Raw genomic sequence first — 57,076 nt, 5'->3', positions numbered from 1 at the left:
CCGTTTTTCGCATTCCTCGGAGGCGTGGCAGCATTTATTATGGTGTACAGTCTGTCGTGGAAGGGAGGACTTAGCCCGCTTCGGATTATTCTGGTAGGTGTAGCGGTAGATGCTATGTTTACAGGACTTTCAAGTGCACTGAACTCCATGAGCGGAGGGAATATGTCCGGTGTGGCAGCCATTGTAAATGGAAATATAACGATGAAAACATGGGATGATGTAAAGACGCTGATCCCGTATGTAGTGATCGGACTTCTGCTGGCAGCAGCATTTTCAGGGACATGCAATCTGCTTACCCTGGAGGATAAGACCGCAAGAAGTCTGGGAATTAATGTCAATGTCATGCGTATTATCATATCGTTGATTGCAGTTTTACTGGCGAGTATCTCGACGGCAGTAGCAGGAATTGTAAGCTTCCTGGGACTGATCGTGCCGCATGTGGGAAGAATACTGGTTGGTTCCGATCATAAGGCATTGATACCATTTTCAGCATTGTTTGGAGCATTTACATTCTTGCTTGCAGATACTGTGGGACGAACGATCGCTGCTCCGTATGAAGTGTCAGCATCGATTATCATGAGTGTGGTCGGAGGACCATTCTTCATTATTCTGTTAAGGAGATCGAAAAAATATGGAAGATAAGATGAGACAGAACCTCCGGAAAAATATTAAAATAGATGGTGAAAAAGTGACTCCGGCTATGAAAGTGAAAAATGTACATTTTTTTTATGGGAAAAATAAAATCTTAAACGGCGTATCTTTCCAGATCGAAGAAGGAAAGGTTACAACGATCATGGGCGCGAATGGATGCGGTAAATCGACATTATTTTCCCTGATGACGAAGAATCTCTATCCGGCAAAGGGCAACATATTCTTAAAAGGAAAGAATATATTGAATCTGAACTTAAAAGAATTTGCCAGAAAGGTAGCAATTGTCCAGCAGTATAACACGGCATCGGATGATATTACGGTAGAAAGCCTGATAAGCTTTGGACGTACGCCTTATAAAAAGATGATGCAGGCAAACAGCCGGGAAGATGAAGAGAAGATTCAGTGGGCGATGGAAGTAACCGGACTTACGGAATACAGGAACCGTGAGGTAAGCAGGCTTTCCGGAGGACAAAGGCAGCGGGTGTGGATCGCGATGGCGCTTGCACAGGGAACAAAGACCCTGTTTCTGGATGAACCAACTACCTATCTGGATATCCGGTATCAGATAGAGATTCTTAAGCTTGTAAAGAAGTTAAACCAGGAATATGGAATCACGATTGTCATGGTATTACATGATATCAATCAGGCGATTACATATTCGGACAGAATTATCGGACTGAAAGATGGACAGGTTCTGGTAGAAGGTGCGCCGGAGGAAGTGATCACAGAAGAAAGCATCCGGGAATTGTATGGAATCAATCTGGGTGTAACCAGTATAGACGGGCGGAAATTTGTGCTGGCGGTATAAAAGGGAATCAAATGAAAAATAAATCAGACAAAACAGAAAAGAAACGCCAGAAAGAACAATACGTTGTAGAAGAGATGATACGCCTGTATTGCAGGAAACATCACGGAACAGGAAGGTCAGGCAGGATGTGTCCTGTCTGTCAGGAACTTTCCGATTATGCAAAATTAAGAAGCCAGAAATGTCCGTTCATGGAAGAAAAGACATTCTGTGCGAACTGCAAGGTACATTGTTATAAGCCGGAAATGCGGGAGAAGATCCGGGAGGTTATGCGTTTTTCCGGACCAAGGATGCTATTGTATCATCCATTTTTTGCAGTATGGCATCTGATCTGCAGCAGGAAAGAGAAAAAGAAACAAAAGAATGGGGAATCCCGGTAAGGAGTGCAGATGATAAAGATAAGACTGGTGGGGCTTTTATCCCACGCAAAAAAATATATCGTGTACACGATTCTATGGCAGTGGATTGCGTTACTTTCCCAGGTGGCAGCAGTATTTTCCATTGCCGGATTATTAGAACGGGTGTTATATCAGAGTATAACGGGGGAAGTGGTAAAACGGACAATTCTTACATTACTTGTGGTATTGATCATCCGGTTTCTGTGTGAGCGTATGGGAGCAAGGTCGTCCTATCTTGCTTGTGTGGATGTAAAAAGGATTCTCAGAGAAAAAATATATGAAAAAATGTTAAAGCTTGGGGCATCGTACAGCGAGCAGGTATCATCTTCAGAAGTTGTTCAGGTATCGACAGAAGGAGTAGAACAGCTGGAGACTTATTTTGGAAAATATCTTCCGCAGTTATTCTACAGTCTGATTGCACCGGTGACTTTATTTATCATTCTTTGCAGAGTAAGTGTAAAAGCGAGTGTTATCTTATTAATCTGTGTACCGCTGATCCCAATATCTATCGTAGTGGTACAAAAAATTGCGAAGAAATTATTGAATAAATACTGGAGCATTTACACAGGACTTGGAGATTCATTTCTTGAAAATCTGCAGGGACTGACCACACTGAAAATTTATCAGGCAGATCAGCAAAAAGCAGATGAGATGGATGTAGAATCCCAGAATTTCAGAAGAATTACGATGAAAGTGCTGACTATGCAGCTGAATTCGACAAGTGTCATGGACATCGTGGCATATGGTGGAGCTGCAATCGGCATGGCTGTTGCAGTATCTGAATTTTTAAAGGGAAATATTACCATTTCCGGAACACTATGCATCGTCCTTCTGGCAAGTGAATTCTTCCTGCCGCTTCGTCTGCTTGGGTCATTCTTCCATATTGCGATGAATGGCATGGCGGCCAGTGATAAGATATTTAAAATTCTGGATCTTCCGGAGCCGGAGATGGGAGAAAAGACGCTGCCGGAAGGTCCACTGGATATCTCCCTGGAACAGGTACGTTTTTCTTATGAAGAAGACCGCGAGATATTAAAAGGGATTAGCCTTAAGCTTCCGGCAGGCAGCTTTGTATCGCTGGTCGGGGAATCCGGATGCGGAAAAAGTACGATTGCCGGAATCTTATCGGCAAAAAATCATGGATATACCGGGAATATTACCGTAGGAGGGATCCCGCTTTCAGAAGTGACAGAATCAGATCTTATGAAGCATGTGATATTGGTACGCCATAACAGTTATCTGTTCAAGGGAACCATAGAAGATAACTTAAGGATGGCAAAGCCGGATGCGACAAAAGAAGAGATGGAAGCAGTCCTTCAGAAGGTGAATCTTCTGGGATTTTTACAGACCCAGGATGGACTGCAGACAGAGCTTCAGGAAAAAGCCGGCAACCTGTCCGGCGGGCAATGCCAGAGACTGGTGATCGCCAGGGCATTATTAAAGGACGGAGAAGTCTACATATTCGATGAAGCGACCAGTAATATAGACATCGAAAGTGAAGAACTGATCATGGATGTGATCCATGAGATTGCAAAGACCAAGACTGTACTTTTGATTTCGCACAGACTGGCAAATGTTGTAGATTCTGATCAGATTTATTTCCTGAAAGGTGGAAAAATAGCAGAAGAAGGCGACCATCAGACACTGATCAAATTAGATGGAGCCTATAAACACCTGTATAAAAGCCAGATGGCACTGGAAAACTATGGGAAGGAGGGCATGTAAGGATGGGTATGGAACAAAGTAAAATGAAAAAAGCTGAAAAAACGCAGACATCCGGGATGAAACATTCTGATACAATTGCAAAATCAGAAGGAAAACGAAGAAGTGCCCTTCAGATCATGGGAAGCCTGATCGGTCTGGTAAAACCGCTGCTTCATATTATGTTGGCAGCAATCGTTCTTGGAACGGCAGGATACTTATGTGCCATCTTCCTTACGATTCTGGCAGGTCAGGTTATCCTGCACGGACTTCAGGACGGAGTAGCAGGGATTCCGGTAGTGGTACAGCGTACATGGCTTAGCGGTATGTCTGTGAAGCATATTATAATCATTATGATTGTCATAGCAGTACTGAGAGGAATTCTGCACTATGCCGAGCAGTATTGTAATCATTTCATAGCATTTAAACTGCTGGCGATCATTCGTCATAAAGTCTTTGCGGCACTGAGAAAGCTCTGCCCGGCGAAGCTGGAAGGACGGGACAAAGGAAACTTGATCTCTATTATTACAACTGATATCGAACTTTTGGAAGTGTTCTATGCACACACCATTTCTCCAATTGCGATTGCCACACTGACCTCTGGGATTATGGTAATTTTTATTGGAAGTTATCATTGGCTTGCTGGGGTACTTGCACTGGCAGCATATCTGATTGTTGGTGTTGTAGTCCCGATGTGGAACGGAAGCCGCGGAAGTGAGAAAGGAATGCAGTTCAGAACCGGTTTTGGAGAGCTTAACAGTTTCGTACTGGATTCTCTTCGGGGACTGGACGAGACAATCCAATATGGACAGGGAGAAAAGCGGAAAGATAAGATGTCTGAGCGTTTTAAGAATCTTGCAAAGGTACAGGAGTCCTTAAGCAGATTAGAAGGGGCACAAAGGTCCTGTACGAATCTGATTATACTGCTTGCTTCCTTTGGAATGCTGGCGCTGACAGTATGGCTGTATGGAAATGGAGCGATGGGATTCGATGGGATTATAACCTGTACCATTGCAATGATGGGATCCTTTGGTCCGGTAGTTGCATTATCGAATCTTTCTAATAATCTGAATCAGACACTGGCAAGTGGAGAACGTGTCCTGTCCCTGTTAGAAGAGATTCCGCTGGTGGAGGAGATAGAAGCGTCAGATACCGGGAAGAATGCGTGCGTCAATGGAAGTGAAGAACAGATGCAAAGGAGGGACAAAGATTCCTTATCATCTGGATTTGCGGGTGCGGAAGCAAGGCATGTAACATTTACTTATCAGAACGATTCGGGAAATAACGAAGTGATTCTGGATGATTATTCAATTAAGCTGGAACCTGGAAAAATCACGGGAATCCACGGCGCAAGCGGGTCTGGAAAATCTACATTATTAAAACTTCTGATGCGTTTCTGGGATGGGAACGAAGGAAGCATTCTGGTGGATGCAGAAGACGTAAGAAAGATCCCGACGAAGCATCTAAGAGATATGGAAAGCTATGTGACGCAGGAGACACATTTGTTCCATGATTCGATTGCAAATAATATTGCAATTGCAAAGCCTGGAGCAACCAGAGAAGAAATCATGGAAGCGGCGAAAAAAGCATCGATTCATGAGTTCATTATGGCACTCCCGGAAGGATACGATACAGAAGTCGGAGAACTCGGTGATACGTTGTCCGGCGGTGAGAAACAAAGAATCGGAATCGCAAGAGCATTCCTGCATGATGCACCACTGATACTTATGGATGAACCAACCAGTAACCTGGATTCCTTAAATGAAGGAATTATACTGAAATCATTAAAAGAGTCGGCAAAGAAAAAGACGGTAGTTTTAGTATCCCATAGAGTATCTACGATGAATGTAGCAGATGTGGTGTATGAGATGGAGAACGGAAGAATATCATAATAAGAAGGTTGAAAAGAAGGCAATGTATGATTGGTACATGGCCTTCTTTTTATGTGAATTGTCATGCATTTGAAAGAAACTGTCAATGACAGGTTCTGTGTAACGTATGTATGTGAAAGAAGCAGCCAGTAGCAAGTCCGAAAGATATATGTTTTTTAGATATGGCGCTGGGAAAAGGTGCTTATGCCGTTTGGTGCAAGTCCGAAAGATATATGTTTTTTAGATATTACATTTTTTTGTAACCTTTGGGTAAGTTCAAGTGTATTATTAGTGAAAGGCCTTGAAAGCAAAGTATAAAAATTAAGACACAACACGGAATCATATTGACACGCTCTGGCAGAAAGATTCCGGATGTACAGGAAGCTGTAATAAAAGGAGTACTCATGAAAGATTCAACGCAAGAGGTAATAGAACGATATCAGAAGCACCTGTTTGCAATTGCATTTAACATATGTAAGAACCAGCAGGATGCAGAAGATGTGGTTCAGGATACATTTATAGGGTATCACACATACAAAAAAGAATTTGATACAGAAGAGCACATCCGTGCATGGCTGATCCGGGTCGCAATTAACAAAGCAAAGAATATCACCCGGTCATTCTGGCGGAGGAATAAGTGTAATCTGGAAGAGTATATGGAGACATTGACATTCGAGACACCGGAATCGGAGAACCTGTTCGAGACAGTGATGAAGTTACCGGAAAAATACCGGATTGTCCTGCACTTATTCTATTATGAAGATTACACGACACAGGAGATCAGTGATATCCTGCATCTGTCGCTCAGCAATGTGAAGACCAGACTATCGCGCGGACGTGCACTTCTCAAAGAAACATTAAAGGAGGAATGGGATGATGACGAATAAAGAAAAATACAAACAGGCTTTTGATGCACTTGCCACCTCCGGTGATTTTCAGATGGAGGTAGATAATATGAGTAGATTAAATAGAAGGCATAAGTTAAAAACAATCGCAGCCGCAATTGCAGCGTGTCTGATCGTAACGATAGGAACCGGAACCGCTTATGCCGCAGATGTTGGGGGAATCCAGAGAAAGGTCCAGATGTGGATTCACGGAGATCAGACGGATGTTACATTAAAGATTGATTCAGACGGATCCTATACAGGAAAATATACAGATAAAGATGGAAATGAAAAAGAATTTGGTGGTGGAGGAGTGGCCTATGAATGGAATGGAACAGAGCGTCCGCTTACAGAAGAAGAGATTATGGAAGAGATGAATGCACCGGATGTTGAATATGAGGATGATGGAAAGGTAATGTTATATTATAAGAACCAGTCTGTTGATATTACGGATAAGTTCGACAAGGACGGAGTCTGCTATGTGAAATTAGAAGATGGGGATGGAGTATTATATGTTACAGTAAAATACAATAATGGCCTTTCGACTTCATCAGACAGGTATATAATGCCATATGAATTTAATTAACAGTGTATAAAAAAATTCTTCCTTTTAGCAGAATGGACATACGTTACATTTTCATTATTTGTGGAATAAAAGGAATGTCAAGGCTTGGTATACTTGCCCTTAAGAAAGAAATATTTTATATTAATATACGAACAGTAACAGAGAGTATCTGAAAAAAATCCTGCAATCTGCAGGTTCCACTTTGTGGGGATTTTACAGAAAACATTTTTAAGATACACTCCAGGGAGATAAGATTCCGGCTGTTCGTATATTTTTTTGTCTATCTAAGAGCAGATAATTGTGACAGATAGGGCAGGAAGAATATAATAAATAAGAGAAAGCAGAAGGAAAATACTATGGACAAACACTTACATATAGATAAAACATTACAGGACAATGACAAGATCGAAACGGCAATCGCAGCACTTCAGCAGGAACCTTCACAGGAAATGCTGGCACATGTATTGACTGTGATCCGCAGACGTATGAATGAAAAAGGAGAACTGATCATTGCAGTTGATCCATCTGCAGCAGCATCCGGACTTCAGGTGCAGGCAGTCCAGACAGATGATGGACGAAAATGGTGGGCAGCATTTACAAGTTTTGATGAAGAATTAAAAGGATCCGGAAGTGTGATGTCTACATTTCTTACAGATATGAAGCAGTTATTTACGACCGCAATTACGACAGAGGGAATCGAAGGAGTTATCATCAATCCATGGAACCGGACGATAATGCTGGATAAGACATTGATCAGGATTATATTAGGTGAAAATAATTAAGAAGCAAAATCCATATTCACTACTGTATCATGTGGAATTTTCAGTTCAGAAAATTGCTGCCAGTGAACAGTCTCCCCCTGTCAGGTACTGTAGATGTGAGGCAATGATATAATTAGGTTGCTGAGTTTCAGAATCTGCCATATAATATGATGTAGGTATAGCAGTAGAATAATCCGGGCACATCAGAATATTAATAACAGTCGTAAAAAATTGCATGATTTGTAGTTATATCTTTAGGATGGGAGGCAGATGAATTGGGAAGATATCTGAATCAGGGAAATGAATATTTTCAGAAAAGCGTGAACTCTGAAATCTATATAGATAAAACCAGTTTGATTGAGTACACAAACCGGGTGATGAACACCCAGCAAGGCTATGTCTGCGTCAGTCGTCCAAGAAGATTCGGAAAATCAATGGCTGCAAATATGCTGACTGCTTATTATAGCAGGGGTTGCGATTCTGAAGAACTATTTTCAAAATATACAATTTCAAAGAGTAAAGATTACTCAAAATACAGAAATAAATATAATACTATTTCACTTAATATGCAGGAATTCTTAAGCAGAAGTAAAAGTGTGGAAGAATTGATTGAACGGGTAAAAAAGCTGGTTCTAAGAGAGATTAAGAAAGAATATCCAAACGTGGATTATTATGATGATAATGATCTTGCGGAGTCGCTGCAGGATGTGTATGAAGAGGTGAAGTGTCCATTTGTTGTAATCATAGATGAATGGGACTGTATTTTCAGAGAATTTAAACAGGATAAAGAGGCACAGGAACAATATCTTGATTTTTTAAGAGATTTGCTGAAAGATAAAGCATGCATTCATCTGGCATATATGACAGGTATTCTGCCAATTAAGAAATATGGAACACACTCTGCATTGAACATGTTTGATGAATTCTCAATGATCAGTCCGGGACCCATGGCTTCCTATGTGGGCTTTACAGAATCGGAAGTGGCAGAACTATGTGTCAAATATAATATGGAGATAGAAGAAGTAAAAGCATGGTATGATGGATATTGTTTTTCATCTGATCTGTCTATTTACAGTCCCCGGTCTGTTGTAAACAGTATGCTGTTTGGAAAGATAGAAAATTACTGGAATCAGACAGAAACATTTGAGGCATTGCAGTCTTATATTGATATGAATTTTGAGGGTCTGAAAGATGATGTGCTCAGTATGATTGCAGGAGAAAATATTCCGGTAAATACAGGCAGTTTTACAAATGATATGACAACGTTCCGAACAGAAGACGATGTGCTGACATTGCTGATACATTTAGGATATCTTGCATATAATTCAGATAATAAGACAGTGAAGATTCCGAACAATGAAGTGCGCAATGAATATGTAAATAGTGTTGCTGCATCGGATTGGGGTGAAGTAAGCCGGGCTCTGAAAGAATCTGCCGACGTATTGCAGGCAATCTGGCAAAAAAGAGAAGAGCAGGTTGCAGAAGGTATAAGAAGAGCTCATTTTGAGACATCACATATTCAGTATAATGATGAGAATGCATTGAGCTATACAGTTTCACTGGCTCTTTATGCTGCAAGAAACTTTTATACAGTGCATAGAGAAATGGCGGGAGGCAAAGGATTTGCAGACATTGTATTTATTCCACGAAAGAAATTCAGTGATAAACCGGCGCTTGTAGTAGAGTTGAAATGGGATAAGGAAGCCAAGGGAGCTATTGAACAGATTAAGAAAAAGGAATATTGCCGGAGTCTGGAAGAATATAGAGGAAATATACTTCTTGTCGGAGTGAACTATAATAAAAAAACAAAAGTACACGAGTGTATGATTGAAGAATATAAGAAATAAATTGAAAATGTGAATAATTAAGAATAAGAAATGCTTATTGCCGATACTTTAATATCGGCGATAAGCATTTTGCTTTTACCAGTATTCACCGTAAATTATAATAGGAAAATTTTCTGTTATTATAATGAAAAGGAAAAATAAGCAGAATAATTTTTTGTATATTAATGCCAGTGGAATTTTTATTGTCAGTTTATTGTTGCTTTAAAAAGGAGTATCTGGCGTTTGGAATGGGAATTACCTTTTGTATAGTAATTGTAATTTTTTTGATTGTGGGTCTAATAGTGGAGAAAAGATACAAAAAGTCTGTTCATAAATTTATATGGGAAAAGTCAGAAAATAATACGGTAGATATTGATGAACATGAAATAAAAATAAGTGAAGATCATATTTGGGAATTCCAGAGAATTGAAAGAATATTTCTTTACAAGAATTTCTTTTTTTTCATGATAAATGGAAAGAAGATTTTTGTATTAATATTAAAAACCTCACATGAAGAATTGGATGAAGTCATAAAAATTATTGAAAGAACAGGAGTGCCATTCGAAAGAAGAGAAAAACCATTTTATTTTTATAAATATTGTATAAAGAATTGTATAAGAAATGGCATAAAGAAAAATGATTTTTAATATCTGTTATATTTGGCATGTAAAGGCATATTGACACAACGTCAGTATGCCTTTATAATGAAAATGTACTGACACGATGTCAAAATAAAAAGATTGGAGGAGCACTATGAAAAAATGAATAACAGTCACACTAAGCCTGTTGGCAGTATTAAGTCTTATGGCATGCAGCAATTCTTCTGATGCAGAATCAGAAAAGAAAAGCACGGAAAAAAGCCAGACAGTAACAGACACAGATGATAAGAAACAGAATGCAGGTGAAAAGAGAGAATCTGGGGATGGACAGTCCGGCGATGCAGGAGCAAAAGATACAGTGGTAGTATATTTTTCAGGTACAGGCAACACAAAAAAAGTTGCAGAAAAGCTTTCGGAAGAATTACCGGCAGATATTCTAGAAATCGTACCGGCAGAAGCATATACAAGTGAAAATCTGGACTACAATGATGATTCCTGCCGTGCGAACCAGGAGATGAATGATGAATCGGCAAGACCTGAGATTGGTAATGATTTGGGAGAAGTTTTGAATTATAAAAACATTTATATAGGATTCCCAATCTGGTGGGGCACAAATCCAAGGATTATAGAGACATTTCTTGACACCTACGATCTAAGTGGAAAGATGATATATACATTCTGCACATCTGGAGGAAGTGGAATTGAAACGAGTGTGTCAGATCTAAAAAAGGAATATCCAGATCTCGATATCCAGGGAGGATATCGCTTTGATGCGAACGCAGACAATACGGATATTCAAAAAGGAATAGAAGGATTGACAAAGTAATTTGGCAAAATAGTTTAAAAAAGCATCAGTTTATGCTATTATGACAATATGTCAGAAATAAAACACAGTCCATAGTCAGAAAGCTTCATTATGAGAATTTTAGATCAATGCAGCTTCCTGACCATGAAAAGAATGGAAGGAAGGTATCTTCATGCCGGCAAGATCAGAAGAAAGAACCAATGCAAGAAAAGAAGAGATTATCAATGCATGTAAAACTCTTTATCAGACAATGAGTTTTAAAGACATTACGATAAAGGAGATTGGAAATGTCACTTCATTTTCCAGAACCTCGATTTATAATTACTTTGAGACGAAGGAAGAGATATTTCTTGCACTGTTAAAAAGAGAATACGATGCATGGATACTGGATCTTCACAAGATCGTGGAAGAACATGAAAGCCTGGATGATGAAGAGATTGCTTCCGAGATTGCAGAGTCACTGGACCGGAGGCACCAGCTTTTGAAGATTCTGTCGATGAATCATTATGATCTGGAAGAGAACAGCCGGATAGAGATGCTGGTGGAATTCAAAGTTTCGTATGGGAATTCCTTAAGAGCTATGATGGGGATTCTTGCTAAATTCAGACCAGATATGGATATTGAAAAAAGGCAGGAATTTGTCTATGCATTTTTCCCATTTATGTTTGGAATCTATCCATATACAGTTGTGACAGATAAGCAGAAAAAAGCAATGGAAGAAGCCGGCGTTGATTATACTTATAATTCAGTGTATGAACTGACAAAGGCAGCGATAAAAAAGCTTCTAAAGTGATATTTTATAACATCTGATATTATAAAAATGTTTGAAGGATATAAAAGATATAATTTTGAAAGGAGACAGATATCATGAAAACATTAGTAGCATATTTTAGCGCAAGCGGAACAACAGAAAGCGTAGCAAAAAAGGTTGCAGAGGCAGCAGGAGCGGATCTTTTTGAGATTAAACCAGAAGTTCCATATACCAGTGAAGATTTAAACTGGATGGATAAAAAAGCAAGAAGTACAGTAGAGATGAACGATCCATCTTCCAGACCTGCAACAACAGGAACCGTAGAAAATATGGAGCAGTATGATAATGTGATCATTGGATTCCCAATCTGGTGGTATGTGGCACCGACAATCATCAACACATTCCTGGAAAGCTATGATTTCTCAGGAAAGAAGATTGCACTTTTTGCCACATCCGGCGGATGTGGATTGGGGAATACGGTAGACAGATTAAAAGAGTCTGTGGATAAGTCGGCAGAATTCGTTTCAGAAAAACTGCTGAACAGAGCAGGTGCATCTGAAATTGAAAACTGGCTTAAGAGCTGGATGTAAGATGTATCTGGTATCGGTTTATTTTGATGAAAAAAGCAGCCGGGTCATTTCCAGATATATAGAAAAGATTGCAGATAAAACCGGCAATACATTTATGACAGACAATCATGTCCCGCCTCACCTGACCATTGTTTCGGTAGAGACGAAAGATGAGGCTGGATTGACGGAGAAAATGAATGTATTAAAAGATCGGCTGCGAAAAGGAAAGATACAGTTGGTATCGGTTGGGGCATTATTTCCATATGTGCTATATATAACCCCGGTTTTGAATCAGTATCTGCAGCAGACGGCGGAAGAGATCCATAAGCAGTTAACTGAACTTACAGATATAAAGATGAGCCGGTATTATCAGCCGATGCAGTGGCTTCCGCATCTGACAGTGGGAAAGAAGCTGACAAAAGAACAGATGAGGGAAGCATTTTCCCTGATGCAGGAACATTTCGTCCCGATGGAAGTATCTGTGACAGAGATCGGACTGGCAAAGACAAATCCGCATAAGGATATTGTACGGATAAAATTGAATGAGTGAATATAAAAAGCGTAAAATTAAGAAGTATGATATGTACATGGAAGATATATCATATTATTTTGGTTTTACGCTTTTTGTATTTGACCGATCCGTTGTGGATTTTTCAGAGGTATTCTGGAAGAAGTTCAAATTCATGTTTTTTTAATATCTTGTGTGGAATATCTTGAGGTATAATTTAGATATCTCAAAATGCACTATGAAAAGCTGGAAGTAGAAAGCAGGAAAAATATGAAAAAGTACATAGGAATTTGTTTCAAAATAATTGGAATTATTGTGGCAGTACTTTTGATTGCAAATATTATATTGCTATTCGTAAAAAAGGAGCCGGATCCAGATTATGAAGCAGCTTTGAAACAGACAGAATTTACAGGGAAGAACGAGTCAGAAGAACAAGATGTATCCGAACGTATCCGGTGTATTGATCAGAATGAAGAGGCATTGATATACAGACTCCGTATGATAGGAAGTGCAAAGGAAAGTATTGTATTATCAACATTCGATCTGCGCCCGGATGACAGTGGGACAGATATAATCGCAGCACTTTATCATGCTGCCGATAGAGGAGTGAAGGTAAAGATTCTGATCGATGGAATCTATCAGAAAATCTTTCTGGAAAAAAGCCAGGCATTTAGGGCTCTGGCAGCACGGGAAAATGTAGAGGTCAGAATATATAATCCAATTACAGTGACGAATCTTACACGTCTGAACTATAGAATGCATGACAAGTATCTGATCATTGATGATTCCATGTATCTGTTAGGCGGACGCAATACCAATGATATATTTCTCGGGGATAAAAAGACAGGGATTAATGTAGACCGGGATATTTTCGTGTATGAAACGAAGGCGGGAAAGGGAAAATCATTTAAGGAACTGGAAACATATTTTCAGACTATATGGAACGAAAAACATGTGACGGAAAAGAAGATAAAAAGCACGAAGTTAGATGAAGAACAAGGAAAAAAACTGGAGACAAGATATCAGTCCCTGAAGCAGAAATATACAGATATAGAAGAATATCGGCGCTGGGAGGAAGATACATATGCGGTGAATAAGATTACATTATTGAATAACGGGACAAAAGCGGCAAGAAAGAGTCCAGAAGTTCTGCAGGCAATTGAATATATCGCAGAACAAGGGAAACATGTGGTGATACAGACGCCATATGTAATCAGCAATTCTTATATGTATCAGGTTCTGGAAAATATATCACAAAAAGCAGATCTTAAGATTGTCCTGAACGCAGTAGAAAAAGGGTCCAATCCATGGGGATGTACCGATTATCTGAATCAAAAGAAGCAGATATTGGAGACGGAGGCAACCGTATATGAACTGATGAATGATCACGCAGTGCATACCAAGACGGTTCTGATAGATGATAATATTTCCATTGTAGGATCTTATAACCTGGATATGCGAAGTACGTATCTGGATACGGAATTGATGTTAGTGATTGACAGTGAAAAACTGAATGCGCAGATTCAGGATACAGAACGCACTTATATGGAAAAAAGCAAGGAAGTAAGACCAGATGGCACGGAGACAAAGGGAGAACATTATAAAGAGAAAGTATTGACTCCGGAAAAGAAGCGTTTTTATGCATTCCTTAGAATTATAATCAGACCATTCCGGCATTTGTTATAAAGAATCTATAGAAAATATGCCGCAAAGCCGGGATCTGTAAGCTGCGAAAAATGATGTCTCAGATATGCGATAAGAAGAAAGGAAAAAATATGATAGACAGAGAAGATATGCTGGCACTGACCAGGAGAATGACAGTAAAAAGGACATCCATCACAAGAATTGCAGGTGGATATATGGATCAGGAAGGATATATAGATGGTACATTTAACACTGGATTTTTAAAATTAAGTCCGGATGAGAAAGAAAAAAATCTTCAGATAGCAAAGCAGATCCCATTTGCAGATACGAATAAGAATCTGAAAGAATATGCATTTTCCAGTGAAAAGATGAAAGGCGACAGCATGTGGAAGCTTCTGATGGGAATGCGTGCATGTGGTCTGAAAAATGATGCACTGATGGAGACGTTTTATGAGATTGTAGGAGAACAGTATCAGGTAGAGGGAGATTATGCAATCTATGTATTTCACGATAGATATGATATTCCCGCGAAAGGAAAGGATCATGTCCGTCTGGGGGAATCAGAAAATATGTTTGAATATCTGATCTGTGCGATCTGTCCCGTAAGCGGGGATTATGAACTGGGGGAACCGGAGTGTGGTTTCCTGTTCCCGGCATATATGGACGGCGGTGCCGCTATGAATTATGTGGATGTTTATCAGGCAGATCGGGAGCATCCGCATATAGAATTAGAGAAGATTCTTGGCGTGTAACCGTATAATAGGATAAAAAGTCCAAAAAAGTAATTGAAGAGCCGCAGATCAGCTGTTCGGATTAAAAGATTTTATAGCTACTGGCAGCGTATTTTGCATTGTTTGGGAAAGGTATGCAACCATTTAATAATTTCAATCGACTCGGATTCTAAAGTCCATTTGAATAAGGCGTAAATGTCCTCAAAGTGATAATAGAAGGTATTACGGTTCATATTACAATCTTTGATAATCTCGGTAATGGTAATTTTATTCAAAGGCTTTTTCTCAAGAAATTTTTTCAGGGAAGCGGCCAGTGTGCTTTTTGTACGAAAAGATAATTGGCTTCTGGCAGGACAGGGAGTGTCTACGCTGGATCTTAAGGATACAATCACGGGCGGATACTATTAAGGTTAATATGCTGGCAATTGGAGCCGTTGTAGTGGTACTGCTGCTGGTTATGAAATCTATATCAATACCGGCAATTCTGGTATTACCGGGATTGTTATACATTTTTGATAAGGTGATCCAGAAGACGACAAAGAATGCAAAATTCTTATAAAAGATAAAAAATATATATAGATGTGATTTATAGTTTTCAATTCCTGCTGGATATCCTATAATATAGTAGATTGAGTTTATAGGAAAAGGCAGGGAATATACAATGCATACAATGAAAAAATTCATCCAGTATTATGCCCCGTATAAGGCAGTATTCTTTCTGGATCTGGTCTGTGCGGCGGTTATAAGTCTGGTAGATCTGGCATTTCCACAGATATTACGGACGCTTACGAAGACGTTGTTTACAGAACCGGCAGACAATATATTACATGCTTTACTCCCGATTGGAGCAGGGCTGCTTGTAATCTATATCTTACAGGCATTTTGTAAATATTATGTCAGCTATCAGGGACATATGATGGGAGCGAATATGGAACGGGACATGAGACAGCAGCTTTTTGACCATTATGAGAAATTATCATTTTCATATTATGATCAGAATAACTCCGGGCAGATGATGAGTAAGCTTGTATCGGATCTTTTTGATATCTCGGAATTTGCACATCATGGACCGGAGAACTTATTCATTTCCCTGATCAAAATTATTGGTTCATTCATTTTTCTGTTTCTGATCAACTGGAGACTTGCAATACCGCTTGTGGTTCTGGTTGGGTTTATGTTGTTCTTTTCATATGGACAGAATAAGAAGATGCAGGCAACATTCATGGATAACCGGTGTAAGATTGGAGATGTTAATTCCAGCCTTCAGGATACACTGGCAGGAATCCGTGTCGTACAGTCTTTTGCAAATGAAGAGATTGAACGGGAGAAGTTTAAAAAAAGCAATCAGGGATTTCTGCGTTCCAAGGATGCCAATTATAAATGTATGGGAAGTTTTATGAGCGGTAATCTGTTCTTTCAGGGGATGATGTATCTGGTCACACTGGTATTCGGCGGCTGGCTGATCGCACATGGGAAGATGGAGGCAGCGGATCTTGCGATGTATGCACTTTACATCGGTATCTTTATCAGCCCGGTCCAGATATTGGTAGAACTTACGGAAATGATGCAAAAGGGTCTGTCTGGATTCAGGAGATTTCTGGATGTGGTGGAGACAGAGCCGGAGATTGTGGATGCACCGGATGCAAGGACATTGGAAGAAGTAAAAGGACATGTGTCTTATGAGGATGTATCTTTTCATTATAGTGATGATGAGACACCGGTGCTTTCGCATGTTACATTTGATATTCCGGCAGGAAGGTCGGTGGCATTAGTCGGACCTTCGGGAAGCGGTAAGACAACAATCTGTTCCCTGCTTCCAAGATTCTATGATGTAACAGGAGGACGTGTTACGATTGACGGGCAGGATGTCAGAGGACTGACGCTAGAAAGTCTTCGTAATCAGATTGGACTGGTACAGCAGGATGTGTACCTGTTCTGTGGAAGTATTAAGGAAAATATCGCATACGGAAAAACGGGAGCATCCATGGAAGAGATTGAAGAAGCGGCAAGAAAAGCGAATATCCATGATTTTATTATGGAACTTCCAGATGGATATGATACATTTGTCGGAGAGCGTGGAACGAGACTTTCCGGCGGGCAGAAGCAGAGAATTTCGATTGCAAGGGTATTTCTTAAGAATCCATCGATCCTCATTCTGGATGAGGCGACGAGTGCGCTGGATAATGAGAGTGAACGATGGATACAGAAGAGTCTGGAAGAACTTGCGAAGAACCGGACGACAATTACGATTGCGCACAGACTATCAACAATCCGCAATGCGGATGAGATTCTTGTAGTGGCAGATAATGGAATCGCAGAGCGTGGAACACACGAAGAACTGTTAAAGAAGGGCGGAATTTATGCTCATTATAATGAGATGGGATAAAATTGATCTGTAAGCAACAACATAAAAAAATTATCAATAAAGAAATTGCAAAAGAAAAAGATTGTTGTGAAAAGAATCTATGATATAATTTACAAAGATGTCAGCGACAGAAAGTAGACAGTGTAAAACTGTACGGGGACACCAGAAATGTATGATATCAACGAATAAAAACGGCCACAGAATAAGGTGGTAATAAAAATAAGAAACGAGGTAGAATTATGGATAAAATCAGAATTGGTATCGTAGGATACGGTAACATCGGACGCGGAGTAGAGCAGTCTATCAAGCGTAATGACGATATGGAATTAAAAGCAGTATTTACAAGAAGAGATCCTGCAAGTGTCAAAATCCAGACAGAAGGAGCAGAAGTAAAGCACTTCGATGATATGGAAACTATGAAAGATGACATTGATGTAATGATCCTCTGCGGTGGATCAGCAACAGACCTTCCGGTAATCGGACCGAAAGTAGCATCATCATTCAATACCATTGACAGCTTTGACACACATGCAAAGATTCCGGAGTACTTTGCAAATGTAGATAAAGCAGCAAAAGAAGGAAAGAATGTAAGCATCATCTCTGTAGGCTGGGATCCGGGAATGTTCTCACTGAACCGTCTGTATGCAGAATCCATTCTGGTACAGGGAAGTACTTATACATTCTGGGGAAAAGGTGTCAGCCAGGGACACTCAGATGCAATCCGCCGTATCGAAGGTGTAAAGAACGGCATCCAGTATACAGTACCGGTCGAAGCAGCGGTTGACCAGGTAAGAAGCGGAAGCGAACCGGAGTTGACAACAAGACAGAAACACTTAAGAGAGTGCTATGTAGTAGCAGAAGAAGGAGCAGATAAAGCAGCCATCGAAGAAGCAATCAAGACGATGCCGAACTACTTTGATGAATATGATACAACAGTAACATTTATCACAGAAGAAGAATTAAAAGAAAACCACAGCAAGATGCCTCACGGTGGATTCGTGATCCGTACCGGAGAGACAGGATGCGAAGGCAACAAGCATGTGATCGAATATTCTCTGAAACTGGATTCCAACCCAGAATTCACGGGAAGCGTTCTGGTTGCTTATGCACGTGCAGCACACAGACTTTCTAAGAAGGGTGAATCAGGAGCAAGAAGCGTATTCGATATCGCACCGGCTATGCTGTCTCAGATGACACCGGAAGAGTTAAGAGCACATATGCTGTAATTTTTAGATATTATAGTGTGCAAGAGAAGCTGCCAGTGGCAAGTTCTCTATATTTATAAAGAACAGGAGCGTGGAAGATGGGAAATGTAATCAGTATCGGGAAGCAAGATTTCGCAGCCTTAATAGAAGGCGGATATTTCTTTGTGGATAAGACAAATTTCATAAAAGAGTGGTGGGAATCCGCAGATGATATTACATTAATTGCCCGTCCACGCCGTTTTGGAAAAACCTTGAATATGAGCATGCTTAATTGTTTCTTTTCTGAAAAATATAAAAAAAGAACGGATTTATTCGAGAATCTTTCTATCTGGAAAGAAGAAAAGTTCCAAAAACTGCAGGGAACATATCCGGTTCTATATCTGAGTTTTGCAGATGTAAAGCAGAGTGAATATCAGGATGCCATATCTAAAATTAAAAGGATTATTTCAACACTATACCAGAAGTTTGAGCATATTGCTGGCTCCAAACTGCTCTCGGAGGTGCAACGAGAACAGTTCAGACGTGTGAACCCGGATATGGATGATGTAACTGCACAAAGTGCCTTGCAGGATCTCTCTTATTATTGTTATCTGTATTATGGAACAAAAGTAATTATTCTTCTGGATGAATATGATACTCCGATGCAAGAGGCGTATATACATGGTTACTGGGATAAATTTACGGCATTCATCCGGGGATTTTTTAATTCTACATTTAAAACCAATGCTTATCTGGAAAGAGCTGTTATGACAGGAATTACGAGAGTTTCAAAAGAATCTATTTTTTCAGATCTTAATAATCTGACGGTGATTACAACAACTTCTGAAAGATATTCAGATTGTTTTGGTTTTACAGAACAGGAAGTATTTGATGCGTTAGAGCAATTTGGAATGAGTGATCAGAAAGAAAATGTAAGAAAATGGTATGATGGATTTACTTTCGGGAGTCAGAAAGATATCTATAATCCATGGTCAATTACAAATTTTCTGAAAGGAAAACAGTTGAAGCCGTACTGGGCATCAACCAGCTCTAATGGCTTGGTCAGTAAGATGCTTCAGACAGCATCGCCGGAGATTAAAACAAAGATGGAATCATTAATCTCCGGAGGGAAAATTATTTCAAATTTTGATGAACAAATTGTATTTGAGCAGTTGGACAGGGATGAAGATGCGATATGGAGTCTTCTTCTTGCAAGCGGCTATCTGAAGGTTGAAGACGTGGAATATAAAGGGATCACTATGGAACCATGGTATCATCTGAGTATTACGAATCTGGAAACGGTCAGTATGTTTTCGAATATGTTCAAAGGATGGTTCAGAATCAGCGGCTCTAATTACAATGGTTTTGTGAAAGCCCTGCTGCAAGGGGACAAGGAAGCAATGAATTATTACTTGAATGAAGTAATGTTGGCTACATTCAGTTATTTTGATACAGGTAAGGGCATGTCTGATTATCTGGAACCGGAACGCTTTTATCATGGATTTGTCCTGGGACTGATCATTGAACTCAGAGAGGATTATGTGATCCGGTCGAATCGTGAAAGTGGCTTTGGCCGGTATGATGTAATGCTGGTTCCAAGAAAAGTATCAGATAGAAACAATCCGGCAATTATTCTGGAATTCAAGATCCGGAATATGAGAGCAGAACAGACATTAGAAGAGACTGTGCAATCGGCATTAAAACAGATTGAAGAGAAAAAATACGATGCAGAGCTGGTTGATCTGGGGATAGAACCGGAGAAAATCAGGCATTATGGATTTGCTTTTGAAGGGAAGAAAGTGTTGATTGGATAAAAGATGAAAAAGGGAATCTGCAATTAATGCATCGGTCCAAATGAATCAATGATATCGACTAACTGCTGATAATCCTCCGGATCTTTGGCAATATCTCTATAACAGAAAGCAATGTGAAATTCTTCATAAAGTTTTGAAAGGGCGGCGAGTGCTTCTTGTAAAAGAATCTCGTCGTCTTTTGCGTCTTTTTTTACATGCAGGATTTCTTCAAAATAGCGGTAGAAGATAGCCTTGTCTTCACTGGCACGGTAGATTTCTTTCAGCCAGTATGGGAAGAGTCCGGTTAATGCCTGCGGATAATTCAGTCCAAGATAACGCTGCGCAAATGACTGGAGCGGATATGGAACAAAATCAAACGAACGACCCAGGTCATTGATACCGGAAAGACTTAACGCACTGTTTAATAGTAGGTACATTTTTCTTTACATGATTTCAAGAATCAGCATATAATGAAAATAACATGCCAGGGTAACCCGGTAGCAAGAAATTTTCACATGCTATTTAAAGAATTAGAAATGACGATTTTTGAAAACCTGTTTTGAAGATCAGAACAATTGATATTATTAAAGTAAAGAAGGAGAGGTGTAATCAATGTTTTTATTTCAAAAAATAGAAGAAACGATGATGGGCTATTCCGATGCCCGGCATGCAGTAGGGGAATTTATCATCCGGGAACAGGACAATATATATAAGTATACACTAAGCGAGATCGCCGAGAGAACATATACATCCAAGGCAACCGTAGTACGCTTCGCTAAAGCAATGGGTTATGATGGTTGGAAAGAGTTCATGAAAGATTATATTGCAGAGGTGCAATACAGGAAAGCACATGAAAATGATATTGATTATAATTTCCCGTTTACCGAAAATAATAATATGAAAGAAGTATTGGATAATATCCAGCAGATGCAGGTAGATACGATCAGAGAGACGAGGAATCTGATTGAGGAATCCATTCTTGAGCATGCGGCCGAGAGAATTGTAAATGCAAGAAATATTGTAATTTTTTCTCTTAGTCCTAATAGTTATTATGCGGGTGCATTTGCGAGAAAATTATGTTCCATAGGATATCTGGCAAGGGTAGAAGGTGCCGGAGAATCAGGACTCCTTAGTGCAGCGCTGAGACCGGATGACTGTGCGATAATTATCTCTTATTCAGGAAATAATCAGACGAAGGTTCCGATGGACAAGATTAAGATATTGAAGGCTAATCATGTGCCGATGATCGGGATTGCCAGTGGCGGCGAAAATTATATCCGTAAACAGATTGACTGTGTATTTACTTTGGTTTCAAGAGAACGGCTGTATACAAAGATTTCGAATTATTCGACCGAAGAATCGTTGAAATTTATATTGGACAGTCTGTTTTCATGGGTATTTGCGAAGAATTACAGAGACAATAAGAATTTTAAGCTTTTGAATTCCAGAATGCTTGAGCAGGAAAGAAATACGCAGATGAAGGAAATGCAGGATAAAGACAAAGAAAATTTCAAAGACAATGCAGGAAGAAAATAGCGCAGATAAAACTTAAAACATGGAAAAGTTTCACTTTGTTTCACGAAAAGCATGTGAAAATGAAAAAATGTAAAACTCTGTTTCGTAAAAGGGCAGAGCTATTGATAAAGTCATGCCCCTGTGTTTTACTAAGCCTATCAGATGACAAAGACGTCTTGGATGCGTAAACCGGATACGCAGGATAAGAAAATACAGGAGGCTATAAGCGAATGAGTAAAAAGTATGAAAGCCTTGCTGCCGAACTGATTAGGCAGTTAGGGGGAAAAGGTAATATTGAAGACGCATATCATTGTCAGACGCGCCTGCGTTTTAAACTTGCAGATGAAAGCATCGTAGATGACCAGATTGTTGGCCAGATTGATGGAGTTGTAAAAGTAATCCGTAATGCAGGTGTATATCAGGTAGTCATTGGAACACATGTGGCAGATGTGTTTGAAGAAGTAGAAAAACTGGTAGATATTAAAAAAGATACAGATAAGAAGTCTGGAAATGAAAATGCACCGAAGAAAAATGCATTTGAAGTAATCATTGACTTTGTGGCAGGTGTATTCCAGCCGGTCATACCGGCACTTTCAGGAGCCGGTATGGTAAAGGCACTGCTGGCACTTCTTGTTGTGGCAAAAGTTATCACAGCGGACAATCAGACTTATATGCTTCTGAATCTTTTTGCAGATGGAGTATTCTATTTCCTTCCGATAATTCTGGCATTCACAACTGCACAGAAGTTAAAATGTAACCCGATCCTGGCTGCAGGTGTTGCAGCGATGATGCTGCATCCGAACTGGACGGCACTTGTAGCAGAAGGCAATCCGGTTAAGTTTTTTGACGTGATTCCATTTACATTAACAAATTATGCATCGTCTGTAATTCCGATCATCTTAGTAATCTTCGTACAGGCATATGTAGAAAAGCTGTTAAAGAAATGGATTCCAAAGGCAGTAGAACTTGTATTTGTACCGATGCTTACGTTCCTGATCATGGGAACACTTGCATTCTCAGTACTTGGACCAATCGGAGCAATCCTTGGAGGATACCTGGCGACATTCTTCACCTTCTTAAGCGAGACGGCAGCGTGGGCACCAGCAGTACTGGTAGGCGGACTTCTTCCACTGATGGTTATGTTCGGTCTTCATAATGGTGTTGCACCACTTGGTGTTATGCAGATGGCAAATTTGGGTTACGACAGTATCTTCGGACCTGGATGTCTGTGTTCCAATATGGCACAGGCTACAGCAGGAGCAGTCGTAGCATTCAGAACAAAAGATAAAAAGACAAAACAGATAGCGGTATCGGGAGCGATCACAGCATATATGGGAATCACAGAGCCAATCCTGTATGGTGTATCTCTTCCGAAAAAATATCCACTGATCGCAACCATGATCGGTGGAGCAAGTGGTGGACTTTATGCAGGTCTTACGCACACACACAGATTCGCAACTGGATCATCAGGACTTCCGGCAGTACTGTTATATCTTGGAGACAATACAACAAAATGTTTTGTAAATATTATTATTGCGATTATTATTTCAGCAGTAGTCAGCGGTGTTCTGACATTTATCTTCAGTCTGAAGTTTGAAAAAGACGTAGAAGAAAACGGAAAAGAAGTTGCAAAAGAGACAGATAACACAACAAAAGAAGTTATTGCAGAAGGCGGAACAGCAGATTTTATTTCACCGGTAAATGGTGAAGTACTTCCACTTAGTGAATCAGCGGATGAAGCATTTGCGTCAGAGGCACTTGGAAAAGGTGCAGTGATTATTCCGGAAGAAGGTATTGTAAGAGCGCCATTTGACGCAACGGTAGCAGCCTTATTCCCAACAAATCACGCAATCTGTCTGGAAGGAACAAACGGTGTGGAGATGATGATTCATATCGGAATTGATACTGTGAAAATGGATGGAAAAGGATTCCAGTCTTTTGTATCACAGGATGATGTAGTAAAGGCCGGAGATAAGCTGATCGCATTTGATATGAATGCAATCCGTGAAGCTGGATACAGTGAACAGACAATGGTGATCATTACCAATACAGATGATTTCTCGGATGTTTCTGTAGATGCAGGAAAAAAGACAGACGGAACAGATAAGCCGATTCACATTTCAAAATAGGAGGGAAGCAGAATGTATCATAAAAAATTAAAAGAATTTCCAAAAGATTTTCTGTGGGGAGCAGCTACATCTGCTTACCAGGTAGAAGGAGCATGGAAGGAAGATGGAAAAGGCATGTCCGTACAGGATCTGCATGAACCGGAAGATATCGCTGATTTTAAGATTGCAAGTGATCATTATCATCACTGGAAAGAGGATGTAGCATTAATGGCAGAAATGGGATTGAAAGCATACCGCTTTTCTATCTCCTGGGCAAGAATCATTCCGGATGGTGACGGCGAGGTGAACCAGAAAGGAATTGAATTTTACGATCATCTGATCGATGAACTGGTGGCTCATCATATTGAACCAATCGTAACCATGTATCACTTTGACTTGCCTCTGGAATTACATAAAAAGGGTGGATGGTGTAACCGTGCAACGGTAGATGCTTTTGAAAAATATGCAAAAGTATTATTTGAAAACTATGGAGACAGAGTGAAATACTGGCTGACGGTGAATGAACAGAATTGTATGATCAATCATCCAAATGCGATGAATCCGGGAAAGACTCCGACTAAGAAAGAATTATATCAGCAGAGTCATCATATGTTTCTTGCATCTGCAAAGGCAACGATCTTATGCCATAAAATGTGTAAGGATGCTAAGATTGGTCCGGCACCTAATATTACAGCAATCTACCCTGAAACATGCAAACCGCTGGATGCCATTGCGGCAGATAACTGGGAGACTATCCGTTGCTGGATGTACCTGGATATGGCGGTATATGGATATTATAATTCTCTGGCATGGTCATATATGGAAGAAAAAGACTGCGTTCCGGAGATCGAAGATGGTGATATGGAGATATTAAAAGAAGGAACAGCAGACTTCCTGGGAGTTAATTATTATGCAACGGCAACGGTAAGTGCAAGTAAGAATGACGGCACAGACTGCCAGCCAAGAAACGGTGACCAGCAGGTAATGCTTGGAGAAGAAGGTGTGTATCGTTCCGGCAATAATCCATATCTGGAACAGACAGAATTCGGATGGATCATCGATTCGGTAGGACTTCGTGTGACGCTTAGAAGAATCGACAGCCGTTACCATATGCCGCTTCTGATCACAGAAAATGGCCTGGGCGCAAAGGATGTCCTGACGGAAGACGGAAAAGTACATGATGATTATCGTATTGATTATTTGGAAAGACATTTTAAACAGGCACAGCTTGCATTGTCGGATGGAGTGAACCTGATTGGATACTGTCCTTGGGCATTTATCGATCTTGTAAGTACACATCAGGGATATGGAAAACGTTATGGATTCGTGTACGTGGACAGAGATGAGAAAAACTTGAAAGATATGGCGAGAATTAAGAAAGACAGCTTCTATTGGTATCAGAATGTGATACGGACGAATGGAAGTGAGATGTAACAGGTTATAAAAAACTGCCAGAAGAATATATGTGTGTGTAGGCGATTCTTCTGGCAGTTTTTTTGTAGACATGATTATATATGTTTATCTAAATATACTTTATTTCCAGTATTTTTCGATATAAGAAAGAGCCTCTGCTTTAGAGATACCGAATTTTTCTGTTAAATTCTGGCAGATATTATCTTTTGAAATTTGAAAATCCTGACAGGTTTCTATTGTTGCCTGAATACCTTTTTGGAGTCCAATGCGTTCGCCTTTTTCAAGTCCGCGGTTCTCACCAGTTATAAGTAAAATGTTTTTATCCCGGATAGCCTTTTGTCTGGCTTCGTATTCAAGACGTTTCTGCTCATCTGCACTTAGTTTATCTAGTTCATTATAGGCTTCTTTTAGGGTAGAATTTTTCTCTGCCATTCGTTTCAAATCCTTCCTGTTCTTTCCACACAGAAAACGCATCCATTGCATTAAATCAGATTCATTTTTTGTTCCGTTTACACATGAGAATTCTTCCTTCTTTTGTAAGATGAACTATCGCCTGAAGTAAAGAAATCTCTGCTTAAGTATATTTTAACACAGTATAATATGACAGAAAAGAAAAAATTATCGTTAAAATTTTGAGCCATAGATCAAAACAATATTCATCTTATAAGTAATATCGGATTATCTGCTCGAAATATTGAGCTGTAAGAATAATTACCGATTGGTTGATAGAAACTTTCTGTAGCTCTTCGAGTAAGAACTGCGTGAATGTAGGCTAACATATATTGATCAATATTGCAACAGAATTTTCTATAATTAAGTATACAAATGCGTTATAATAAAATTTACAGACAGTAGTGATAAGAATAATACAGCCGTTAATGAATGAAGAACGGTTACGGATGAGAAAGGATAAAGAAGCAGATGGAAAAAGGCACAATAAGAGAAATGAATCCGGATGAAGTAGGAAAAATTGATGTATGATAAAAGAAAAATACAGGAGATGAAGTAAAATGACAGTGAATGACATGATAATAAAGATGATACAGGAAGCAGATGGTAACCGGCATGATATCGCACATTTTCTGAAAGTATATACCTATGCAAAATTAATCGGTGAAAAAGAAGGACTGGATGAAACAACACAGAAAACACTCGAGATAGCAGCTATCATACACGATATTGCCTGTCCGCTCTGCAGAGAGAAATATGGTAACACGAATGGAAAATATCAGGAAAAAGAAGGCATCCAACTGGCAGAAAAGTTTTTGAATGAAGCAGGAATTGAAGGACAGATGAAAGAACGGATCGTGTATCTGGTCAGTCATCACCATACCTATGGAAATGTAGATGGCATGGATTACCGGATTTTACTGGAGGCAGATTTTCTTGTCAATGCGGATGAAAGCCAGATGTCAGAAAAATCAATAAGAAATGCAAGAGAAAAGATATTTGAAACGGAGACGGGAAAAGGACTTCTGTATGCTATTTATCTGGGGTAAAAGTGGAATAGAAGGAAAAGAAATTGACATACAGAAGCTATCTAAAATGAGAGATTTTACGTACAATACCGAAACGTACGATCGGTCAAAATTCTCGCAAATATAAGTCCAAGCGGCAACATTACAATAATCATAATCGCAGAAGTAAACCACGAAACCGCATCCGTCAGGGACATAATCCCGAAATTATAAATCGCACGGTACAGGTAAAGTCCCGGAACCATGATCACAATAGAAGGCACGGTAAGCGAGATTCTCGGATATCCGTTACTCTTCTTAATAAAAGAAGCAAGCAATCCGGCAGTTAGAGCCCCGATAAATGCGGCGGCGGCCGGAGGCATCTGTGTGAAATCAACAAGTTCAAGCCGGAGTGTATTGGCAATGGCACCGATAAATGCAGCTGTTGCAGCCATCGAATGAGAACTGTTGAACATGATCGAGAACCCGAATACTCCGCAAAAGCTCGCAATCACACGGAAGATAAGGCGGGAAGCAGCACTTAAATGCAGCGCTGTAAAATCGGCCGGTTCCAGATGCAGAAGTAAAGCCATGATCCATGCAAATAAAGTGGCAACCATAACGATAATGATTGCATAAGTAAGCCGTTCCAGTCCCGAACGCAGATCCAGCTTTGCAAGGTCGATCCCGCTTGTAATAAATGGAAATCCCGGGATGATGAATAACATCGAGCAGATATAACCAGCCTCATGAAGTTCTGGAATGTGAAAGAAAAGTTCCGCAAGCTTCAGAAAGACTGCATAGGTAAAACATGATGCAGATACGGATATGGCAATATTCAAAAACAATGTATAATGATGTTTGATTAATTTGGTGCGGATAAGGTTACCGATGCCGGCGGCAATGAATGCAAGAGCCATCTCAACTGGTCCACCTCCGAGTAAAAAGGTAAAGCCACAACAGGCAAGAGCTGCGGCAAAGCCCAGTTTTGCAGGTGAATAAAGGGCATGGATTTCCTCAATTTCATCCAACCGTTTATGGATATCTTCACCAGTCATATGGGCTTCTTCTTCTGGAAAATGATCTACGAACTGTTCCATGCGGTAAAGCTTGGATGTATTCACTCCTGTATTGGCAATACTCAATGACTGGGAAACACAATCGTTTCCATCAAAACAGTTGAATACAATAGACATAAGTCCCACGTCTACCGTACAGGTTACACCAAGCTCTTTGGAAAGCCGGTTCATAGAAGTTCGTACACGCCATGCACCGGTCCCACAGGAGAGCATGATTAACCCTACGCGGCCAATGACAGAAGCTTTCTCAATTAATCCGGCCTCTGCAATCAGCACATTACTGTCATCATTGGCATAGTCATGCCATGGAATCTCCATATGATTTTTTTCCATAATATCGATAAAGTCAGAATTAGTTGCCTGCATAAATGATCGCCTCTGCTTTGGAAACGTGGCGTTCCAGATTTTTTAAGAAATGTGAATTCGGAAGGAAAACTCCGATCTCATCATAACGGGTATTATCTTCAACAAGAGAATCCTGTCCATAGAATACATAGGACATAGGAAGCTCTTTCTGAAGTTTTATGACAATATCCAGAATAGCAGAATAAGCTTCTGCTTCGGTTTCTTTTAATTTTACGGTATCTGGTAATTCACGGATCAACAGTACACCGTTATTCTTTTCCAGAATGTTTTGTTCCGGTTCCATATCGTCGGATGTATAAGAATGGCTGTAGCGGTATGCCTGTGCCAGAAAAATATTCTTTGGAGCTCTGAGATCTGTATACACCTCATGGAAATAACGGTATTCCCGTTCATGAATCGATCTTTTATATTCAGGAAGTAAAATTCCGTTTTCATCTGTCATAATTATCGGATTCTGTTTTCCGTCTGCATTGAACCGATAGGGAATCAGGAATGCATTTCTTAAAAGATCAAAGACTGTATTCTGGCAGATAGCCATCAGAAACGCAGATAAATCCCGGTTGCGATAGGAATTGAAAAGAGCTTGTGTGAATTCTGTAGATGATGGAGAGTCTGGAAGGTCTACCCCATCGTTACTGAATAAGTAACTGCAGAATGTTTCCAGCAGTTTTTCACAGGCCCATTTATCTTCGGATATTTTCTTAAATAATATTTCTGATTTTTCTTCTCGTGGAAAAAGTGTTTTCTCTTCCATGATCATACGCTTCCTTTCATATTTCATCCGAATAAATTATACAACTGTGATAAAGATAAGTGAAAGCTATAATTAATATAGCGGATATATGATTGTGATATGATAAAGAAGGAAAATCTAAGATTTTTATACCAAAGCATATAAGAAATGGTGTCGGTGGCAGGTTATATAGATGTCAAAGTATGTAAGAGAAACTGTCGGTGGAAGGTTCTCTGTATAGTCAGTTGATGATTTGAAAGAAATATTTGATATAGTTAAAAACTATGACAAATACATGTTTTTTTGTATTATACAAGTTTATCGAAACAAATTATAATAAATCCATCGATCGAGAACACAATCAAGAATATGAAAAATATAAAAGAAAGCCACCGGGGACACTAAAAAAGCCAGAAAATCCCGTCCCCGTGGCAAGGAGGAAATAATCATGAACACACCATTTCGTTACGATTTTGTAGGAAGTTTTTTACGCCCACAGAAATTAAAAGACGCAAGAAAGAAATTTGAAGAAGGTACAATCTCACAGGAAGAACTAACCGCAGTAGAAGATGAATGCATCCTGGAACTGGTAGCAAAGATTAAAGAACTTGGATACCACGTTATCACAGATGGAGAATTCAGAAGATCGACATGGCACCTGGATTTCATGTGGGGATTTGAGGGAATCGAGCATCAGAAGACTGTTGAGGGAAATACAACATTCGATGCAGAAGCAGCAATGATTGATGATACATACATGACTGGAAAGATTTCAGTAAAGAATCATCCGTTTGTAGAGCACTTCAAATTCATCAAAGCATTAGAAGATGAAAATACAATTGCAAAACAGACCATTCCGTCACCGGGGCAGTTCTATGCATATTTTACGGGAGCACAGCTTCTGAACACGACATTAGAGATTTATGGATCAGAAGAAGCATTTGCGGAAGATGTAATTAAGGCATACAGTGAATTTGTACAGGAAATCTATGCAGCAGGCTGCCGTAACCTTCAGTTCGACGACTGCGTATGGGGCGGAATGGTAGATGCGAAGATGGCAGTTGCACTGACAGGAAGAACCGGACAGAAACTGGAAGACTACAAGAAACTTCTTCTGGAACTGAATAATCAGGTAGTTGCACAGGCACCGGAAGATCTGGTGATTAATACACACGTATGCCGTGGAAATTATCATTCTACATTCTTTAGTTCCGGTGCGTATGATTCCGTAGCAGATCTGTTATTCGGAGAAGAGAATGTAAATGCATACTATCTGGAATACGATGACAAGAGATCCGGCGGATTTGCACCACTTGCAAAGGTAGCTGGCGATAAAAAGGTCGTACTTGGACTTGTAACAACCAAGACACCGGAATTGGAAGAAAAAGAAAAAGTAATCGCAAGAATCCACGAAGCTGCCAAATACGTTCCTCTTGACCGATTATACTTAAGCCCGCAGTGCGGATTCGCATCCTGCGAAATCGGTAATAAGCTGACCGAAGAGGAACAGTGGGCAAAACTTAAGCTCGTAAAAGAGATCGCCGGCGAAGTATGGCCAGACAGATAAGCCAGAAGAATTTTTCCAAGTCCATTAATCAAAACTGGTATTTGAGACAGACAGAGTATATACTAATAACAAAGCCTACAGGAAAAGGTGGAGGTGAACCTATATGGATGTTGCAACAATGATAGCGCTTAATAACATGAATATGCTTACGGCGCTGACAGTACAGGCGGCAAACAATGTAATCACAATTGTAAATGGAGAAAGGATGGAAGAAGATATGGATGGTTCAATGTTAGATCAGTATATGGGAAAAGACTGTACAGTAAGTCTTTTTAATGAAGTCGGAGCAATCAAAGGAAAGCTCATGGAAGCGGATATGCAGTGGGTAAAGGTTGATACCAGGAAGGGAACACAGCTTATTAACAGAAATATGATCCGGAATATTACATTTGATAATAAGTAAAATGAATAACAGAGGAACAAAGATAAGAACATATATTTCCCATTGGCGGAACCTTGGATATGACAATGAAAAGCGTCTGAAGCATGCAGCGACGATCGCCAGGGATAATTTGAAATTACTGGAAAATTGCTGTATCTGGCTGATACCGGTCATTGCATTTATTATGATTGTAAGATGTGCGTACTGGGGAATCTCCGTTGCCAACATATTGCCATTCATGCTGTTGATCGTGGAGTTTTTAGTGATGATCATTCTGGTAAGAGAAGATGTCCTGTTAAAAAGAGGTATTATAAAAAAGAACCGGATACTTACAAGAACTGTAATCTTTACCTTATATCTGGTTACATTGTATTATGATGTTGTAAGGCTGCCGGAAGAGAGAAATGTATTGCTCTGTGTATTTCTTGTAACCTACGGAACAGTATTTGATATCTATCCGGAAAATAATCTCAAGATTGCAATCGGCATGTTCCTGCTTACCGGTATTCTGGAATATAATCTGGAATCCTACTCGATGTTCCGCTATAATATGCTGAATAATGTGATCGCAATTCTGATTGGTTGTTTCGTATCATGGAACAAAGTAAAGAATAAAATGGAAGTTCTGGTACGGGAAGAATATAAGAAAGAGCTGCAGGAAAAAGAATCCCAGATCAGCATCATGATGAGCCAGGTGCAGCCACATTTTCTCTATAATACATTATCAACGATACGGATTTTGTGTGGAATCGATGTAAAGAAAGCACAGGATTCACTTCTGAATTTTACAGAATATATCCGTGAGAATCTGGATGTACTTGGAAGCACGGAGATGATCCCGGTGACACAGGAACTGGGACATGTAAAACGTTATGTGAATCTGGAACAGATGCGTTATGGAGAAAAATTACAGGTGGAATATGATGTACAGTATGTAGAATTTTTAATTCCACCACTTACCATACAGCCGGTTATGGAAAATGCGATCAAGTACGGAGCAGGTGATAAAAGAGGCGGAGGAACCGTCAAACTTATGATCCGGAAAGAAGGTCATATGAATGTGATTGTAGTGGAAGATGATGGAAATGGTATTGATGCATCATCCATTGAAGAAATACCGGTAAAAGATGATGGAAGAACACATATCGGACTAAAAAATGTAAAGGAAAGAGTTGAAAAGATGGCTGATGGCAAGCTTAATTTCTATAGTAGAAAAGGATGCGGAACCATCGTGACCATCTATATACCGGATGAGAAGGACTAGAGGGAGGACTGTGTGATGAATATCATTGCAGTAGATGATGAACAGCTGTTACTCTACGAATTGTTAAATGAACTGGAAAAAGTATTCCCGGATGCAGATCTGATTGGATTCGATGAAGGGGAGGATGCGCTGGAGCATATTGAAAAAATGAAAGGACATCTGGATTATGCATTTCTGGACATCAAACTCAGGGGAATGACAGGGATCCAGCTTGCAAAACAGATAAAAGACAGAAAACCAGAGACCAAGATCATATTTTGTACGGCATATTCAGACTATGCCCTGGAAGCATATCAGGTGCATGCAGTCGGATATATTATGAAGCCGGTCACAGCAGATAAGATCAGGGAACAGCTGGAAGCACTGAAACAGATATTAAAATCACCGGTAATAGAAGATGACGCAAATTAAATGTACATACATTTGGCACATTTGAAGTATTCAGGAAGGGGAAGCCACTGGTATGGGAACGGGAAAAGGCGAAAGAGCTGCTGGCCTATCTGATCGACAGAAGAGGTGCAGCGGTATCCAATACCGGAATTGCAGTAGTATTATGGGAAGATGACAGCAAGACAAGGAATGTACAGACCGTTATGTCATCCCTTCGGAAAACATTGAAAAATGCAGGCTGCGAGGATATCCTGATCCGTGCAAGAAATGCAACATCCATTGATGTAAAGAAAGTACATTGCGATTTTTATGATTTTCTGGGTGGGAATAGTCTGGCCGTCAATACATACCATGGAGAGTATATGCAGCAGTATGGCTGGGCAGAGAATACGAGGAGCAATCTGAGTTAAATTTATAAAAAATCTATTGACATCAGACAGATTGGTTCTTATACTGAGAATTGTAAATAAAACACGGGGAGCTTGTGTACCAGGCTGAGAGGAAGTTGAGAGCTTCGACCCATATACCTGATTTGGATAATGCCAACGTAGGAATGTATAACGTAGAGTTTAGGAGAGATGCATTTAGTTGGTGTCTCTCTTTTTTATATCTAAGTATACAAGATTATCAGAGCATCCACGATGCAGCTATCGGTTATGGTGAAAAGAGATCGAGACAGCTGAACAGACAGGGTGTTAATAATCAGGAAAAATAAAATATCGGATAAGTTGAGAGTGAGCGAGAGTTCATGAAGGGGTGCACCACCACGGGTGTATTTACTTCGTGAACTCTTTTTTTCATCTGACAGGGATTCCCGGAATCTTTCAATATTTTTTTATTGGATTTTCCGGGAGGCTAAAGTCCGGGAAAGGAGAACGCACATGATTATTGTAAACGGAAAAGGAATCAATCTGACAAAAGATATTTCTGTAGAAGAATATCTGGAACAAAACCGGTATCAGGTAAAAAGAATCGCTGTAGAGCTGAATGGAGACATCCTTCCAAAATACAGCTATTCCGATACCATGTTAAAAGACGGCGACCGTCTGGAAGTTGTGACATTTGTAGGAGGAGGCTAACATTGATGGGAAAGGAAACAGCAGTGGAAAATACGACAGAAAAAGTGCTCAGTAAAGAAGAAATTTTAAATGCACTGAATGAACGTCACTCTCCGGAAAAACAGGCACTTTTATCCGCTGGATATGTGGCGATTGCCGGGCTTGGCGGACTTGGGTCAAATGTAGCATATGCACTTGCAAGGATTGGTGTGGGACATCTGCATCTGATTGATTTTGATGTGGTAGATATCACGAATCTGAACCGGCAGCAGTACTTTATGGAGCATATCGGGATGTATAAGACAGATGCACTTAAGTCATTATTGCTAAAAATTAATCCGTATCTGGATATTCAGACCGATTGTGTGAAAGTAACAGAAGAAAATCTTCAGGAGCTTTTTAAAGATGCATCAATTGTCTGTGAAGCATTTGATAATCCGGAGGCGAAAGCAATGCTGGTAAATGGAATACTGGAACATTTCCCAGAGAAAAAACTGGTATCAGCAACCGGAATGGCCGGATATGGAAGTAGCAATACCATCCGTACGCAGAAGCTTATGAAGAATTTTTACCTCTGCGGAGACCGGGAGACAGAACCAACCTACGGGAATGGTCTAATGGCGCCAAGAGTTGCAATCTGTGCAGCGCATGAGGCAAATATGATCACACGGCTGATACTGGGAGAAGAAGACGTCTAAGCATGTAATCGGTATATGTTCAGAAGAAGCTGCCGGTGGCTATCAGGGTAGCTGTATAGGAATTATATGATAGTCCGGATGATGCCGGGAAGATAAGAATATATGATATCAGTATAATAAATGAAAGAAGGATTAGATTATGGATAAAAAAGAAATGAAAAAAACAGATACATTTACTCTGAGAGGAAAGGAGTTTACCTCACGTTTTATACTTGGCTCAGGGAAATTTTCATTGGATCTGGTAAAAGCCTGTGTGGAAAAAGCCGGAGCACAGATCATCACACTTGCACTCCGCCGTGCCAATGAAGGCGGGCTTGCTAATATTCTGGACTATATACCAGAGGATGTGACACTGCTTCCGAATACATCAGGAGCAAGAAATGCAGAAGAAGCAGTACGTATTGCGAGACTTTCCAGAGAAGTCGGATGTGGCAATTTCGTCAAAGTAGAGGTAGTAAGAGATTCGAAATACCTGCTTCCGGATAACTATGAGACAATCAAGGCAACAGAGATTCTTGCAAAAGAAGGATTTGTAGTTATGCCATATATGTATCCCGATCTGAACGCTGCAAGAGATCTGGTCAATGCAGGAGCTGCATGTATTATGCCGCTTGGTGCACCAATCGGATCAAATAAAGGACTTTGTACAAAAGATTTTATCCAGATTTTGATCGATGAGATTGATCTGCCGATCATTGTAGATGCCGGAATCGGGCGTCCATCCCAGGCATGTGAGGCAATGGAAATGGGAGCAGCTGCAGTCATGGCTAATACAGCAATTGCAACGGCTGGAGACGTACCGGCGATGGCAGAAGCATTTAAGAAGGCAATCGAAGCTGGCAGAAGTGCTTACCTTTCCGGACTTGGAAGAACAATCGAACGCGGTGCCAGCGCATCTTCACCACTGACGGGATTTCTGCAGGATTAGGAGGCTGATAAGATGGAACAGGTACAGGAAAATAGAAATAATAAAATAAAAGAAGAAAATGAACAGGGTATAACTAAAGCTGCGGGAAAAAATACAGAAAAATATACAGAAAAAGAAGAACGGGAAATTATGCATATAAATGAAAGTATCTTAAGCGAGGAGATTCTGGAAGATCAAAAGAAGAACCGCATCAATCATATGACATACCTTCCTGGCATGGAGGACATCGGATCAGAGATACTAGATCAGGTTGTAGCAGCAATGGAAAGATATGATTATGACAGCTATACAGCAGAAGATGTAAAACGTGCGCTGGCACATACGGAACGTACACCGGAAGATTTTCAGGCGTTATTATCCCCGGCAGCATTGCCATTTCTGGAAGAAATTGCACAGGCAGCGCAGATAGAGACAAGAAAACATTTTGGAAACAGCGTCTATATGTTTACACCAATCTATATTGCAAACTATTGTGAAAACTATTGTATCTATTGTGGATTTAACTGCCATAATAAGATCAACCGTGCACAGTTAACAGCAGAAGAGATAGAAAAGGAAATGGTAGCAATTGCCAAGACCGGTCTTCAGGAAATCCTGATCCTGACGGGTGAAAGCCGCAACAAATCTACGGTAGAATACATTGGTGAGGCATGTAAGATCGCAAGAAAATATTTTAAAGTTATCGGCCTTGAAATCTATCCGGTAAATTCCGATGAATATGCATATCTGCATGAATGCGGCGCTGATTATGTAACCGTATTTCAAGAGACCTATAATTCAGATAAATATGAAACACTTCATCTTGCCGGACATAAGAGAATCTATCCATACCGTGTGAATGCGCAGGAAAGAGCATTAAAAGGCGGCATGCGTGGAGTTGGATTTGGGGCACTTCTTGGACTGGATGATTTTAGAAAAGACGCATTTGCAACAGGATATCATGCGTATCTGTTACAGAGAAAATATCCACATGCAGAGATTGCATTTTCCTGTCCGAGACTCCGGCCGATCATCAATAACGACAGGATCAATCCGATGGATGTACACGAGCCGCAGCTTTTACAGGTAGTGTGTGCATATCGTCTGTTTATGCCATTTGCAAGTATCACGGTTTCTACCAGAGAATGTGAAAGAGTCCGTGATAATCTGGTAAGCATTGCGGCAACGAAGATATCTGCCGGTGTAAGTACAGGTATCGGAAGTCACGTGGATGATATTGAAGACAAAGGTGATGATCAGTTTGAAATCTCAGATGGACGATCTGTGGATGAGGTATATCAGGCTCTTCTGAAACATAATCTTCAGCCGGTGATGAGTGATTATATTTATGTATAATGGAAGGAAATAAGTAATATATGTATGAGTCTGAATCATTATACATTTGGAAGAAACGGAATATAGTCGAAAGGAGCTATCAGTGATAGAATCTGTAGGAAATCAGACATTTAAAGTGATTGCAGTTAGTAATCGGAAGCTTTGTAAGCGGCCTTTTTCAGAGCAGATAGAAAGAGTCTGTAAGATACATCCGGACGCAATCATCTTAAGGGAAAAAGATCTGACGGAAGAGGAATATAGAACACTTGCAAAAGAAGTTTTAGAAATCTGCAATCAGTATCAGGTGCATTGTATCCTTCATAATTTTTGGAAAGTGGCAATAGAACTTGGATGTACTTCGGTACATCTGCCTCTTCCGATATGGAAAGGACTTTCTGATGATGAAAAAATGTATTTGAAGAATTATCTGAAAGAGTCCGGGAAGCAGAAAGAAGTTTCGGATAAAAATATCTGTAAAGGTATTGGAACATCGGTACATTCCGTGGAAGAAGCAAAGGAAGCAGAAGCACTTGGGGCGGCATATCTGACAGCAGGACATATCTACGCTACGAATTGCAAAAAAGGATTACCGCCAAGAGGTCTGGAATTTTTAGAAGAAGTCTGCCGGGAAGTCAGCATTCCCGTATACGGAATTGGTGGAATCAAATTTGAGGAGAAGCAGTGGCAGGATATGAAAGAATGTGGGGCTGCTGGAGGATGCATTATGTCCGGGATGATGGAAATATGATGATTAAAATAGTATAAAAAGTCATTAGGGACAGTAAAAAAGCCGTTTTTCCTGTCCCTATGGCTTTGCTGATAACACTGCCGGCAGAGAATTGTTTAATATTACAGAAAAATATTCAAATGTCCGGTCCCTGTCACATATATCCGGATTCTGAAACAGATCGATCAGCATTCCGGCAATTGCTTCTGTATAAAAATTACAAAGAAACTGCCGGTAATGGTTATCGATCGAGACATCAAGTTTCTTTTCTGTATCACGGATGATTTTCTCGATCAATCCGATAAAATCCTTATAAAAGAAGCGTTTCAACTGGTCACGTCCGACCGAATCATAGATACAATTCAGGAAATACGCATTTTCATTTACATAATCAATCACAAAATCAAAGGCATCTTTATAATCTACAAGCAGGTCAAACTGACGTACCACTTCGAATGCCTCCTGCTCGAGCATCCATTTTAAAAGTCCATAGATATCTTCAAAATGATAATAAAAAGTTTTACGGTTCAGATTACAGTCTTTGATAAGTTCGCTGACTGTGATCTTTGAAAAAGCTTTGTGCTTCATGATTTTTTTTAAAGAAGTGCAAAGCATTGTTTTTGTCTGTAAAGATAGTTCTGTAAAAATGTTGAATACAACAGATAAGATTAAGCAGAATGGGGATAAGATTACATTTTCATCAGACAAAGAAAAAGTATATTATCAGGGAACAATGGAAGATACAGAAATTCCTTGGAATATAGATATCACTTATACACTGGATGGGAAAAAGATCACACCGGAAAAGCTTGCCGGAAAATCAGGGGGCTTAAAGATACACATTAAGATCGATAAGAATGAAAAGTGCACATCTGATTTTTATGACAGCAGTGCACTTATGGCGAGCATGATACTTGATACAGAAAACTGTGAAAACATTACGGCCGACGGTGCAACACTGGCGAATGTAGGAGCCAATAAACAGATTAGCTATACCGTGCTTCCGGGAAAAGGACTGGATGCAGAAGTTACGGCCGATGTAAAAGACTTTGAGATGGATGCTGTGGCAATCAATGCGGTAAAGATGAATCTGGATGTTGATATCGATGATACAGAGCTGACAGATAAAGTGACACAGATTATGGATGCGGCAAAACAGTTAAACGACGGAGCAGGTGCTCTTTCTGATGGAACGGATTCTATGGTGGATGGAAGCAGCAGCCTGTCAGACGGAGCGGAATCTTTAGATAGAGGAATCAACTCACTGGATTTGGGACTTGAGACCTTGAAAAGTGGCGTGTCAGATATGCAGAAGCAATCAATTCCATATCTTCTCAGATCAGTGAACTGTCTGCGACAGAAGAACAGATTAAGAGTATGCCGGATTATTCTGTAAATGCAATAAGTCAGAAACTGGTAGCCCAGATTGATTCGCAGATTACAAGCTTAAGTAATGTAGTGACATTATTACGGGGAGACAGTGCAGCAATCAGTGGTACAGAACAATATCTGAATGGTGTGTCACAAGGAACCGGTGAACTGGTATCTGGTCTTTCACAGTTAAATGATAATTATGCAGCATTTGATGCAGCTATCGGAACACTGGCTAATACAGTGTCAGGCACAGCTAATAATGTAAGTGGATTAAAGAGTGCGATCGATCAGCTCACAGCAAGTTATACACAGCTGGATCAGGGCGTGAATGATTACACAGATGGTGTGGCAGCAATTACAAAAGCATATTCACAGATTAATTCAGGAACGGTAAGTCTGGCAAGCGGAAGTAAAGAACTGGTAAAAGGATCAAAGACATTAAAGAGTGGAACTAACGAGCTTCATCAGGGGGCAGTTACATTAAGTAACGGAAGCAAAGAGTTAAACGACGGAACGCAGGAATTCTATGATCAGACAAATGGAATGGATACACAGATTGAGGATACCATGAATGAGATGATAGATTCCCTGACAGGCGGGGATTCCGAGACGGTATCATTCGTATCCGAGAAGAATGGCAATATCGATTCTGTACAGTTCGTAATTAAGACAGATGCAATCGAGAAGAAAGAGAAGGCAAAAAAGACAGAAAAGAAGACAGAAGAAAGCAGCGTGATAGAGAAGTTCAAGAATCTGTTCAGTGGAAAATAAAGGGGTAAATAATGAAAAAGCATGTAAAACCGGTATGTCTTTACATGCTTTTTTATTATGCCAAAGCATGCAAGAAAAGTTGCAGGTGACAGGTTCTTTTGTATTTTGAAATATATAAGAGAAGATATGTGGTGTTTGATAATAAAATTGACAATTATAGGATAAGGCTTTAAAATTTAAGTTAGATAAAACTAATTGGCGGAGGATAAAAACATGGCAAAAACATCAAAAGAATATAAAGATATGTCGGTAAAAGAATTTACCAAAGCTGCAAAGATATATGATTCCGGACATTCAGGAATATACGAAATGTGTAAATATGACTATCCAAAGGTTCTGGCAGAGCTTAAGAAGGTAGATTTCCAAGACGTTCTGGACTGCGGATGTGGAACTGGTCCCATGGTTGAGATACTGACAGAAGAATATCCGGATAAGCAGTATACAGGACTTGATCTGACACCGGAGATGATTAAAAAAGCACAGGAAAAGAATCTGCCGAATACAGAATTCATAGTAGGGGACTGTGAGAAACTTCTATTTGCTGATGAATCTTTTGATGTGATTATCTGCACGAACAGCTTTCATCATTATCCGAACCCACAGGCATTCTTTGATAATGTTTACAGGGTACTCAGAAAAAATGGACGGCTGATATTAAGAGATTATACTTCTAGCGGAGCCGTATTGTGGTTCATGAATCATATCGAGCTTCCGCTGGCACGGCTGATCGGACATGGGGATGTAAAAGTGTATAGAAAAGAGGAATACAAAGAAATGCTTGAAAAAGCAGGATTCACAAAGATGAAGATTCAGGCAGAAGAAAAATTCCGGTGTCATGTGGTTGCGGTGAAAACGAAATAGTAATGTTTTGTGGGGCGTGGTATAATAAGAGAATCAAATTTGTAATGACTTGGAGGTCTTATAATGACTCAGATGGAACGTTACACAGAAAAAGAAAATCGGATAATCACAAGTAATGAAAAAATTACACTGTATCATGGTTCAAAATCAGGAATAGATGGAATGATAGCACCAAAAAGCAGAGATAAATGTGATTTTGGTAAAGGATTTTATATGGGAACAGATCAGACACAGCCGCTGACTTTAATCTGTAATTATCCGAAGGCAAAGGTATATACGTTAAGTGTTGATTTGTCGGAATTGAAAATTATGGATATAGAGGTGGGACTGGACTGGGCATTACTGGTTGCATATAACAGGGGAAAGATGGAATCGGTAAAAGGCACATCTATTTATAATAAATATGCAGATTGGGACAAATCGTGTGATATGGTTGTTGGGTATATTGCGAATGACAGAATGTTTGTTGTACTGGACCGTTTCTTTAATGGCGAAATTACAGATCTTGCATTAATAAATAGTCTTTCAGCATTAAAATTAGGAAAACAATATGTGGCGAAGACAGAAAAAGCTTGCAAAAATATAAAAATTATTGAGGAACAGGAAATTAATGAAGAGCAACGGGAAAAATTGAAATATGAAAGTGAAATAAATCGTTCCAGGGGAATAGAACTGGCAGAAAGTATTTGCAGGAAATATAGACGGGAAGGACGATTTTTTGATGAAATCTTAGAGGCAGGTGGACAGAATGCTTAATCTTACACTTCAAAAACGACAGCTTTGTGATATACAGGGACGTCTATTCGAACTGGCTTTAAAAACAGGATATGATTGTCCGGCATTTATAAAATCATTTATGACAAGCAGAACGGCTGCAGCATTGGATGATGTTTATGATAGATTACAGTGGGCGGGGGAAGAATACATTCTCGAGGAACTGGATGATGAAGTGGGTGGATTGAGAAAATCCGGAGTTAGGTATAGTAAAGAAGTGATGTACTGGACCGGATATGTATATCGCTATTGGCATTATTATACGGGCGAAAGCAGCAGACAGATATATAAAATTGCAGATGAAAAAATGATGAATGAAAGCTGGCTGGGATTTCATACATTGGACGTAGAGATGGCGATTGATGACCTAAAAGAAATATATAATCAAAAACACTAGGAAGCCTTTGTTGAGACTGCTTTTTGGAAAAATCGAGGCAGATGTGATGTACGCATGCGATGGATACCTTCTGATCACGACATTTTCACTTCCGGCACTTGCCATTTGTGATGCAGGTGCCGCACTTTGCAGAAGTATTGGAAAAACGAATGTTACGATGTACATATCGGTAGTGACAAATGTGGTCAATATAGCAGCTATCTTCCGATGGGATGGAAGCCTGCTGAAAAAGATTATGGGAATTGCGATGGCACCGGTGTATACAACGGTAATCGGGCAGTGCATGGGAGCCAGAGATATCGATGCGGCGAATTATTATTTTAAGAAGTTTATCCATTTGCAGGTTCACTCGGAAACGGACTGCGGGCAGCAGGAGATGTAAAGTTTACGATGATTGTTTCCATTACACTTACGATCGCTGCAAGATTATTCTTCTCAGCCGTATTTGGACTGTGGCTTGGATGGGGCGTGATCGGAGTTGCTTTCGGTATGAGCATTGATCTGGTATTCAGAGGTGCGATTTTCATTTGGAGATATAAATCTCAGGCATGGACAAAGTTCCAGGTTATATAAGAAAAAGATTGAATTTGATTGTGTCTGCATATATAATAGAATATCGAACCAGAGGTTAAGAGGATAATCGAAGGAGCAGATAATGATCTTATATCAAAGAACGATACCGTTATTAGATCCTTAATATCCTGAAGAAAATATTTGGATAAAAATGATAAAAAATCAGGATAGAGGAGAAAATGACAGAATGAATAATCCGATAAAGACATTAACCAGAAAAGAATGGATGCTGTGGGGAATATCCCTGGCAATCGTTATTGTGTCGAATATGATGACGAGTGATTTTGATATATTAACTTTAATTGCGGCAATGATAGGAGTGACCTCACTGATATTTGCCGCAAAAGGAAATGTGTGGGCGCAGATCCTGATGGTGGTATTCAGCATACTATATGGAATCATCTCATACCGGTTCCGTTACTGGGGCGAGATGATCACATATCTTGGCATGACGATGCCGATGGCAATTTGGTCAACGATCACCTGGATCAGAAATCCATCCAAAGAAAATGGAAATGAAGTAGAAATCCGGATACTAAACCACCGGCATATCATTGGACTTGGAGCGGTGTGTATCGTAGTGACAGGAATTTTTTATATGATCCTAAGAGCACTTGATACACCGAATCTGTTCTTAAGTACCGTGTCTATCTATACCAGTTTTCTGGCGGCGTCCCTTACAATGCTCAGATCGTCTTATTACGCAGTAGGGTATGCGGCAAATGATATCGTGCTGATCCTGATGTGGATTCTAGCATCACTGGAGAATCCGGGATATATTCCGGTGGCTGTGAATTTTATCATTTTCTTTTTGAATGATATGTATGGATTTGTGAGCTGGAAGAAGAGGGAAGTGCAGCAGGCATAACGGAAGTATATTTATAATTTTTTAAGAGTCTAAAAAATAAGAAAATACAGTTGCTATATGAATCTGATTAGTAATCACGGAGATATATGGCGGCTGTATTTTTTTGTAAGATGGTTTCCGTTGTTATTTATAACTTCTTTTTTTATACTATAAAGAAGAATCATTATTTATAGATGGAACAGAATATAAAAGAAGGTGATTGGAATGAATAAAGTAATTGGAATTGGAAAACAAAGCTTTGAAGATATGATACAAAGTGACTGCTTTTATATAGACAAAACAAATCTGATAAAAGAATGGTGGGAATCAGAAGACGATATCACACTGATTACCAGACCAAGACGTTTTGGAAAAACGCTGAATATGGACATGTTAAAATGCTTTTTCTCCAATCATTATCAAGGAAGAAGTGATCTGTTTAAAAATCTGAAAATCTGATTTGAAAGTGGTAACAACTACATCGGAAGAATATGCTGTATGTTTTGGATTTACGGAAGAAGAAGTGTTTACAGCGTTGGATAGTTTCCAGTTATCCAGTCAGAAAGAAGCAGTAAAACAATGGTATGATGGATTCACTTTTGGCTCGCAGGAGGACATCTATAATCCGTGGTCTATCACAAACTATTTGAAAGAAAAAAATTTCAGGCATACTGGGCATCAACAAGTTCGAATGGTCTGGTGAATCAATTGATCAGGACATCCCAGTCAGAAGTTAAGGAAATGCTGGAAGAACTCTTAAATGATCATGAAATTGTTGTGAATTTTGATGAACAGATTGTATTTGACCAGTTAGAAACAAAAGAGAATGCAATCTGGAGTCTGATGGTAGCAAGTGGGTATCTGGAAGTAGCGAAGATTGAGTACAGAAGTATCTTAAGGACTCCATGGTATCATCTGAAAATTACAAATCTGGAAACATTCAGTAGTTTTGATACAGGCAATCATCCATCGGGAAGAACCATGCCGGAACGTTTTTATCATGGATTTGTGTTAGGATTGCTGGTAGAATTGCGTGACCAGTATGAGCTAAAGTCAAACAGAGAGAGCGGTTATGGAAGGTATGATGTGATGCTGATTCCGCGCGAACGAAAGAAGCCAGCATTTGTATTGGAGTTCAAAGTTCTGGATCCGGATGAAGAAAATGGATTAGCAGATACTGTGCAGTCTGCACTCAGACAGATTGAAGACAAACATTTCGATGCAGAATTGATAGAAAGAGGAATTGCAAGAGATGATATAAAACATTATGGACTTGCATTTGAAGGGAAAAAAGTATTGATAGGAAACTAAATGAAAAGAACACCGTATTATATGAAATGGATGAAGATGTCGGATATGATCATATAATACGGTGTTTTGCTTTCTATACATTTGAAAGAATCTGTCACTTACAGGATTTGGCAAGTGGCAGATTAAACTGTTGTTTGTGATTTATCTTTTACAGTCACAAGTACAACGCCCCAGAGACTTGCGATAATCTCCGTTAGTGGGAAGGTCCACCATACAGCAGACAGTCCTAGAAAATGAAGAACCCATGCCAGCGGAACAAGCAGGAATACTTGACGGAGCACGATGATGAATACGCTTTCTTTCATTCTAGTAACACCCTGCAAATTTGCAATGACCATGATACCACAGGATAAGAGGGATGCAAATTTCAGGGCAGCTCTGGTACGTCTGATTTTCCCGGCACCATAATTATAGCTGATCACCGGAAGGAAGTGTCATCAGATGACCGGAATCCCCATATTTTCTACGGATTGAATCAGAGTGACTTAGTTCCTGACGTATCACATCCTGAAGACTGGAGTGGTAAGAGCGGTCTCTTTCGGTAAGAGCACCGGTAATAACTGTTTCAGCCTCAAAGTATTTCATGCAGACAGGAAGAGCAGGATTCTGAAGTTTGATCCGTTCATTTTCTTCATGATACCAGAGGATATCATCTGCAACATGTTGATAATACTGGCTTCTCCAATCTGATAATATTCTTCATTGTTGATCTTCATAGGAAAATATCCGCTTCCTTTTCGTACACATAATAATCAGGTATATATGATATAAGTGTGTGATAATGAACTGATTTTTGCAGTAATCAAAAGATAAAGTGCAATAACAGCATATAAAAAACCGTTCCTCCGGCAATTGATACTAACATCTGTCTCTTCCAGACATGTAATGCACAGGTAACAATAATTGCAAGAAATTCAGGAATTCCATGACTGCCCTGCATTACATTGACATTTCTGAGACAGTAAATAACCAGCATGCCAAAGACTGCGGATGGAAGAAACTTTCCGATGTATTGAATAAATGCCGGAGTTTCTTTATTCTCACGAAATACGATGAAAGGAAGAAAACGTGTGGTCATGGTGCCAAGGATGCACAGACCGATGGTGATGATCTGTTGTGCAAGTGTCATATTATGATTCCTCCTGTTAGTGTTTGGCGTTTGCTTTATATATATCTGTAACGTTATCTGCCGGACGATCCTTATATGTAGAATTCTGTAAAATTACGGGATCAGGCACATCCAATCTGCGTCGTAAAACAGTAAGCAGAGCAACAATCGCAATCATCGTCGGAATCATAAATGAATCCGCTCCGAATATCAGCAGGAAGATGAGCGATACACCAAGACCGATTAAAGATGAAATGTGATTGTCTTCCTTCAGCCACTGATCCATAAAGATAACGACGAACATGGCCGTCATTACAAAGCTGATTCCGTCGGTATTAATCTTCAATAAAGAACCAATGATTCCTCCGGCTGTCGCAGAAGCAACCCAGTAAAACTGATTCAATAACGTGACGAAGAACATGAACCAGCCTTTATCTACGTCTTCCGGGATGTCAGCGGTATAATTAACGGAGAATGTTTCGTCACACATGCCATATATCAGATAGAATTTCTTCCATCTGGTTCCTTTGAATTTGTCCAACATGGAAAGTCCGTAGAATAGGTGTCTTGCCTGGATTAAAAGAGCCATAATGAACACCTGAAGCGGTGCAAATGGGCTTAATAACATTTCCACAGCAACAAATTCCAGCGAACCGCCATAGATGAGCATACTCATAAACAGCGGATAGACGAAAGAAAATCCGGATGCGTTCGTATAGATTCCATAAGAGGCTCCAAGAAATATGAATCCCGTCATGATAGGAATCGTACATGGGAAAGCGGCTTTCAGAGCTTTTCGTCTCATAAAAATAGTAATCTCCTTTGTAAGTAATAGATAGTAAAAAGAAAATTATCGCTTATCGTTCTTTAATGTTTCCTTTTTCGATGTTTTCTCTAAGTATCTGGTCTGTTACCTTATATAAAGTCTCAGAACCAAGCTGTGTTTTGCGTTGTCTTCCATAGACCTGTTCGGAAGTTACCTGATGCTCACGCCAGTCGCCTCCGCCGTTACTGTTATTGAGAAGCAGTGGCTGCAGATTATCCATGGAATGTGCAAATTTAGATTCCGGTGTCTGGTAGTCTTCAAATTCGTCAAAAAGTGCAGTGAGTTCTTCTTTCTGGTCTTCCGGTAATAAAGAGAAGATCCGTTCTTTGGCGGCATCTTCACGGGCTTTCTGTGTCTTTAATCCTTCGGCATCGTAAGCGTAGGTATCTCCGGCGTCGATTTCTACGATGTCATGGATCAGGCACATGATCATAACTTTCGCAATATCGACCGGTTCATTGGCATAATCTTTTAACAGATAAGCCATGATCGCCATGTGCCAGGCATGTTCGGCATCATTTTCACGTCTTCCGTGTCCGGAGAGATGGGTCTGTCTTAAGATATTCTTTTCTTTATCAATTTCGAGAATGAAATTTAATTGTTGTTTTAATCTTTCATCCATTATGCAATCCTCCTTGTGTGCTCCGTATGAACAAACTATAAGATAGTATAACATAAAAGAAAGACAGATGAAAAGTAAAAACAAATAAAACATATAAAACATATTGACTTAATAGGAAAAGGATGCTAAACTCAAGTTATAGCGAGAAAAACGAAATTCTTGTGTGAAAGTAAATGAGTAATATCGGACTGTGGATGTATTTCACAGATGAGATAAGAGAACAGAAAGCAGGTGCAGGAAGTAATGAAACAGATATTATGCTTCGGAGATTCGAATACATGGGGATTAGACGGAGAGACCGGAAAGCGTTTTTCGTGGGAAGAACGTTGGACAGGGATTTTACAGGAAAAACTGGCAGACCGGGATGTAAGGATTATCGAAGAAGGTCTGTGCGGAAGAACGACCATATTTGATGATCCATTGCGTCTGGGAAGAAAAGGAACAGAACTGCTTCCAACATTATTGGAGACACATACGCCAGATGCAGTTGTGTTGATGCTTGGAACAAATGACTGCAAAACGATATTCGGTGCATCTGCAGAAGTAATCGGAAAAGGAATTGCAAGACTGTTAGAGCAGATTAATCAATATGCGGATAAGATGAACGTGCTTGTGATATCCCCGATCTATCTGGGAGAGAAAGTATGGCAGGACGGATACGATCAGGAATTTTCTCCGGAATCCGTGGAAGTATCGAAGAAATTGGAAGGAGTATATGAAAAAGTAGCCGGAAGATATGGCAAACGTTTCATGCGGGCAGCGGATTATGCAAGTCCGTCGGAAGCAGACCAGGAGCACATGGATGGAAAGAGTCATAAGATCCTTGCAGATGCAATTTATAGAAAAATAGAAGCAGAAGTTCTGTAATTGATAGAATCAGTTGCCTTCTTTCGAATGCATGGAGATATAGAGATATAAAAGATAAAAAGCCGCTGTCAGTCAATGCTGCATTCCTTTTTCACTGAATATTAGTAAAGGAATGTAGCAAGACGGAACAGCGGATTTTTTTACTTTGTATGAAATTCATTGTTTTTGGCTATAACTTCAGCATCCGGTTTTCCGGTAAATAATTCCATCACCGTACTCTTCGCATCAATAGCAGTAAACACACCTGCAAGAATGAACACAGCTCCGAGATATCCCATCGCCGGGAGCTTCTCATGCAGGAAGATATAGGAAAAGATTGCTGCAAATATCGGTTCCAGAGAGAATAAAAATCCTGTGTTTTCTGGTGTTGTATATTGCTGTACTACGGTCTGCACAACGAATCCATAAGCCGAGGACAGAAGTGCAAGTCCAAGAACTGAGATCCAGTCCAACGCGGTGTTCGGAAATATCGGGGATCCGAACACCAGCAGACCGATTACGGAATAAAGACATGTGAAACCCTGCTGGTAGACTCCAAGCGCAAGAGGATTCACGTGTCTGGTAAAATAGCTGTTTAATACAATATTAATGGAATAACTGAAAGCCGAAAGCATACAGAGCAGCGTTCCGGGCTTTACAGAAAAGATATCTCCGCCGTTGATCAGCACCATTCCGATCAATACGATAATGATTCCAAGCCGGACATGATGTTCCGGAAGCTTTCGGGAAATAATGGCATGAATGATCGGAACAAGCACAACGGTTGTGCTGAGGATGAAGCCACTCTGTGAGGCGGTAATCGTATTTAATCCATAAAGGATTGGTGTAAGGTTTGTAAAAAGCAGAAAGCCTGTGATGGCACTATAGAGTAAAAGTCTTTTATTGACCTTCAGTAACCTTTTGAAAAATATAAGTACCAGGAGCAGGAATGCAATTCCTGTACGCAGAGCCATCAGCATCAGAGGGGAAAGTCCCTCAATTCCCAGTTTCATAAATATATAAGAAGTGCCCCATGCCATAGAGCAGGTTGTAAGAATCAGATTGGCTTTTTTCGTCGACATAATCTGTGATTCCTCCTATGTAAGTGTTATCTTGATTTTTATTATAAAGCAGAATAGAATATAAGTAAAATTCATATTTGTCATGATGAGAATAAGAAAAACTGATATAAGATGTAGATAGAATGTAGAGTCATAACGCAAAAATATGTCAGAAAGGAAGCACAGAAATTGCTGGATAAATTAAAAGAACTTGGAATCAGAGATGATCTGATCTGTGAGATGAAAGAATATAGAGAGACATATCCGGTAGAACCGGAATATGCTTCAAGAATCCCGAAGCTGGAACAATTTTACTATGGAAAAGAAGTCTGGGAACAGGCCATTACCGCAATTTTGTGTGGAGAGAATATTCTGCTGGCGGGTCCGAAAGCAACAGGAAAGAATCTATTTGCAGAGAATCTGGCAGGAGTATTCGCAAGACCACGGTGGGATGTGTCTTTTCATGTGAATATGGATGCAGCTTCATTGATCGGGATGGATACATTCCGTGGGGGAGAGGTGACGTTCAGACCGGGACCGGTATATACAGCGGCAAAGGCAGGAGGCTTTGCCATACTGGATGAGATTAATATGGCAAAGAGTGAAGCGATGGCTGTGCTTCATGCGACATTGGATTTCCGGAGGACGATTGATGTTCCGGGGTATGAACGTATGGAGCTACATCCGGCAACGAGATTCATTGCAACGATGAACTACGGATATGCCGGTACAAAAGAGCTGAATGAAGCGCTGGTATCCAGATTTGTAGTGATTCAGATGCCGATGATTTCAAGGGAAAGTCTGATCAAATTAATAAGAAAGCATTATACGGACATCCGTGAAGAAGGAGCAGGAGAACTTGCTTCCATGTTCCTGGAATTACATAAGAAGTGTGAAAATGGAGAAATCTCTTCCAAGGCACTGGATCTGCGCGGCCTCTTAGGAGCAGTCGGTCTGATGGAAAAAGGACTCGATATATTTACGGCACTGGACATGGGAATTACCAATAAAACATTTGATACATATGAACAGACTCTGATCCGTGATACGATCCATACAAGAATCTCGAAGAAAACGGTGAGAAAAGACTTGTTTATAAAATGATATCTGACATCTGATTTGATATTACGAATTGCTTATTAGAAATGTGTGCGAACAACAGAAAATAGAAGCGGGAAAGTAGTGTATTGTAATATGGAAGAAATAGAAGAACGGGAATTAAGAGAAGCAAAAAGAGCGCGAAATTTCATATGGACGGCAGCAGAAAATTATGAGCTTGATCCACTTTTCCTTGCATTTGCACCGGATGGAACGGCAGATATATATCTGAATCTGATTATTGGTCTGACTTATAAGTGGTATGATCAGGAAAAAATAGATGATTTTTTTGATCAGCTTGGAGGAAAAGATCAGGAATTATACGAAGGCCTTCTGTGGATCGGACTGGAGAATGCATTGTATCAAAAAGAAAGAAAAACAAGATCTGCAATGGAAAATCTTCGGAGAGAGTATGCCATAGATAATCTGAACCGGTATATGAATCAGAAAGAATACGCAAGGATAGAGCAGATCCGGAATGCACATTGCAAGGAAATCCTGGGTCAGCCATCCGAATTAAGTACAGAAGAGGAAGAACTTCTGCATGCATTTTCCTATACAGAAGAGATGACAACGGAAGAACTTCTGGAATGCACTCGTGAAAATTTCTGGAAGTATTTTTCATATCGCCCGGCAAAAGTTTCAAAAAAGGAAGGCATTTATTTTTTACAAAAGGTTGCCGGAGCATTTCATTCAGTAGGAAAAGTGAGCGCCACTTATGTACGGGCAAAGAACTATGAAGATAAAGGAGAAACCAGCGGTGAAAAATCGGGAGCCATGGAAAGGTCGAAGCATTATCTGGTACAGCTATCATTAAAAAATGATCCGGAGGAAGCAAGAAAGTACGTGGAAGCCTGCTTCGGAAAAAGCATACATTCTCAGAGTAAACAGAAAAAAATAGATCGCAAGCTATGCATAGATAATCATAAGAACTGCCACATTTTATTTACAAGAGGTAATTCGAAGGAAGTTGCAAAAAGACTGGAAGATGATAAAAAGGGATTAGCGAAGCTTGCTTTGGGAAAAGAATGGGAGGAGAAAAAGAGAGGGGAAGAATTAGAAGAATATTTGAAAACAGCAGGAAAACGAGAAAAGCAGGAAATTCTGAAATTTCAAAAAGAATCTTTTTTACAATATGAGAAAAACAAACAGTATTATGAGAAAAACAGAGAGATATATCAGAACAGTATAAGAAAGCTTACAGAAAAATTGCGCATCTGCCTGGAGACACAGGACGAGACATTTCCGGAAATGACAACGTACGGGAAGATCAATCCAAGAGAAGTATGGAAAGCAGTTTATCTCGATAATCCAAGAGTGTTTGAACGGAAAGAAGAAGTGGAAATTCCGGGATTCTCAGTTGATATACTGATCGATGCATCATCGTCCAGAAAGCAGATGCAGGAACAGATTGCGGCTCAGGCATATGTCCTGGCAAAGAGTCTGAATGCATGCGGCATACCGGCACAGATTTATTCTTACTGTAGTATCCGGGGATTTACTGTGATGCGGATCTTTAAAAATTATGAAGAAGAGCAGGATGGAAAAGAAGTATTCAGATATGTCGCAGCAGGAAATAACCGAGACGGACTGGCCCTGCGTGCAGCAGGATATCTGATGGAAAAAAGTGAAAAACCGGGAAAAATCTTACTTGTACTGACAGATGCAAGTCCGATGGATGACCAGAATATTGGCGAGGGAGCATTTTACACAAACAAAGAGTACACAGATCAGTCGGCGGTAGAAGATACGGCTAGAGAAGTCCAGAAGTTAAAACAAAAAGGAATTCAGGTTATCGGAATCTTCATGGGAAGTGCAAAATCCGCAGAAACAGCGACAGAGATATTCGGCAGGGGATTGGTACGGATTCAGAATATTAATGACTTTGCCGGAGCAGTGGGAAGGGTGTTGAGCGAGGTAATAAAGAATTAGAGATAGAGCCAGAGCCAGAGGATAGAGCCAGGGGGACGAGAAAAGAGGCTTTTTCAGTGTCGCCGTGGGAAGGCAATGAGGACGAGAAAAGAGGATTTTTCAGTGTCCCTATGGTTGGCAAAGTGCATATATTAATAATAAAGACAATTGGAGTCAATATCATGACCAGTCAGAAACTAGAAAACCTTTTAAATCTTGCACTGGATTCTACGGAAGATGAGAGGGAAAAATCATTGAATTTAAATGTCGGCTATAATCCGATCGACAGAGAATGGGATCTAATCATTAAATATTCTGGAAATCTGGACCGAGTCAGAGAAATCGCATCCGGAGTAACAGAGCTTCAAAATGAATATGCAATCATCCGAATTGCAGAATCCAGAATCAATATATTATCGGGAATTCCGGAAGTAGAATATGTAGAAAAACCAAAGCGACTGTTCTTCCAGACAGCAGAGGGAAGGCGTGTGTCTTGTATCAATGCGGTACAAGATACACGCCTTTCTCTGTATGGACAGGGAATATTGGTTGCAATCATAGATTCGGGAATTGATTATGCCAATACAGATTTTCAAAATGCAGATGGAAGTACGAGAATCCGCTATCTATGGGATCAGTCGTTGAATCCGGGAGAGGGGGAAAATTCGCCGGAAGGATACGGAACCGGTGTGGAATATACAAAAGAACAGATAGATGAAGCTTTGAATGCGCAGACAGTATCAGAACAAAGAAGGATTGTGAGAAGTCAGGACATTTCCGGGCATGGAACAGCTGTGGCGGGAGTAGCGGCAGGAAATGGAAGAAACAGCGGAGGACTTTATGCCGGAGTTGCCACACAGAGTGAATTACTTATTGTAAAACTTGGCAATTCAATGCAGGAAGGATTCCCGAGAACGACGGAACTGATGATGGGGATTGATTATGTGATAAGAAAAGCATTGGAACTTCGCATGCCGGTAGCGGTGAATATCAGCTTTGGAAATACATACGGCGGACATGACGGAATGACTTTATTGGAGCGGTATATTGATGACATTTCAAATATATGGAAAAGTGTATTTTGCATTGGTACAGGAAATGAAGCGGCAAGTGCCGGGCATACATCGGGAAGAATTGAATCAGAAAGTGAAGTGACGGTACAGCTTGCAATTCAGAGCAGGCAGCCGTCTGTCAGTGTACAGATATGGAAGGAATATACAGATCAGATAGAGATTTCTATTGTGAATCCGTCCGGAGTGAGAGTTGGTCCGATTCCGGAGGTACTGGGACCGCAGAGATTCAGAATCGGGCAGACGGAAATACTGACTTATTATGGAAAACCAAGTCCATACAGCACATCTCAGGAAATTTATATTGATTTCCTTCCGGTAGAGAGTTATCTGACAGAAGGAATATGGAGAATTGTCCTGACATCGGGGAAAACCGTGACCGGTCAATATGAGATGTGGCTTCCAGGCGATGCGGTTTTAAATCGTGGAACAGGATTTTTATTTCCGACAGATCAGACAACACTCACCATCCCATCATCGGCAGGCCGGGTGATATCCGTAGGAGCGTATGATGCCAGAACATTTGCATATGCGGATTTTTCAGGAAGAGGATTTACCAGACTTACGAATCTGGTGAAACCGGATCTGGTGGCACCGGGAGTGGAAGTTGTGACAGCAACAACAGGAGGCGGTTACGTAGCCTTTACAGGAACATCATTTGCCACACCTTTTGTGACGGGAAGTGCAGCGCTTTTGATGGAATGGGGGATTGTCCGGGGAAATGATCCGTATCTGTATGGAGAGAAGGTGAAAGCCTATCTGAGACGGGGAGCGAAAACACTGCCGGGATTTGCAAGGTATCCGAATGAGGAAGTGGGGTATGGTGAGGACGTTATAATAAGGTTATATTGAAATATCAGGTGATGCTTCTACAGGATACGATTGGAAAGCATCTTCTGGAAGTGGACAAGGCAGCCAGAGAACGGGAAGAAGTGATTCTGAAGCAGTTGGAATCACCAATATGTCCAGTATTTCTTTACAGGATTTGAACAAACGATTCTATGCGACTGGAATGTACGGAAAGTTATTAAATGACTGTGCAGATATTCCATGTAAAGCAATGGAGAACACAGATGTATTAAAAAAAGCAGTCGGTGAGGACACACTGATTTATGAGAAAAAAGGACAGGATGCAATCATATGGCGATGACTGGATTGAAAAATCTGTACGAACAGGGAAAGTTCACGGAACAACATAGTATATTCATTATGCGTACTTTTGGGGAGAAGTGATTATTTGAGAAAGCAGTGTTGTTATATATACGAGAGTATTGAGTAGAAATAGTGCAATTTTCACATGATATTATACAAGAATTACATGAAAATATATCGTATTATTGATATAGTATTCTTGAATTGTATGTGAGGAGAAAACTATGGAAACTGAAAGAAAAACATTAACACAGCTATCTGTGCCAATATGTTTAGAAACTTTATTTTATATGCTTTCAGGCATGGTCGATACGCTTATGCTATCATCTGTGAGCGACCAGGCTGTAGGAGCAGTGGGAACAGCCAATACATATATAGGTGTTTTTATTATCATGTTTGGGGTTATATCATCGGGTATGATAGCTGTTATGTCACAAAATATCGGAGCCGGAAGACCGGGAATTGCATATCAGGCAAGACAACTTGGACTTATATTCAACGCATTGATAGGTATCGTAATGTCGGTCATTCTTGCTGCTTTTTCTGGCGGGATACTTCGAATCGTAAGTATTGCTCCGGCTTTGCTTGAGCCGGCTGAAATATATCTTAGAATTGTCGGAGGTGCATGTTTTTTAAATGCGCTGATTCCTATTTTTTCCAGTTATTTGAGAGTGTTTGGATATACAAAGCATTCTTTGATAGGAACTGTTGTTGGAAATGTTCTTAATATAATACTTAATTCAGTATTCTTATTTGCATTCAACTGGGGTGTAATGGGAGTTGCTGTTGCCACGGTTATTTCAAGAGTTGTAAATCTTATTATTGTAGCAGGCATGGGGGCTGTACTTATAAAAGCAAAACAGAGTCCTGAGCGGATTACATCAAGAAAGATATTTGCGCAGATTGTTAAGATTGGTTTCCCTTCTGCGCTTGAAACAGCACTTTACAACATCGCAATGACCTTTATTGTGCGTTTTATGAATCAGATGGATGTGGATGGAATGAATGTTACAGCCCGCTCATATGCTGTACAGATTGCCAATTTCTCGTATTGTGTGGGAGCTGCCCTTGCTCAGGCAAATGCAATTATGACCGGCTGGAGAATTGGAGCAAAAGAGTTTGAGGAATGTAACAGGGGGACGAGAAAAGCTGCGATATACGGTATTATCACAGCGACCTGTTTTTCCGTGACATTTGCATTGGCCGGACATTTTATAGTGCATATATTTACAAATGATACACAGATGATAAATCTTGTGGTAAAGTTGTTAATAGTAGATATATTTCTTGAATTTGGAAGGGTAACAAACCTTGTATATGGTCAGGCATTAAAAACGAGTGGAGATGCACTTTTCCCGGTTATACTCGGTGCGGTATTTATGTATTTGTTTGCAGTTGGCGGAACCTATTTTCTCGGAATACACATGGGACTTCTGGCTGTAGGAGCATATATTGCTATGGCAGGTGACGAATGTGCAAGAGCTGTGGGAATGGTACTTAGATGGAAGAGTGGAAAATGGAAAAGTAAAGGTCTTATAGAAGTATAGGAGAGATTATGTACTTTGAATTAAAGGAAAATAAACCACATGGAACAAAGGATGATCCGTTTAGTACATATCATATAAAAAATGAGGGACGATCGTTTCAGATACCGGTTCATTGGCATGATGAACTGGAAATTATATATGTAAAAAGCGGTTTTCTGACTGTTAGTATATCAGGAGAAAATTATATTGGAACTCCCGGGGATGCTTTTGTAGTGTCGCCGGGCAATCTGCATTTCATGGGTTCACAGACTGGTACAGTGGATTATTTTACTTTCCTTTTTCCGTTAAAATATATATCTTTTTGCATAAATGACATGTTGAATGAGAAATTACTGGAGCCATTAAAAAATGGTCATCTGATGATAAGTCCACAAGTAAAAGATACAGCCAAAGAACTGTGTGAGCAGTTGGTTGAAATATATGTGGCAAAAAACAAGAAAACGGAATCCAAAATAACTGCTCAGATAAAGACAAAAATAATTCTTTTACAATTTATTCTTGAAATGTGGGAGAAGGGCTTTGTGATCGAAAATGATAAAAGCGGGAGAAATATGGTAGAAAAAGAAATGATTTCATATATACAGCAGAATTTTATGGAAAAGATATCGTTAAAAGAGTTCGGGGAGCAGTTTCATCTTTCGGAAAAGTATATATCACGATATTTTAAGGAACATTTTCATATTACGTTTTCGCAATATATCACACATTTACGATTAGAGCACGCAAAACAGCTGTTACAAGATACGGATACTCCTGTTACAGAGGTCGCAATGCAGAGTGGATATCAGAATGTAAGCTATTTTATCAGAAGCTTCAAAAAAACATATGGAGTGTCGCCGTTAAAATATAGAAAAAAATAAGTCAGGTACATGGTTAGAATAGAACTTGAAAAATATAAAAGATGCTATAAAAAGGTTAGGGAACAACCGAAAGGGAGTTTCCTAACCTTTTTGTATAAGAATAATTAGATAAATATTATGTCACAGGAACTTCTCCTGTAGACTTTCGTTCAATCAGCTGTGCATGCAATAAAAATGTGCTGATTGAAATGTCGTTAAGCAGGCTTGATAGTGCAAAGAACCCGCTTTTTCCGAGCTCAAGCCGATCTTGCCTGATTGTAGTCAAAGGAGGAGACGTATATGCTGCAATCGGAATATCATCAAATCCGATAATACTGATATCCTCAGGCACCTTGTATCCTAGTTGCTGACACTGGATAAGGGCTGCATTGGCAAGAGTGTCCTGGCTACAGATGATAGCAGTCATTCCTTTTTCCAGAAACCGCGGCAGGTGCTTTTCCATACATTCAGACAAATAATAAGAGCAGCCGGTAGAACTAGAGGTAGTGTTCAGTCCATGTTGGTGCATGGCACGGAGGAAAGCTGCATGTCGTATCTGAAGAATCTGAGATCCAAGAGAACCGCTGAGATAGGCAATCTTACGATGCCCAAGTCTGGCAAGATAAGAGACAGCAAGTTCCATTCCCTCATCATTATCAATACCTACATAAGCAGTAG

The 57,076-nt window shown here is 40.0% G+C and carries 65 protein-coding genes, 1 pseudogene and 1 riboswitch (1 of these 67 cut by a window edge); of the genes and pseudogenes, 53 read left to right on the top strand and 13 right to left on the bottom strand.

Annotated elements, in window-relative coordinates; translation table 11 throughout:
- The 20 genes from ACWJAF_RS00330 to ACWJAF_RS00235 form a co-directional block, all read left to right on the top strand.
- A protein-coding gene (locus tag ACWJAF_RS00330) for a FecCD family ABC transporter permease (RefSeq protein WP_448861418.1) crosses the window boundary here: on the top strand, positions 1 to 642 show its 3' portion. It extends 342 nt beyond the left edge of the window; the window shows 642 of its 984 coding nt (coding positions 343-984); its start codon lies beyond the left edge, outside the window; the stop codon is at positions 640 to 642.
- 1 nt (position 643) lies between these two features.
- Entirely contained in the window at positions 644 to 1,459 is an 816-nt protein-coding gene (locus ACWJAF_RS00325) for an ABC transporter ATP-binding protein (RefSeq protein ID WP_448861624.1), read from the top strand.
- An 11-nt stretch (positions 1,460 to 1,470) separates the two neighbouring features.
- A complete protein-coding gene (locus ACWJAF_RS00320; RefSeq protein WP_448861416.1) occupies positions 1,471 to 1,836 on the top strand; it encodes a nitrous oxide-stimulated promoter family protein in 366 nt (121 codons plus the stop codon).
- A gap of 9 nt (positions 1,837 to 1,845) precedes the next feature.
- Complete coding sequence (locus ACWJAF_RS00315) at positions 1,846 to 3,579, top strand: ABC transporter ATP-binding protein/permease (protein ID WP_448861414.1); 1,734 nt, start codon at positions 1,846 to 1,848, stop codon at positions 3,577 to 3,579.
- A 56-nt stretch (positions 3,580 to 3,635) separates the two neighbouring features.
- Positions 3,636 to 5,447 (top strand): amino acid ABC transporter ATP-binding/permease protein, encoded by a 1,812-nt coding sequence (locus ACWJAF_RS00310; protein WP_448861622.1) that lies wholly within the window; start codon positions 3,636 to 3,638, stop codon positions 5,445 to 5,447.
- Positions 5,448 to 5,830: 383 nt separating this feature from the next.
- Positions 5,831 to 6,313: an RNA polymerase sigma factor gene (locus tag ACWJAF_RS00305; protein ID WP_448861411.1), complete on the top strand. Its 483-nt coding sequence runs from the start codon at positions 5,831 to 5,833 to the stop codon at positions 6,311 to 6,313.
- Positions 6,300 to 6,896: a hypothetical protein gene (locus tag ACWJAF_RS00300; RefSeq protein WP_448861409.1), complete on the top strand. Its 597-nt coding sequence runs from the start codon at positions 6,300 to 6,302 to the stop codon at positions 6,894 to 6,896. The genes ACWJAF_RS00305 and ACWJAF_RS00300 overlap by 14 nt, the downstream gene beginning before the upstream one ends.
- Positions 6,897 to 7,231: 335 nt before the next feature.
- The gene (locus ACWJAF_RS00295; RefSeq protein WP_448861407.1) at positions 7,232 to 7,657 is read left to right on the top strand and encodes an SseB family protein; all 426 of its coding nucleotides are present in this window, start codon (positions 7,232 to 7,234) and stop codon (positions 7,655 to 7,657) included.
- Between the two features lie 254 nt (positions 7,658 to 7,911).
- Complete coding sequence (locus ACWJAF_RS00290) at positions 7,912 to 9,483, top strand: AAA family ATPase (protein WP_448861406.1); 1,572 nt, start codon at positions 7,912 to 7,914, stop codon at positions 9,481 to 9,483.
- Positions 9,484 to 9,647: 164 nt separating this feature from the next.
- Complete coding sequence (locus tag ACWJAF_RS00285) at positions 9,648 to 10,109, top strand: hypothetical protein (protein WP_448861404.1); 462 nt, start codon at positions 9,648 to 9,650, stop codon at positions 10,107 to 10,109.
- Between the two features lie 139 nt (positions 10,110 to 10,248).
- Entirely contained in the window at positions 10,249 to 10,887 is a 639-nt protein-coding gene (locus ACWJAF_RS00280; protein WP_448861402.1) for a flavodoxin, read from the top strand.
- 151 nt (positions 10,888 to 11,038) lie between these two features.
- Positions 11,039 to 11,659, top strand: coding sequence for a TetR family transcriptional regulator (locus tag ACWJAF_RS00275; RefSeq protein WP_296031611.1), 621 nt, complete (start codon positions 11,039 to 11,041; stop codon positions 11,657 to 11,659).
- Positions 11,660 to 11,730: 71 nt separating this feature from the next.
- Positions 11,731 to 12,207, top strand: a complete 477-nt coding sequence (locus ACWJAF_RS00270; protein ID WP_448861620.1) for a flavodoxin — start codon at positions 11,731 to 11,733, stop codon at positions 12,205 to 12,207.
- On the top strand, positions 12,179 to 12,736 hold the full coding sequence (locus ACWJAF_RS00265) for a 2'-5' RNA ligase family protein (RefSeq protein ID WP_448861400.1): 558 nt from the start codon (positions 12,179 to 12,181) through the stop codon (positions 12,734 to 12,736). The genes ACWJAF_RS00270 and ACWJAF_RS00265 overlap by 29 nt, the downstream gene beginning before the upstream one ends.
- A 228-nt stretch (positions 12,737 to 12,964) precedes the next feature.
- Positions 12,965 to 14,380 (top strand): phospholipase D-like domain-containing protein, encoded by a 1,416-nt coding sequence (locus tag ACWJAF_RS00260; protein ID WP_448861398.1) that lies wholly within the window; start codon positions 12,965 to 12,967, stop codon positions 14,378 to 14,380.
- An 89-nt stretch (positions 14,381 to 14,469) separates the two neighbouring features.
- A complete protein-coding gene (locus ACWJAF_RS00255) occupies positions 14,470 to 15,090 on the top strand; it encodes a DUF4317 family protein (RefSeq protein ID WP_296031605.1) in 621 nt (206 codons plus the stop codon).
- Between the two features lie 301 nt (positions 15,091 to 15,391).
- On the top strand, positions 15,392 to 15,628 hold the full coding sequence (locus ACWJAF_RS00250) for a hypothetical protein (protein WP_448861396.1): 237 nt from the start codon (positions 15,392 to 15,394) through the stop codon (positions 15,626 to 15,628).
- Between the two features lie 102 nt (positions 15,629 to 15,730).
- A complete protein-coding gene (locus ACWJAF_RS00245; RefSeq protein WP_448861394.1) occupies positions 15,731 to 17,455 on the top strand; it encodes an ABC transporter ATP-binding protein in 1,725 nt (574 codons plus the stop codon).
- 218 nt (positions 17,456 to 17,673) lie between these two features.
- Entirely contained in the window at positions 17,674 to 18,660 is a 987-nt protein-coding gene (locus ACWJAF_RS00240) for a diaminopimelate dehydrogenase (RefSeq protein WP_448861392.1), read from the top strand.
- 77 nt (positions 18,661 to 18,737) lie between these two features.
- Positions 18,738 to 20,432: an AAA family ATPase gene (locus ACWJAF_RS00235; protein ID WP_448861390.1), complete on the top strand. Its 1,695-nt coding sequence runs from the start codon at positions 18,738 to 18,740 to the stop codon at positions 20,430 to 20,432.
- A 23-nt stretch (positions 20,433 to 20,455) separates the two neighbouring features.
- Here ACWJAF_RS00235 and ACWJAF_RS00230 read toward each other — a convergent pair whose 3' ends face one another.
- Entirely contained in the window at positions 20,456 to 20,848 is a 393-nt protein-coding gene (locus ACWJAF_RS00230) for a hypothetical protein (RefSeq protein ID WP_448861388.1), read from the bottom strand.
- A 175-nt stretch (positions 20,849 to 21,023) separates the two neighbouring features.
- Here ACWJAF_RS00230 and ACWJAF_RS00225 point away from each other — a divergent pair, with 175 nt between their 5' ends.
- From ACWJAF_RS00225 to ACWJAF_RS00215, 3 genes are all read left to right on the top strand, one after another.
- Positions 21,024 to 21,947: a MurR/RpiR family transcriptional regulator gene (locus ACWJAF_RS00225; protein WP_448861386.1), complete on the top strand. Its 924-nt coding sequence runs from the start codon at positions 21,024 to 21,026 to the stop codon at positions 21,945 to 21,947.
- Between the two features lie 209 nt (positions 21,948 to 22,156).
- Entirely contained in the window at positions 22,157 to 24,055 is a 1,899-nt protein-coding gene (locus ACWJAF_RS00220; protein ID WP_448861384.1) for a beta-glucoside-specific PTS transporter subunit IIABC, read from the top strand.
- Positions 24,056 to 24,067: 12 nt separating this feature from the next.
- Positions 24,068 to 25,468 carry a glycoside hydrolase family 1 protein gene (locus ACWJAF_RS00215; protein WP_448861382.1) on the top strand — a complete coding sequence of 467 codons (1,401 nt, stop codon included), beginning with the start codon at positions 24,068 to 24,070 and terminating at the stop codon, positions 25,466 to 25,468.
- A gap of 99 nt (positions 25,469 to 25,567) precedes the next feature.
- Here the strand turns inward: ACWJAF_RS00215 and ACWJAF_RS00210 are convergent, their stop codons facing one another.
- Positions 25,568 to 25,990, bottom strand: coding sequence for a PD-(D/E)XK nuclease family transposase (locus ACWJAF_RS00210; protein WP_448861618.1), 423 nt, complete (start codon positions 25,988 to 25,990; stop codon positions 25,568 to 25,570).
- Positions 25,991 to 26,457: 467 nt separating this feature from the next.
- Here ACWJAF_RS00210 and ACWJAF_RS00205 point away from each other — a divergent pair, with 467 nt between their 5' ends.
- The gene (locus tag ACWJAF_RS00205) at positions 26,458 to 26,946 is read left to right on the top strand and encodes an HD domain-containing protein (RefSeq protein WP_448861381.1); all 489 of its coding nucleotides are present in this window, start codon (positions 26,458 to 26,460) and stop codon (positions 26,944 to 26,946) included.
- Between the two features lie 56 nt (positions 26,947 to 27,002).
- Here ACWJAF_RS00205 and ACWJAF_RS00200 read toward each other — a convergent pair whose 3' ends face one another.
- Positions 27,003 to 28,349 (bottom strand): threonine/serine ThrE exporter family protein, encoded by a 1,347-nt coding sequence (locus ACWJAF_RS00200; RefSeq protein WP_448861379.1) that lies wholly within the window; start codon positions 28,347 to 28,349, stop codon positions 27,003 to 27,005.
- The gene (locus ACWJAF_RS00195) at positions 28,336 to 29,103 is read right to left on the bottom strand and encodes a DUF4866 domain-containing protein (RefSeq protein WP_448861377.1); all 768 of its coding nucleotides are present in this window, start codon (positions 29,101 to 29,103) and stop codon (positions 28,336 to 28,338) included. Before ACWJAF_RS00195 ends, ACWJAF_RS00200 begins: the two co-directional genes overlap by 14 nt.
- A 427-nt stretch (positions 29,104 to 29,530) precedes the next feature.
- Here ACWJAF_RS00195 and ACWJAF_RS00190 point away from each other — a divergent pair, with 427 nt between their 5' ends.
- From ACWJAF_RS00190 to ACWJAF_RS00140, 11 genes are all read left to right on the top strand, one after another.
- On the top strand, positions 29,531 to 30,649 hold the full coding sequence (locus tag ACWJAF_RS00190) for a 5-methyltetrahydropteroyltriglutamate--homocysteine S-methyltransferase (RefSeq protein WP_448861375.1): 1,119 nt from the start codon (positions 29,531 to 29,533) through the stop codon (positions 30,647 to 30,649).
- Positions 30,650 to 30,752: 103 nt separating this feature from the next.
- The gene (locus ACWJAF_RS00185; RefSeq protein ID WP_448861374.1) at positions 30,753 to 31,052 is read left to right on the top strand and encodes a hypothetical protein; all 300 of its coding nucleotides are present in this window, start codon (positions 30,753 to 30,755) and stop codon (positions 31,050 to 31,052) included.
- Between the two features lies 1 nt (position 31,053).
- A complete protein-coding gene (locus ACWJAF_RS00180) occupies positions 31,054 to 32,295 on the top strand; it encodes a sensor histidine kinase (protein ID WP_448861373.1) in 1,242 nt (413 codons plus the stop codon).
- A gap of 15 nt (positions 32,296 to 32,310) precedes the next feature.
- The gene (locus ACWJAF_RS00175; RefSeq protein WP_448861372.1) at positions 32,311 to 32,706 is read left to right on the top strand and encodes a LytR/AlgR family response regulator transcription factor; all 396 of its coding nucleotides are present in this window, start codon (positions 32,311 to 32,313) and stop codon (positions 32,704 to 32,706) included.
- Positions 32,707 to 32,753: 47 nt separating this feature from the next.
- Positions 32,754 to 33,095 carry a winged helix-turn-helix domain-containing protein gene (locus tag ACWJAF_RS00170; RefSeq protein WP_448861616.1) on the top strand — a complete coding sequence of 114 codons (342 nt, stop codon included), beginning with the start codon at positions 32,754 to 32,756 and terminating at the stop codon, positions 33,093 to 33,095.
- Between the two features lie 54 nt (positions 33,096 to 33,149).
- Positions 33,150 to 33,256, top strand: a riboswitch (TPP riboswitch).
- Complete coding sequence (locus ACWJAF_RS00165; RefSeq protein WP_448861370.1) at positions 33,239 to 33,400, top strand: hypothetical protein; 162 nt, start codon at positions 33,239 to 33,241, stop codon at positions 33,398 to 33,400. Its footprint overlaps the riboswitch before it by 18 nt.
- Positions 33,401 to 33,566: 166 nt before the next feature.
- Positions 33,567 to 33,764 (top strand): sulfur carrier protein ThiS, encoded by a 198-nt coding sequence (thiS, locus tag ACWJAF_RS00160; protein WP_448861369.1) that lies wholly within the window; start codon positions 33,567 to 33,569, stop codon positions 33,762 to 33,764.
- Positions 33,765 to 33,769: 5 nt separating this feature from the next.
- Positions 33,770 to 34,441 carry a sulfur carrier protein ThiS adenylyltransferase ThiF gene (thiF, locus tag ACWJAF_RS00155; protein WP_448861367.1) on the top strand — a complete coding sequence of 224 codons (672 nt, stop codon included), beginning with the start codon at positions 33,770 to 33,772 and terminating at the stop codon, positions 34,439 to 34,441.
- Between the two features lie 139 nt (positions 34,442 to 34,580).
- Entirely contained in the window at positions 34,581 to 35,369 is a 789-nt protein-coding gene (locus tag ACWJAF_RS00150; RefSeq protein ID WP_448861365.1) for a thiazole synthase, read from the top strand.
- 129 nt (positions 35,370 to 35,498) lie between these two features.
- Complete coding sequence (gene thiH / locus ACWJAF_RS00145; RefSeq protein ID WP_448861614.1) at positions 35,499 to 36,704, top strand: 2-iminoacetate synthase ThiH; 1,206 nt, start codon at positions 35,499 to 35,501, stop codon at positions 36,702 to 36,704.
- A gap of 82 nt (positions 36,705 to 36,786) precedes the next feature.
- On the top strand, positions 36,787 to 37,431 hold the full coding sequence (locus tag ACWJAF_RS00140) for a thiamine phosphate synthase (RefSeq protein ID WP_448861363.1): 645 nt from the start codon (positions 36,787 to 36,789) through the stop codon (positions 37,429 to 37,431).
- A gap of 57 nt (positions 37,432 to 37,488) precedes the next feature.
- Here the strand turns inward: ACWJAF_RS00140 and ACWJAF_RS00135 are convergent, their stop codons facing one another.
- Positions 37,489 to 37,998 carry a TetR/AcrR family transcriptional regulator C-terminal domain-containing protein gene (locus ACWJAF_RS00135; RefSeq protein ID WP_448861361.1) on the bottom strand — a complete coding sequence of 170 codons (510 nt, stop codon included), beginning with the start codon at positions 37,996 to 37,998 and terminating at the stop codon, positions 37,489 to 37,491.
- A gap of 58 nt (positions 37,999 to 38,056) precedes the next feature.
- On the opposite strand from ACWJAF_RS00135, the gene ACWJAF_RS00130 reads away from it, so the two are divergent.
- The 10 genes from ACWJAF_RS00130 (at position 38,057) to ACWJAF_RS00085 (ending at position 44,318) form a co-directional block, all read left to right on the top strand.
- Positions 38,057 to 38,806, top strand: a complete 750-nt coding sequence (locus ACWJAF_RS00130; RefSeq protein ID WP_448861359.1) for a hypothetical protein — start codon at positions 38,057 to 38,059, stop codon at positions 38,804 to 38,806.
- Complete coding sequence (locus ACWJAF_RS00125) at positions 38,788 to 39,555, top strand: hypothetical protein (RefSeq protein WP_448861357.1); 768 nt, start codon at positions 38,788 to 38,790, stop codon at positions 39,553 to 39,555. Before ACWJAF_RS00130 ends, ACWJAF_RS00125 begins: the two co-directional genes overlap by 19 nt.
- Positions 39,556 to 39,768: 213 nt before the next feature.
- The gene (locus tag ACWJAF_RS00120) at positions 39,769 to 40,416 is read left to right on the top strand and encodes a class I SAM-dependent methyltransferase (RefSeq protein ID WP_448861355.1); all 648 of its coding nucleotides are present in this window, start codon (positions 39,769 to 39,771) and stop codon (positions 40,414 to 40,416) included.
- 63 nt (positions 40,417 to 40,479) lie between these two features.
- Entirely contained in the window at positions 40,480 to 41,172 is a 693-nt protein-coding gene (locus ACWJAF_RS00115; RefSeq protein WP_448861353.1) for a DUF3990 domain-containing protein, read from the top strand.
- Positions 41,165 to 41,587: a hypothetical protein gene (locus tag ACWJAF_RS00110; RefSeq protein WP_448861351.1), complete on the top strand. Its 423-nt coding sequence runs from the start codon at positions 41,165 to 41,167 to the stop codon at positions 41,585 to 41,587. The genes ACWJAF_RS00115 and ACWJAF_RS00110 overlap by 8 nt, the downstream gene beginning before the upstream one ends.
- Before the next feature lie 10 nt (positions 41,588 to 41,597).
- Entirely contained in the window at positions 41,598 to 41,969 is a 372-nt protein-coding gene (locus ACWJAF_RS00105) for an MATE family efflux transporter (protein ID WP_448861349.1), read from the top strand.
- A gap of 8 nt (positions 41,970 to 41,977) precedes the next feature.
- The gene (locus ACWJAF_RS00100; protein ID WP_448861347.1) at positions 41,978 to 42,160 is read left to right on the top strand and encodes a hypothetical protein; all 183 of its coding nucleotides are present in this window, start codon (positions 41,978 to 41,980) and stop codon (positions 42,158 to 42,160) included.
- A 151-nt stretch (positions 42,161 to 42,311) separates the two neighbouring features.
- The gene (pnuC, locus tag ACWJAF_RS00095; RefSeq protein ID WP_448861345.1) at positions 42,312 to 43,028 is read left to right on the top strand and encodes a nicotinamide riboside transporter PnuC; all 717 of its coding nucleotides are present in this window, start codon (positions 42,312 to 42,314) and stop codon (positions 43,026 to 43,028) included.
- Positions 43,029 to 43,232: 204 nt separating this feature from the next.
- Positions 43,233 to 43,466, top strand: a complete 234-nt coding sequence (locus tag ACWJAF_RS00090; RefSeq protein ID WP_448861343.1) for an AAA family ATPase — start codon at positions 43,233 to 43,235, stop codon at positions 43,464 to 43,466.
- Positions 43,467 to 43,634: 168 nt separating this feature from the next.
- The gene (locus ACWJAF_RS00085; RefSeq protein ID WP_448861341.1) at positions 43,635 to 44,318 is read left to right on the top strand and encodes a PD-(D/E)XK nuclease domain-containing protein; all 684 of its coding nucleotides are present in this window, start codon (positions 43,635 to 43,637) and stop codon (positions 44,316 to 44,318) included.
- A 122-nt stretch (positions 44,319 to 44,440) separates the two neighbouring features.
- Here ACWJAF_RS00085 and ACWJAF_RS00080 read toward each other — a convergent pair whose 3' ends face one another.
- The 6 genes from ACWJAF_RS00080 to ACWJAF_RS00055 all read right to left on the bottom strand — a co-directional run bounded on the left by ACWJAF_RS00080 (position 44,441) and on the right by ACWJAF_RS00055 (position 46,874).
- Positions 44,441 to 44,740 (bottom strand): hypothetical protein, encoded by a 300-nt coding sequence (locus ACWJAF_RS00080; RefSeq protein ID WP_448861339.1) that lies wholly within the window; start codon positions 44,738 to 44,740, stop codon positions 44,441 to 44,443.
- Positions 44,727 to 44,903, bottom strand: a complete 177-nt coding sequence (locus ACWJAF_RS00075; RefSeq protein ID WP_448861338.1) for a hypothetical protein — start codon at positions 44,901 to 44,903, stop codon at positions 44,727 to 44,729. Before ACWJAF_RS00075 ends, ACWJAF_RS00080 begins: the two co-directional genes overlap by 14 nt.
- Complete coding sequence (locus ACWJAF_RS00070; RefSeq protein WP_448861337.1) at positions 44,900 to 45,034, bottom strand: hypothetical protein; 135 nt, start codon at positions 45,032 to 45,034, stop codon at positions 44,900 to 44,902. Before ACWJAF_RS00070 ends, ACWJAF_RS00075 begins: the two co-directional genes overlap by 4 nt.
- Before the next feature lie 86 nt (positions 45,035 to 45,120).
- A complete protein-coding gene (locus ACWJAF_RS00065; protein WP_448861335.1) occupies positions 45,121 to 45,447 on the bottom strand; it encodes a branched-chain amino acid transporter permease in 327 nt (108 codons plus the stop codon).
- Positions 45,448 to 45,463: 16 nt separating this feature from the next.
- A complete protein-coding gene (locus ACWJAF_RS00060) occupies positions 45,464 to 46,231 on the bottom strand; it encodes an AzlC family ABC transporter permease (RefSeq protein WP_448861333.1) in 768 nt (255 codons plus the stop codon).
- 52 nt (positions 46,232 to 46,283) lie between these two features.
- Positions 46,284 to 46,874: an HD domain-containing protein gene (locus tag ACWJAF_RS00055; RefSeq protein WP_448861331.1), complete on the bottom strand. Its 591-nt coding sequence runs from the start codon at positions 46,872 to 46,874 to the stop codon at positions 46,284 to 46,286.
- A gap of 243 nt (positions 46,875 to 47,117) precedes the next feature.
- On the opposite strand from ACWJAF_RS00055, the gene ACWJAF_RS00050 reads away from it, so the two are divergent.
- Positions 47,118 to 47,741: a GDSL-type esterase/lipase family protein gene (locus tag ACWJAF_RS00050; RefSeq protein ID WP_448861328.1), complete on the top strand. Its 624-nt coding sequence runs from the start codon at positions 47,118 to 47,120 to the stop codon at positions 47,739 to 47,741.
- 140 nt (positions 47,742 to 47,881) lie between these two features.
- Here the strand turns inward: ACWJAF_RS00050 and ACWJAF_RS00045 are convergent, their stop codons facing one another.
- Positions 47,882 to 48,802, bottom strand: coding sequence for a DMT family transporter (locus ACWJAF_RS00045; RefSeq protein WP_448861326.1), 921 nt, complete (start codon positions 48,800 to 48,802; stop codon positions 47,882 to 47,884).
- Between the two features lie 168 nt (positions 48,803 to 48,970).
- On the opposite strand from ACWJAF_RS00045, the gene ACWJAF_RS00040 reads away from it, so the two are divergent.
- The 7 genes and pseudogenes from ACWJAF_RS00040 (at position 48,971) to ACWJAF_RS00010 (ending at position 56,419) form a co-directional block, all read left to right on the top strand.
- Entirely contained in the window at positions 48,971 to 49,885 is a 915-nt protein-coding gene (locus tag ACWJAF_RS00040; protein ID WP_448861324.1) for an AAA family ATPase, read from the top strand.
- Between the two features lie 90 nt (positions 49,886 to 49,975).
- A complete protein-coding gene (locus ACWJAF_RS00035; RefSeq protein WP_448861322.1) occupies positions 49,976 to 51,811 on the top strand; it encodes a hypothetical protein in 1,836 nt (611 codons plus the stop codon).
- 161 nt (positions 51,812 to 51,972) lie between these two features.
- On the top strand, positions 51,973 to 53,712 hold the full coding sequence (locus ACWJAF_RS00030) for a S8 family peptidase (protein WP_448861320.1): 1,740 nt from the start codon (positions 51,973 to 51,975) through the stop codon (positions 53,710 to 53,712).
- A 2-nt stretch (positions 53,713 to 53,714) separates the two neighbouring features.
- Positions 53,715 to 53,813: pseudogene (locus ACWJAF_RS00025) on the top strand (TnpV protein); the annotation flags it as partial.
- Positions 53,814 to 53,821: 8 nt separating this feature from the next.
- Positions 53,822 to 54,010, top strand: a complete 189-nt coding sequence (locus ACWJAF_RS00020) for a DUF5906 domain-containing protein (protein ID WP_448861318.1) — start codon at positions 53,822 to 53,824, stop codon at positions 54,008 to 54,010.
- Between the two features lie 226 nt (positions 54,011 to 54,236).
- Positions 54,237 to 55,559: an MATE family efflux transporter gene (locus ACWJAF_RS00015; RefSeq protein ID WP_448861316.1), complete on the top strand. Its 1,323-nt coding sequence runs from the start codon at positions 54,237 to 54,239 to the stop codon at positions 55,557 to 55,559.
- Between the two features lie 8 nt (positions 55,560 to 55,567).
- On the top strand, positions 55,568 to 56,419 hold the full coding sequence (locus tag ACWJAF_RS00010) for an AraC family transcriptional regulator (protein WP_448861314.1): 852 nt from the start codon (positions 55,568 to 55,570) through the stop codon (positions 56,417 to 56,419).
- 115 nt (positions 56,420 to 56,534) lie between these two features.
- Here ACWJAF_RS00010 and ACWJAF_RS00005 read toward each other — a convergent pair.
- A partial coding sequence (locus ACWJAF_RS00005; protein ID WP_448861312.1) for a LacI family DNA-binding transcriptional regulator occupies positions 56,535 to 57,076 on the bottom strand: 542 nt, incomplete at its 5' end.

It is taken from the genome of Dorea sp., from assembly GCF_977044405.1.
The sequence above is the reverse complement of the archived record's forward strand: the minus strand, read 5'-3'. Positions and strand labels throughout refer to the sequence as shown.

What these genes read in the sequence shown, in the direction of transcription:
- ACWJAF_RS00305 (WP_448861411.1), top strand. Translation starts at nt 5,831, where the DNA reads ATGAAAGATTCAACGCAAGAGGTAATAGAACGATATCAGAAGCACCTG.
- ACWJAF_RS00275 (WP_296031611.1), top strand. Translation starts at nt 11,039, where the DNA reads ATGCCGGCAAGATCAGAAGAAAGAACCAATGCAAGAAAAGAAGAGATT.
- ACWJAF_RS00015 (WP_448861316.1), top strand. Translation starts at nt 54,237, where the DNA reads ATGGAAACTGAAAGAAAAACATTAACACAGCTATCTGTGCCAATATGT.
- ACWJAF_RS00045 (WP_448861326.1), bottom strand. Translation starts at nt 48,802, where the DNA reads ATGTCGACGAAAAAAGCCAATCTGATTCTTACAACCTGCTCTATGGCA.
- ACWJAF_RS00300 (WP_448861409.1), top strand. Translation starts at nt 6,300, where the DNA reads ATGATGACGAATAAAGAAAAATACAAACAGGCTTTTGATGCACTTGCC.
- thiH (WP_448861614.1), top strand. Translation starts at nt 35,499, where the DNA reads ATGCATATAAATGAAAGTATCTTAAGCGAGGAGATTCTGGAAGATCAA.
- ACWJAF_RS00070 (WP_448861337.1), bottom strand. Translation starts at nt 45,034, where the DNA reads ATGAAGATCAACAATGAAGAATATTATCAGATTGGAGAAGCCAGTATT.
- ACWJAF_RS00130 (WP_448861359.1), top strand. Translation starts at nt 38,057, where the DNA reads ATGTTGAATACAACAGATAAGATTAAGCAGAATGGGGATAAGATTACA.
- ACWJAF_RS00235 (WP_448861390.1), top strand. Translation starts at nt 18,738, where the DNA reads ATGGGAAATGTAATCAGTATCGGGAAGCAAGATTTCGCAGCCTTAATA.
- ACWJAF_RS00295 (WP_448861407.1), top strand. Translation starts at nt 7,232, where the DNA reads ATGGACAAACACTTACATATAGATAAAACATTACAGGACAATGACAAG.
- ACWJAF_RS00150 (WP_448861365.1), top strand. Translation starts at nt 34,581, where the DNA reads ATGGATAAAAAAGAAATGAAAAAAACAGATACATTTACTCTGAGAGGA.
- ACWJAF_RS00245 (WP_448861394.1), top strand. Translation starts at nt 15,731, where the DNA reads ATGCATACAATGAAAAAATTCATCCAGTATTATGCCCCGTATAAGGCA.
- ACWJAF_RS00110 (WP_448861351.1), top strand. Translation starts at nt 41,165, where the DNA reads ATGCTTAATCTTACACTTCAAAAACGACAGCTTTGTGATATACAGGGA.
- ACWJAF_RS00185 (WP_448861374.1), top strand. Translation starts at nt 30,753, where the DNA reads ATGGATGTTGCAACAATGATAGCGCTTAATAACATGAATATGCTTACG.
- ACWJAF_RS00205 (WP_448861381.1), top strand. Translation starts at nt 26,458, where the DNA reads ATGACAGTGAATGACATGATAATAAAGATGATACAGGAAGCAGATGGT.
- ACWJAF_RS00065 (WP_448861335.1), bottom strand. Translation starts at nt 45,447, where the DNA reads ATGACACTTGCACAACAGATCATCACCATCGGTCTGTGCATCCTTGGC.
- ACWJAF_RS00285 (WP_448861404.1), top strand. Translation starts at nt 9,648, where the DNA reads ATGCCAGTGGAATTTTTATTGTCAGTTTATTGTTGCTTTAAAAAGGAG.
- ACWJAF_RS00190 (WP_448861375.1), top strand. Translation starts at nt 29,531, where the DNA reads ATGAACACACCATTTCGTTACGATTTTGTAGGAAGTTTTTTACGCCCA.
- ACWJAF_RS00320 (WP_448861416.1), top strand. Translation starts at nt 1,471, where the DNA reads ATGAAAAATAAATCAGACAAAACAGAAAAGAAACGCCAGAAAGAACAA.
- ACWJAF_RS00310 (WP_448861622.1), top strand. Translation starts at nt 3,636, where the DNA reads ATGAAACATTCTGATACAATTGCAAAATCAGAAGGAAAACGAAGAAGT.
- ACWJAF_RS00215 (WP_448861382.1), top strand. Translation starts at nt 24,068, where the DNA reads ATGTATCATAAAAAATTAAAAGAATTTCCAAAAGATTTTCTGTGGGGA.
- ACWJAF_RS00240 (WP_448861392.1), top strand. Translation starts at nt 17,674, where the DNA reads ATGGATAAAATCAGAATTGGTATCGTAGGATACGGTAACATCGGACGC.
- thiS (WP_448861369.1), top strand. Translation starts at nt 33,567, where the DNA reads ATGATTATTGTAAACGGAAAAGGAATCAATCTGACAAAAGATATTTCT.
- ACWJAF_RS00125 (WP_448861357.1), top strand. Translation starts at nt 38,788, where the DNA reads ATGCCGGATTATTCTGTAAATGCAATAAGTCAGAAACTGGTAGCCCAG.
- ACWJAF_RS00035 (WP_448861322.1), top strand. Translation starts at nt 49,976, where the DNA reads ATGGAAGAAATAGAAGAACGGGAATTAAGAGAAGCAAAAAGAGCGCGA.
- thiF (WP_448861367.1), top strand. Translation starts at nt 33,770, where the DNA reads ATGGGAAAGGAAACAGCAGTGGAAAATACGACAGAAAAAGTGCTCAGT.
- ACWJAF_RS00255 (WP_296031605.1), top strand. Translation starts at nt 14,470, where the DNA reads ATGATAGACAGAGAAGATATGCTGGCACTGACCAGGAGAATGACAGTA.
- ACWJAF_RS00315 (WP_448861414.1), top strand. Translation starts at nt 1,846, where the DNA reads ATGATAAAGATAAGACTGGTGGGGCTTTTATCCCACGCAAAAAAATAT.
- ACWJAF_RS00200 (WP_448861379.1), bottom strand. Translation starts at nt 28,349, where the DNA reads ATGCAGGCAACTAATTCTGACTTTATCGATATTATGGAAAAAAATCAT.
- ACWJAF_RS00225 (WP_448861386.1), top strand. Translation starts at nt 21,024, where the DNA reads ATGTTTTTATTTCAAAAAATAGAAGAAACGATGATGGGCTATTCCGAT.
- ACWJAF_RS00120 (WP_448861355.1), top strand. Translation starts at nt 39,769, where the DNA reads ATGGCAAAAACATCAAAAGAATATAAAGATATGTCGGTAAAAGAATTT.
- ACWJAF_RS00115 (WP_448861353.1), top strand. Translation starts at nt 40,480, where the DNA reads ATGACTCAGATGGAACGTTACACAGAAAAAGAAAATCGGATAATCACA.
- ACWJAF_RS00060 (WP_448861333.1), bottom strand. Translation starts at nt 46,231, where the DNA reads ATGAGACGAAAAGCTCTGAAAGCCGCTTTCCCATGTACGATTCCTATC.
- ACWJAF_RS00220 (WP_448861384.1), top strand. Translation starts at nt 22,157, where the DNA reads ATGAGTAAAAAGTATGAAAGCCTTGCTGCCGAACTGATTAGGCAGTTA.
- ACWJAF_RS00135 (WP_448861361.1), bottom strand. Translation starts at nt 37,998, where the DNA reads ATGAAGCACAAAGCTTTTTCAAAGATCACAGTCAGCGAACTTATCAAA.
- ACWJAF_RS00020 (WP_448861318.1), top strand. Translation starts at nt 53,822, where the DNA reads ATGTCCAGTATTTCTTTACAGGATTTGAACAAACGATTCTATGCGACT.
- ACWJAF_RS00010 (WP_448861314.1), top strand. Translation starts at nt 55,568, where the DNA reads ATGTACTTTGAATTAAAGGAAAATAAACCACATGGAACAAAGGATGAT.
- pnuC (WP_448861345.1), top strand. Translation starts at nt 42,312, where the DNA reads ATGATAAAAAATCAGGATAGAGGAGAAAATGACAGAATGAATAATCCG.
- ACWJAF_RS00230 (WP_448861388.1), bottom strand. Translation starts at nt 20,848, where the DNA reads ATGTACCTACTATTAAACAGTGCGTTAAGTCTTTCCGGTATCAATGAC.
- ACWJAF_RS00090 (WP_448861343.1), top strand. Translation starts at nt 43,233, where the DNA reads ATGAATAAAGTAATTGGAATTGGAAAACAAAGCTTTGAAGATATGATA.
- ACWJAF_RS00030 (WP_448861320.1), top strand. Translation starts at nt 51,973, where the DNA reads ATGACCAGTCAGAAACTAGAAAACCTTTTAAATCTTGCACTGGATTCT.
- ACWJAF_RS00100 (WP_448861347.1), top strand. Translation starts at nt 41,978, where the DNA reads ATGATTGTTTCCATTACACTTACGATCGCTGCAAGATTATTCTTCTCA.
- ACWJAF_RS00195 (WP_448861377.1), bottom strand. Translation starts at nt 29,103, where the DNA reads ATGGAAGAGAAAACACTTTTTCCACGAGAAGAAAAATCAGAAATATTA.
- ACWJAF_RS00325 (WP_448861624.1), top strand. Translation starts at nt 644, where the DNA reads ATGAGACAGAACCTCCGGAAAAATATTAAAATAGATGGTGAAAAAGTG.
- ACWJAF_RS00165 (WP_448861370.1), top strand. Translation starts at nt 33,239, where the DNA reads ATGTATAACGTAGAGTTTAGGAGAGATGCATTTAGTTGGTGTCTCTCT.
- ACWJAF_RS00175 (WP_448861372.1), top strand. Translation starts at nt 32,311, where the DNA reads ATGAATATCATTGCAGTAGATGATGAACAGCTGTTACTCTACGAATTG.
- ACWJAF_RS00180 (WP_448861373.1), top strand. Translation starts at nt 31,054, where the DNA reads ATGAATAACAGAGGAACAAAGATAAGAACATATATTTCCCATTGGCGG.
- ACWJAF_RS00055 (WP_448861331.1), bottom strand. Translation starts at nt 46,874, where the DNA reads ATGGATGAAAGATTAAAACAACAATTAAATTTCATTCTCGAAATTGAT.
- ACWJAF_RS00075 (WP_448861338.1), bottom strand. Translation starts at nt 44,903, where the DNA reads ATGAAATACTTTGAGGCTGAAACAGTTATTACCGGTGCTCTTACCGAA.
- ACWJAF_RS00050 (WP_448861328.1), top strand. Translation starts at nt 47,118, where the DNA reads ATGAAACAGATATTATGCTTCGGAGATTCGAATACATGGGGATTAGAC.
- ACWJAF_RS00260 (WP_448861398.1), top strand. Translation starts at nt 12,965, where the DNA reads ATGAAAAAGTACATAGGAATTTGTTTCAAAATAATTGGAATTATTGTG.